Below are 56,322 nucleotides of genomic sequence, written 5' to 3'. Positions count from 1 at the left end.
GCGCGCAACTGCGCAACACCGCGCAGATGCCGTTCATCTTCCGCCACGTCGCGGTGATGCCGGACGTGCACCTCGGCAAGGGCTCGACGATCGGCAGCGTGATTCCGACGAAAGGCGCGATCATTCCGGCCGCGGTCGGCGTCGATATCGGCTGCGGGATGATGGCCGCGCGCACGACGCTGACGGCGTCCGACCTGCCGGACTCGCTGGCCGGGCTGCGCAGCGCGATCGAACGCGCGGTGCCGCACGGCCGCGCGCCGGGCCGCCGCGATCCGGGCGCGTGGGGCGATCGCACGCCGGCCGCCGTGACCGAATCGTGGAAATCGCTGCTGCCGGGTTTCCAGCGGATCGTCGACAAGTATCCGAAGCTGGAAAAGACGAACCACTACGCGCATCTCGGCACGCTCGGCACCGGTAATCACTTCATCGAAGTGTGCGTCGATGAAGCGGACCACGTGTGGTTCATGCTGCACAGCGGCTCGCGCGGCGTCGGCAACGCGATCGGCAGCCTGTTCATCGAACTCGCGCAGGCGGACATGCGCCGGCACATCGCGAACCTGCCGGACCGCAACCTCGCGTATTTCACCGAGGGCAGCCGGCACTTCGACGATTACGTCGAAGCGGTCGGCTGGGCGCAGGACTACGCGCGGCGCAACCGGCAGGCGATGATGGACGCGGTGATCGGCGCGGCGCGCGGCGTGATCGGCAAGCCGTTCGCGGTCGACGAGCACGCGGTGAACTGCCACCACAACTACGTGCAGCGCGAACGCCACTTCGGCGAAGACGTGTTCGTGACGCGCAAGGGCGCGGTGTCCGCGCAGAAGGGGCAACTCGGGATCATTCCGGGATCGATGGGGGCGAAGAGCTTCATCGTGCGCGGGCTCGGCAACCCGGAAAGCTTCTGCTCGTGCAGCCACGGCGCAGGCCGGACGATGAGCCGCACCGAAGCGAAGCGCCGCTTCACGGCCGACGATCAGGTGAAGGCGACGCAAGGCGTCGAATGCCGGAAGGACGCGGGTGTCGTCGACGAAATCCCGATGGCCTACAAGGACATCGACGCGGTGATGGCGGCCCAGCGCAGCCTCGTGGAAGTGGTGCATACGCTGCGCCAGGTGGTGTGCGTGAAAGGATAGCGCGGCGCGCGATCCATGCGCTCGTCGAGACGATGCTCGCCGATGCCGAACACGATCGCGAATACAAGCGGCCGTGGGGCGACGTGGCGATGCTCGATACGTTCCTGCGCGACGTACTCGACGGTCGATGAAAGACGAACGGCGTGATGCCTGCGGGCATCGCGCCGTTTCCGCATCTGCACGCGCCCGGCCGCCGCCGGTGAGCAAAGTGCGTGCCCGCACACTACGCGTCGTTGCGCCGGCTGCCACCCGTTGCGGCGGTATACTTGGCGTCATTCGGCAAAACGCGCCGCGTCATGCGCCGCTGCACTCGACGTGCACCGCTTGCTGACGATGCGCTTGCAGTCCGACGTCTTCCGCCCGCCCATTCACAGCCGATACGAACCGTCATGTCGCACCGCCTTTCGCTCGCCCTCGCCACCCTCCTCGCCGCTTCCCCGCTCGCTGCACAGGCCCGCCCGCTTTCGCGGCCACCCGTCGAGCGCGACTTCAAGAGCTGGTCGGTCGTCTGCGACAACGGCAACCGCTGCATTGCAGAAAGCCACGCCGACGATATCGACGATGCACGCGCCAACCTCATCCTGCGCGTGACGCGCGATGCCGGCCCCGACGCGCAACCGTCGCTCGACATCTTCGCGTCGGCGCCATTGGATCTGCGCACGGCACGCGTCGATGGCCGCCCGTTCGATGCGATGCCGGCCCAATGGCATGCGTTCGGCGACAAGCCGGACAATGACGACGCGCACCCGTTCCGGATCCGCACGAGCGATCCGGCAACGGTTGCCGCGTGGCTCGCCGCGTCGCGCAATGCGCAACTGCTGAGCTTCGGCGATCCGGCATCGGCGCAAACGCCGCACATGCCGCTGTCGGGATTGAATGCCGCGCTGCTGCTGATCGACGACACGCAGGGCCGCGTCGGCACGGTCACGGCGCTGCTGCGCCCCGGCAACCGGCCCGCGTCGTCGGTGCCGGCCGCGCCGGTGTTGCCGCCGGCCGTCGTTCCGGCGCCGCCCGTCGCCAGCCTGTCGGCCGCCGAACAGCGCCCGCTCGTCGATGCCGTGCTCGCGAAATTCGGCGCCGACGTGAAGCAATGCGCCGCCGATGTCGAAGACGAAATGTCGGCCGGCGATCGCAGGAAGGCGTCACGCGCCGTGGCGATCTCGGCCGACGAGGCGCTCGTCGCGATCCCGTGCCAGACCAGCAGCCTGTATAACCACACCGACCTGTGGTACCGCGTGCGACGGTCGGCGCCGTATGCACCGACGGCGATGAACTTCGGCGAGAACGCGAACGCGGGCCTCGATTCGGCATCCTTCGCAAATGAACTGACCGACGCCGGCTACGATCCCGCCGGCGCGATGCTGTCGAGCAAGGTCCGCTTGCGCAGTGCCGGCGATTGCGGCTCGACCGCGTCGTGGATCTTCGACGGCCGGCGCTTCCTGCTCGCCGACATCGCGACGCACGGCACCTGCAACGGCCTGTTCCAGGATCAATGGCCGCGCCTGTATCGCCGGGCCGACGCGACGGGAAACCGCTGACGCGCGTGGCGCGCCGCCATCACGTCACGCGCCGACGATCGAAATCGAGAACCCGTCCCAGCCCTTCTGTCCGACCGTCTGCACGGCCGTCGTCGTGAGCTTCGGCTCGGCCGCGAGCCGCGCGAAGCCTTCCCGCACGCCGACCACATCGGGCTCGCGATTGTCCGTATCGGCCACGCGCCCGCCGCGCACGACGTTGTCGACCACGATCACCGTGCCGGGCCGCGACAGCTTCAGCGCCGCGTCGAGATAGACCGGGTTGTTGTCCTTGTCGGCATCGATGAAGATGAAATCGAACGGCGCGTCACCCGCATCGACGAGCCGCGCGAGGCTGTCCTTCGCGCTGCCGACGATCACCGACACCACCTCCGCGAACCCGGCGCGCGCGATGTTCCGCGTCGCGACCTTCGCATGCTCGGGGTTCAGTTCCAGCGTCACGAGCGTGCCGCCCGGCGGCAACGCGCGCGCGAGCCAGATCGTGCTGTAGCCGCCGAGCGTGCCGACCTCGAGGATGCGCCGCGCGCCGCGGATCGTCGCGAGCAGTTGCAGCAGCTTGCCCTGGTTCGGCGCGACGTTGATCGCGGGCAGCCCGGCCGCGTGGCTGGCCGCCAGCGCGGCGTCGAGCGCATCGTCGGACGGCACGAGCGTCGCGGAAAAATACGCATCCACCTGATTCCACTGGTCCTGATCCATCGCACGCCTCCTGTCTGCGGAAAAAGGCATTCTATGCGCGGCATCCCCATAAGCAACAAACCAATCGTTCTAAGGACGGCAGCACACGTGCTCCTATAATCGCCGGACGGCCGTACCTCTCGAACTTCACAACAACAGACGGAGCACCCATGACCGATCAGGCCTCTTCGAACTGGCGCCTCGAAACCATCGCCGTGCACGGCGGTTATCGTCCCGACCCGACCACGCGCGCGGTCGCCGTACCGATCTACCAGACCGTTGCGTACGCATTCGACGACACGCAGCACGGCGCCGACCTGTTCGACCTGAAGGTCCAGGGCAACATCTATACGCGAATCATGAACCCGACGACGGACGTGCTCGAGAAGCGGATCGCCGCGCTCGAGGGCGGCATCGGCGCGCTTGCGCTCGCGTCGGGGCAATCCGCGGTCACGTATGCGATCCAGACGATCGCCGAAGCCGGCGACAACATCGTGTCCGCGAGTTCGCTGTACGGCGGCACCTACAACCTGTTCGCGCATACGCTGCCGCAATACGGGATCACGACGCGCTTCGCCGATCCGCGCGACCCCGCGTCGTTCGAGCCGCTGATCGACGCGCGCACGAAGGCGATCTTCGCGGAATCGGTCGGCAACCCGCTCGGCAACGTCACCGATATCGCCGCGCTCGCGGAAATCGCGCATCGCCACGGGATCCCGCTGATCGTCGACAACACCGTGCCGTCGCCGTACCTGCTGCGCCCGTTCGAGCACGGCGCGGACATCGTCGTGCACTCGCTGACGAAGTATCTCGGCGGGCACGGCACGAGCCTCGGCGGCGCGATCGTCGATTCGGGCAAGTTCCCGTGGGCCGAGCACGCGGACCGCTTCAAGCGGCTGAACGAGCCGGACGTCAGCTATCACGGCGTCGTCTATACGGAGGCGTTCGGGCCGGCCGCCTATATCGGCCGCGCGCGCGTGGTGCCGCTGCGCAACATGGGCGCGGCGATCTCGCCGTTCAACGCATTCCAGATCCTGCAGGGCATCGAAACGCTCGCGCTACGCGTCGAACGGATCAGCGACAACGCACTGAAGATCGCGCGGCATCTCGCGCGCCACGAGCAGGTCGAGTGGGTGAACTATGCGGGGCTGCCCGATCACCCCGACCATCCGCTCGTCGCGCGCTACCTGTCGGGCCGCGCGCCGGGCATCCTGACGTTCGGCGTGAAGGGCGGCCGCGACGGCGGCGCGAAGTTCCAGGACGCGCTGAAGCTGTTCACGCGGCTCGTCAACATCGGCGACACGAAGTCGCTCGCGACGCACCCGGCATCGACGACGCACCGGCAACTGTCGCCGGCCGAGCTCGCGAAGGCCGGCGTGAAGGAGGAAACGGTGCGGCTGTCGATCGGCATCGAGCATATCGACGACCTGCTCGCCGATCTCGACCAGGCGCTCGCGCAACTTTGAGCGGAACGGGCGCGCCGGCTACCACGTCGTCGCGCCCGCCGGATACGTGTCGACGATGCGCGTGCCGTTCACGGGCGTAACGCCCTCATTGCGCAGCGCGGCCCACAGTTCGATCGCATGCTCGCGCGATTTGCGGCTGCCGTCGTCGGTCAGCACGTTCAGCGCGATCACTTCGTCGCGTGTCGTCAGTTGCAGCTGCTCCTTCAACTTGCGCGACTGATACGACGCGGTACGGACATCGCCCAGCACGATCCGCTTCTCCGCGACCTTCGGCTCGCCGCCCGCGTCGGCCGGCACGAAGGTCAGCCGGCCGTTGTCGACCTCGCATTGTCCGCGCGCAAACGTTGCACTCCACTCGCCCGACGGCACGGCCGCGAACTCGCAGCGCATCCGCTCGTTCGCGCGGCGGCCGGGGTCGTGCGCCGACGCATGCGAAAGCGCACGTTCCGGCCAACCGGCCGCCATCGCGGCCGTCGACATCAAGCAGACAGCCAGCACGATTCCTGTTGCGATAGTGCGCATGGCACGCTCCTTTTCAGAGGGGGAACCGGCCGAACCGCGTCGTCGCGGCCGGCCGTGAATGACGGATCAACGTACCGCGAAGCGGTTGTCGTGCGCGTCGACCATCGGCGCCTTCTCGCCGCGGTGGACGGTCGAGCGATGGATCTCCCGATTGCGCGCGACGGCGGCCGGGCTCGTCGGGTAGTCGTGATTCGGGCTCGGGATCACGCCGTCGTGCCGCGCGCGCGCCAGTTCCTGACGCACTTCCTGCCGGGTCTTCGCCTGCGCGGCCACGGCCTGCGAGAAGGCCGCGATCGACAGCGCGGCAACGGTCATGGCGATCATCGGTCGCGGAATGTTCATGTCGTTCGCTCCTTGCTGGAAATCCGTGACAGGAGCCTTCACTTTGATTCGGCGGCGGTGCGCGATCGTGATCGCGGCATGACGGTTTCGTCATGGTTCACGCATGTGCTGCATCGCAGTGCGAATTAAATTCGTCATTGGTTACTGTCGAAGCGCGTCGATCGCTATTCGGTCGGCGCGTGGCAACGCGCGAACGGGGAACAGCGCACGCTCGACGGCGGCACGCAACCGGCGCAGGTGTCGATCGGCACCTATGGCTACGGCGGAACACGCACGCAAGGCATCGTCAATATCGGGTTGCGCCACCGGTTGTGATCGCGGCGGCGGTGCGCTCGCGCTTGCGTGACAAAAATTTCATGTTCCGATCAGGTTCACGAAGCGTCGTATCGCTACGATCGGAACGGTAGCGGGCCATGCCCGTTCCCACCCACGCAGCGGGTCGCTGTCGTACGGCACGATCACGCGTTAGGCCCGGACTCATCGAGTACCGGGCCTTTTTTTGGTCGCGAGCCGGACGATCAGGGCGTTGGACTGCGTTGCGGAAACAAACACGGATGCGTCTTCACGTACAGGTTCGGATTGCCGCAGCGGTGCCCGGCATAGTCGATCTGCTCGCCGGGCATGAGATCGGCCGGCACCGGCTTGCGCGCGGCGGACGACGCGGCCGACGCGGTCGTGCCGGTATCGGAACGTTGCGATACGCAGCCCGCGAACAACGGGACGATCAGGACTGCGATCAACGATAGGCGAATGTCGGGACGATGCACGTTTCGGTCCGGAATGAAAGTCAGAACAGGACCGCCCGCTTTCGATGCTGCTGGCGCGAACGGCGCAAATGCCATCGGCCGCACGGGCCATCGGCAGGCTTCATGTTCCGCTTTCCGCTCATCGCGCTCATGACGCGAACATGACGATTGCGTCACGTCGATCGAGCGCGTACGGCGCGCCGCCGCGTCGCGCAATCTGACTTTTTTTTCATCTCCCGATCACGGTGGCGCACGGCTGCTTTCGCATACTGGCTTCATGGTTCGCCACCCGGCGACCCTGATCAAGGAGAGAACTCAATGAAAACGGCAAAACTCGCAGCACTGTTCGTCACCGCCACGCTGTCGCTCGGCATGGCCACGCAGGCCGCGTTCGCACAGACGCAGACACAAACGCAGGGCAAGACCCGCGCGCAGGTGGTCAACGAACTGAAGCAGGCGCAGCACGACGGCGTCGTGCCGACGAGCAAGACGCAGTACCCGCCGACCGCCGAGATGATCGCGCGCAACAAGGAGCTTCACGGGATTTCGGCGCATGGCGGCGAGAAGGCGCCGCAGGCCGATAACCACGACAACCTGGCGACGCGTTGATGCCGCTCGGTCGCATGACTGCGGGCAACGTGCCGCGCGCAACCGCCTGGCGGCGAACGCGCGGACGTGCCCGCCCGCGATGTCAGGTGCGGATGGCGGCCGGCCGCATCGGCTCGGCCGGGTGTCGCGGGAAGCGCAGCCAGAACGTCGTGCGCCGGCCGGGATCGCTGTCGACGCCGCATTCGCCGCCGTGGTTGTCCATGATCGACCGGACGATCGCAAGGCCGAGCCCCGTCCCCGACGCCGAATTGTGCCGCGACGGATCGACGCGATAGAAGCGCTCGAAGATCCGCCCGACATGCTCCGCGGCAATGCCCGGCCCCGTATCCGACACGGCGATGGTCGTCGCGCCGCCCTGCTCCACGCAGTCGATCGCCACGACGCTGCCGCGCGGCGCGTAGGCGAGCGCATTCGACAGCAGATTGCTCAACGCGCGCTGGTACAGCATGAGATCCGCATCGACCCACGCGTGGCCGTCGACCTTCACCGTCACGCCCGCATCCTCCGCAAGCGACTCGTAGTAGCCGGCGACACGCTCGGCCTCTTCCGCCGCATTCAGGCGCCGCACGTCGATCGACGTGCCGGCCTGTTCCGAGCGCGCGATAAACAGCATGTCCTCGATCATTCGCGACAGCCGCTGATACTCGTCGATGCTCGACTCGATCACGTTGCGATATTCATCCGCGCTGCGCGGCTGCGACAGCACGACCTGTGCGGCCGCCTGCAGGTTCGTGAGCGGCGTGCGCATGTCGTGCGCGAGATTCGACGAGAACTGGCTCAGCCGCGTGAACGATTCGCTCAGCCGCGCGAGCATCCCGTTGAACGCATGCTCGAGTTCCTTCAGCTCGCCTGACGTATCGAGTTCCGGCAGCGGATGCGCAAGCCGGCTCGACGACATCTGCTCGGCGCGCGCCGCGAAACGCCGCAGCGGGCTCAGCCCGAGCGCCGCGATGCCATACGCGATCGCGGCCGCGAGCACCACGCCGAACACCTCGATCACGACGATCGTATAAGCATGCGTCCGCAACAGCAGCACGTCGGCGCTGCGGTCGTACTGCACCGCGACGCGCACCACCGGTGCACCCATGCCCGCGAGCGGCACGGTCGTCACCAGGTACTGATGCCGCGCGCCGGGCGGCGCGACGCCGACCGGCACGCGCCCCGCGTCCAGCGACAGCAGCGGCGCGTACGAGCGGAAACCGGGCGTGCCGACGAGGCGCGCGCCCGTCGCATCGTAGATCGCGAGATCCATGTTGGGATGGCCGTGCAGCTGGTCGATCCAGATGTCGGTGTTGCGCGCGACGTCGGCCGTCGTGCGTGCTTCGGCCAGATGCGTGCCCAATGCGGCGGAAATGCCGGCCATCTGCTCGGCCGCCGTCATTTCGACGCGGTTGCTCAGCGCTTCGTAAAGCGCGACGCCGCTCGACGCGAGGATCACCGACGTCGACAGGATGATCAGCGCGGTCAGGCGTCCGCGCAGCGTGCGCGGCAGCAGGCGCGCGATCATGCGGCCGCGCCGCCGCGCGCTTCCAGCACGTAGCCCATTCCGCGCACGGTGTGGATCAGCTTCGGTTCGTATGCGTCGTCGATCTTCGAACGCAGCCGCCGGATCGCCGAATCGACGACGTTCGTGTCGCTGTTGAAGTTCATGTCCCACACCTGCGATGCGATCGTCGCGCGCGGCAGGATCTCGCCCTCGCGACGCATCAGCAGCCACAGCAGCGCGAATTCCTTCGCGGTCAGCAGGATCGTGTCGCCCTGCCGCGTGGCCTTGCGGCGTGTCAGGTCGAGTTCGAGATCGGCCACGCGCAGCGTGTTCGAATCGCGCGGCTGGCCGCGCCGCAGGATCGACTTGATGCGCGCGGTCAGCTCGACGAAGTCGAACGGCTTCGCGAGATAGTCGTCGGCGCCGAGCTCGAGCCCCTTCACGCGATCGCCGACGTCGTCGCGTGCGGTGAGGAACAGCACGGGCGTCGACTTGCTGCGCCGCAGGTTCTGCAGCAGCGTCCAGCCGTCCTGCCCCGGCAGCATCACGTCGAGCACGAGCAGATCGTATTCCTCGGTCTCGGCCTGGTGCTGGCCCGTGATGCCGTCCTCGACCCAGTCGACGACATAACCGGCCTCGATCAGGCCCTTGCGCAGATAGGCGCCCGTCTTCGGTTCATCCTCGACAATCAGAATTCGCATTACGCATTACCCTTGAAGAAACCCAGCCGGCGCAGCACGCCGATGCCGAAGCCGCCGCCGACGCCCCAAAGCGCGGCGCGCCACGACACCGCATGGCTGACGCGGTACAGCACGGGCAGCACCAGCAGCGTCAGCGCCGTGGACGACAGGATACCGCCGATCACGACCGTCGCAAGCGGACGCTGCACCTCGGCGCCGGTGCCGGTCGCGAACGCCATCGGCAGGAAACCGAGCGACGCGACCAGCGCGGTCATCAGCACCGGCCGCAGCCGCGTGAGCGCGCCTTCGCGCACGGCGGCGTCGAGCGGCACGCCTTCGTCGCGCAGGTTGCGGATGAACGAGATCATCACGAGACCGTTGAGCACGGCGACGCCGGACAGCGCGATGAAGCCGACCGCCGCCGTGATCGACAGCGGAATCCCGCGCAGCCACAGCGACACGACGCCGCCGCTCAGCGCGAACGGAATGTCGGTGAACACGAGCAGGCCGTCCTTCACGTTGTTGAACATCACGAACAACAGCACGAACACCATGAACAACGCGAGCGGCACGACGAGCTTCAGGCGCTCGCTCGCGCTTTGCAGCTGCTCGAACTGCCCGCCCCACGACACCCAGTAGCCGGCCGGCACGCGCACGTCCTGCTGCAACTTCTCGCGCGCATCGGCGACGAACGAGCCGACATCGCGGCCGCGCACGTTCGCGCTGACGACCACGCGCCGCTTGCCGTCCTCGCGGCTGATCTGGTTCGGGCCCGGCGCGACGTCGATCGTCGCGAGTTCCGCGAGCGGCACATACGGCGCCGCCGCGATCGGCGCGCTGGCGCCCGCTGCCGGCGCGGGCAGCGCGATCGGCAGCCGCTTGATCGCGTCGATGTCCGAGCGCAGCTCGTCGGGCAGCCGCACGACGATGTCGAAGCGGCGGTCACCCTGGAACAGCGTGCCGGCCTTCTGCCCGCCGACGGCCGCGGCCACCGAGTCCTGCAGGTCGGCGACGCTCACGCCGTAGCGCGCGAGCTTGTCGCGGTCGAGGTTGACGGTGAGCACCGGCAGCCCGGTCGTCTGCTCGACCTTCACTTCCGATGCGCCCGGCACCTTCTGCAGCGCGGCCGCGATCTGCTCGCCGGTCTGGTTCAGCACGGCCATGTCGTCGCCGAAGATCTTCACGGCGACGTCGCTGCGCACGCCCGAGATCAGCTCGTTGAAGCGCAGCTGGATCGGCTGCGAGAACTCGTACGCATTGCCCGGCAGCTCGGCGAGCGCTTCCTCGATCTCGCGCACGAGCTGGTCGCGCGGCTTCTTGGGGTCGGGCCACTTGTCCGTCGGCTTCAGCATGATGTAACCGTCCGACAGGTTCGGCGGCATCGGGTCGGCCGCGATCTCGGCCGTGCCGGTACGCGCGAACACACGCTCGATCTCGGGGAAACGTGCCTTCAGCGTCTTCTCGATCGACTTCTGCATCTCGACCGACTGCGACAGGCTCGTGCCGGGAATCCGCAGCGCGGCGACCGCGAGGTCGCCTTCGTTGAGGCTCGGGATGAACTCGCTGCCGAGCCGCGTGGCGAGCCCGAGCGTGACCAGAACGATCGCGCCCGCGCCGAGCATCACGCGCGCCGGGCGCGTCATGAACACGGTGAGCACCGGTTCGTATGCGCGTCGCGCCCAGCCCATCAGCCGGTTCTCCTTCTCCTCGACCCGCTCGCCGATGAACAGCGCGACCGCCGCCGGAATGAACGTGACGGTCAGCACCATCGCGGCCGCAAGCGCCATCACGACGGTGATGGCCATCGGATGGAACATCTTGCCTTCGACCCCCGTCAGCGCAAAGATCGGCAGGTACACGACCATGATGATCAGTTGCCCGAAGATCAGCGCGCGACGCGCTTCCTGCGACGCGCCGAACACTTCGGCGAAGCGCTCGTCGCGCGTGAGCGGCCGTCCGGCCGCCGCCTGCGCATGCGCGAGCCGCCGCACGCAGTTCTCGACGATCACCACCGCGCCGTCGACGATGATTCCGAAGTCGAGCGCGCCGAGGCTCATCAGGTTCGCGCTCACCTTCGCGTTGACCATGCCGGTGAAGGTCATCAGCATCGACAGCGGAATCACGAGCGCGGTGATCAGCGCCGCGCGGATGTTGCCGAGGAACAGGAACAGCACCGCGATCACGAGGATCGCGCCTTCGAGCAGGTTCTTCTTCACCGTCGCGACGGCTTTTTCGACGAGCACCGTGCGGTCGTACACGGGAATCGCCTTCACGCCGGCCGGCAGCGTGCGGTTCACGTCCTCCATCTTCGCGGCGACGGCCTTCGAGACCGTCCGGCTGTTCTCGCCCATCAGCATGAACACCGTGCCGAGCACGACCTCCTCGCCGTTCGACGTCGCGGCTCCCGTGCGCAGCTCGCGGCCGATATCGACCTGCCCGACGTCCTTCATCCGCACCGGCACGCCGCCGACGTTGGTCAGCACGATATTCGCGATGTCGTCGACGGTGCGCGCCTGGCCAGGCACGCGCACGAGATACTGCTCGCCGCGCTTCTCGATGTAGCCGGCGCCGACGTTGTCGTTGTTGCGTTCGAGCGCGCGCACGACGTCGGCGAGCGTCAGCCCGTACGACATCAGCTTCGCCGGGTTCGGCGCGACACGATATTCCTTCACGTAGCCGCCGATCGAGTTGACCTCGGTCACGCCGCGCACGTTCCTGAGCTGCGGCCGCACGACCCAGTCCTGCAACTCGCGCAGGTCGGCCGCCGTATAGCGGGTGCCGTCGGGCTTGCGCGCGGCGGCGTCGGCTTCGACGGTCCACAGGTAGATTTCGCCGAGGCCCGTCGACGTCGGCCCCATCGCAGGCGCGATGCCGGCCGGCAGCTTGTCCTTCGCCTCCTGGATGCGCTCGTTGACGAGCTGCCGCGCGAAGTAGATGTCGGTGCCGTCCTTGAAGATCACGGTGACCTGCGACAGCCCGTAGCGCGAGATCGAGCGCGTCTGCTCGAGGCCCGGCAGCCCGGCCATCACGGTCTCGATCGGGTAGGTGATGCGCTGCTCGGCCTCGAGCGGCGAATAACCGGGCACGGCCGTGTTGATCTGGACCTGCACGTTCGTGATGTCGGGCACCGCGTCGATCGGCAGCTTCTGGTAGCTGAAGACGCCCAGCGCGGCCACGGCCGCGATCGCCAGCATCACGAGCCAGCGGTGCGCAATCGCAAAGCGGATCAGGCGCTCAAACATGGCGGGATTCCTTGAAACGGGGAACGGTCGCCCTCGCCGGACGGGCCGCGCGACCGGTCATGCGGCGGGTCGCCAACCGAGCCGCAAATCGGGGCGCGGACTGGGTCGCGGACTGGGTCGCAAATCGGGTCGAAGATCGGGTCGCAAATCGGGCCGAAGATCGAGTCGCGAATCGAGCCGCATATCGGGCCGAAGATCGAGTCGCGAATCGAGCCGCATATCGGGCCGAAAATCGTGCAATGGCACGCGCGCGACGCTCATTCATGTTCCGCGCTCCCCTTGCCGAGCTCGGCCTTCAGCACGAAGCTGTTCGACGCCGCGTATTCCTGGCCGGGCTTGAGCCCCTTCAGCACTTCGGTCGCGCGTTCGTCGCGCCGCCCCGTCTCGACCGCCTGCGCGACGAACCCCTTCGGCGAGCGCACGAACACCGAAGGTGCGCCGTCGACGTCCTGCAGCGCGTCGCTCGCGACCGCGAGCGCCACGCCCTGCTTGCCCGCGTCGACCGACACGTTCACGAACATGCCCGGCCGCCACACGCCGTCGGGGTTCGGCAGCACGACGCGCGCCGGCGCGGTGCGCGTCTGTTCGCCGAGCAGCGAGCCCACATACGCGATCGGGCCGCTCGAACGCGATTCGAACGCGGTCGCACTGACGGTCGCGTCGCGGCCGACCCGCACATCGTTGAGCCGCTGCGCCGGCACGGCCATCTCGGCCCACACCGTCGACAGGTCGGAGATCACGAACATGCTTGCATCGGCGGCGATCGCCTCGCCGGGCGTCGCATGCTTCTCGACGATCGTGCCCGCGAACGGCGCGCGCAGCTCGTAACGGTTCAGCGCGCCCGCGCCCGCAGGCGCGTTCAGCGCGGCGAGCTTCTGGCGCGCGTTCTGCACGGCGATCTCGGCCTCGCGCAACTGCACCTGGGCCTGCTGGTAGTCCTGTTCCGCCGAGATGCGCTCCTGCCACAGCGTGCGTTCGCGCTCGTAGGTTGCGCGCGCACCCGACAGCCGGCGCTCGGCCGTCAGCAGTTCGCTGCGCCGGTCCGCAAGATCGGTGCTCGCGATCACGGCCAGCACCTGCCCCTTCGTGACGTTCTGCCCGAGCGACACCGATACCTGCTCGACGATGCCGGCCACGCGCGGCACGACGTGCGCGGTGCGATCCTCGTTGAACTTGATCTCGCCCGGCAGCTGGAACGGCGTCGCGATCTGCGCGGGGCCGGCCTTCGCAAGCGCGATCTTCGAGGTCGCCAACTGCGCGTCGGTCAGTGCGATCGCGCCGTCGGCGCTCGCGAACGGGAACGACGCGGCGTCGCTACCCGCCTTGACGTCGATCGTCGCATCGAACACGTGCGGCTTGGCGATCGGCTGCGCGGACACGAACTTCTGGCCGGCCGCGTCGAAACGCATCGGTTCGTGCGTGCGGTCGTACCGGACCAGCGTGCCGGACACGGTCACGCCCTGGTCGGCCGGCTTGCCGTCGACGAACGGATAGACGACGAGCCGTGCGTCACCGGGCTTCTCCGTCATGACGATCTCGACGGCGAGCCTGCCGCGCTTCAGCACAACGCCGCCCCGCGCGCCGGCGCCATCGGCCGGCTGTGCGGCTTCGGCAACCGACGAGGTGGACGCGCTACCGCTGCCCCGCGTGACGGCAAGCGCGCCGAGCACGATTCCTGCGCCGCCGAGCACGGCCGCCGCAATGATGAAGATTCTGCTGCGTGACATGATGATCCTTCAGGTAAGAGGGGGCGCTTATTGCGCGACGGCCGTGAGCGGCGTGCCGACGAGCCGGCCGATGTCGGCGCGGGCCGCGTGCGCGTCGGCGAGCGCGCGCACGTATTGCGATTGCCCCTGGAACAGCGTGCGCTGCGCGTCGAGCACGTCGAGGAAGCCGAACTTCCCGAGCTGGTAGCCGCGCGACATCGCGTCGAGCGCGGTGCGTGCGCCGGGCAGGATGTCGGTCTTCAGGCGCCGTGCCTCCTGCGCGGCGGCCTCGAAGTTCGCATAGGCCTGCGTCAGCTCCAGCCGCAGCCGCGCGCGTTCGCGATCGAGATCAGCATTCGCACGCTCGGCCTTGTGCGTCGCTTCGAGCAGCGCGCCCTTGTTCGTGTTGAACAGCGGGATCGGGATCGATACGCCGACGACGGCCTGGTTGTCCGGCACGCCGCCCGTGGTCACGCGTTTCACGCCCGCGCTGACCGTCACGTCCGGAATGCGCCGCGCGCGTTCGAGCGACACGGCCGCGTTCGAGCGCAGCATCTCGGCGCGCGCGATGCGCGCGAGCGGCGCGTCGTCGAGCCGTTCGACGAGCGCGGGCAGCGGGTCGACCGCCGGCACGACTTCGAGATCGCCGACCGCATCGCGCCGGTCGGTGCGCGCGCCGCCCATCGCCGCATTCAGCTTTTCGCGGGCGACGTCGACGCGGCCGCGTGCGGTCGCGACTTCGATCAGCACGGCCGCGGCGGCCACCTGCGCCTTGGTCGCCTCGACCGGCGACACCTTGCCGGCCTGCGCGCGCCGCCCGGCGAGATCCGCCGAGCGCGCCGCGATCACCGCCGATTCCTCGGTCACCTGAAGCTGCCGCTGCGCGGCGAGCAAGCCGTAGAACGCGGCGATCACGTCGGCGCGCACGGCGGCGCGCTGCTCGTCGAGCGACGCATCGGCGGACTGCCGTCCGTACGACGCGACGTCGAGCCGCGCGCTGCGCTTGCCGCCCAATTCGATCGTCTGGTTGAGCAGCACGGTCGACGTGCGCTCCGCGCGGCGAAAGCCTTCCTGCAGGAACGAGAGTTCCGGGTTCGGGCGTGCGCCGGCCTGCATCAGCGCGCCCGCGGACGCATCGACGTCGGCGCGCGCGCCGCGCAGCGCGGGATTGCCGCGCGCGGCCGTGTCGAGCGCGTCGGCGAGCGTCAGCGGCGCGGCAGCGGTGGCATCGGGTTGCGGCGAAATGGACTGCGGCGAAACGGCTGCGGGCAGCTCGCCTGCCGTGGCGGGTGGCGGGGACGATTGGGCATGCGCGGTCGCCGCCGTCGCAACGACGGCGAGCGCAACCAGGGTGTGCGTGAACATGTGCGAGCCTGCGGTTACGGTTTCGCGACCGATGCTACGGAGCAACCGCAGTGCAAACATGAGGCGAAGATGATATTTCCGTCATCTTCGTTGCGGCGGCGCGTGAGCGTGCAGCACATGCCGACCGCGGCGGCGGGACCGCCACCATGCGCGGCGATTGGGTGAAGCGGCGTATCGCCTGAATGAGCTGCTGGAACAACGTGGTCCGCTCATCGATAGGTGAGCGGCGCACATCGCATCGAATGAGGTAGTTGTCCAGCAACGCGCCGGAGATCACGGTGCCATGAACCTCGCGGTGCCGCTTCACTGTCCGTGGAAGTGCCCACCTCCCGGCGGACAATCCGCGTTACCCGATCTAGTTCTTGGTCGCGTCGACCTTTACCTCAATCCTCGTATATTCCGGTCCTAGCAATTGCATTCGCTCAGTTTGCCCGCGCTCGTCCGTCATCCCGACATAGCGGGTCGCGCTCGTGGTGATTCGGTAACAAACGTGCGCAAGCGGCTTCGAGGAAGACCCAAGGAGCAACGCTTTATCTTCGGTGCGCGGTGTCCATCTTTCCGTCGTGACGATACGCGCCGTTGCAGGCTGGCGCTCGTCGCCACAGGTAAAAAGATCGACGTCACGTGCGGGACCGAGTGTAGCCGCCGTAACTGCATAGCTGCTAACACCCCGCAAACCCGGTAGATTGCATAGACTCTGACAACCTTCCGATGGGCATTTCGGAACAAATTCAACGCCGACTTGATGCGCGTCGTCGGGGGCACGATTGCCGTCCTTGCCCTGAATGATCCGCTCGTGAATCCATACGTCCTCGGGATTCATTCCCAATTGCACAAGGAAAGATTTCATCGCCTCGCCGCGCAATTTTGCCAACTCCTTCGGATTGCGCTCCCACGCAAACGCGGCCGCATCTACAGTTGCGGATGCCCCTTCACGTGTCCACTCTCTCGCAGTCAGGAAGTGCCTAACAAGGCTCAACCGATCGCTGTTGCCAATCTCGATAGAGTTCAACGCCAATTGCATATTGTCTTGTTCCAGAACCTTACATGCATAGGCCTGCGACGAGCAGTTCGCAAACACCAGAAGAAGCAATATCAATCGTTTCATTTTTTTGGACCGGTTAACGCGCCAAAACGAACCACGCGATGCTGTCTGCATTTCCAATAGCCTGCTCAGGATGTGCTTTCGCCAATCGTTCGCAAGCCCAACGACCATACGCGCCCGGGTAGTCCTCGGAACCAAACGTATCTATAAAATGCGAACACTCGTGAACTATCGTAAGTTGCTTCGAGGAGAGATTGCTCGCGGAGCGATCAGGCAGCGAACAGAAATGGATATTAATCGCAATCGTATGCGTCGCAGTATCCGGACGACAGACGTGGGCCACTTCTCCGTCGAGACCCTTCATGTTTGGCAAGCAGCCAGTAGCCAAATCCGCGTCAGAGCCGGGACGTACGAAGTTCTTGGCGGTCAGGTCCGACATGACTGTCACGAGAGCCCTGAGGCCCGCAGTCAACCGGGTTCTGATCGCGTTGTCAGGCGAACCAAACCACACGGCAACCCGGGCCTGTATATCGGGTGTCCAACGCGCCAGCTCGGCTATTCTCTGCTTGGTAATGACAACGGCCTCATCTCGCAACCCCAAAACAAGCTTCCTGAATTCTGCATCGGTCATGTTAGGGCAGATAGGCGGACCATTCAGTGACAACGGAATGACGACTTTCGAACCGCGGACCGTGTTCGACTCACCCTTCCCGACGTGAATCCAGTCACCGTTGTCTTGCGTATTTGCATCGTCTGTTGCCATGTTCCTTACTCTCCCACATGAATCTCGATGTCCATTGCTTCTCGGCTCGACGTAGCAATTCGGCTGGTATGGCCGGTAGCATCCGTAGCGCCGCAGAATACTTTTCCGGACGCGGTACGGATGCGATATTTCACGTGTGCCAAGGGTCGGCCAGTATCGGCGTCGCACAGAAAAAATTGTTCGTCGTGCTCAGTGTGATTCTCCAACAACGAACGTGGAGTGCCTTTCCCCGTCAGCGCTGCCGCTTCCTCTGCCGTGAAAATCATCCTCATGTTGCGTTCCGCGTAGAAAACCGGCGGCGGGCTGCAGTCGCACACGTTGATATCGCCGCTCAATGCCCATTGCTTGCCGTTCGGGCCCGTGCCGGGCCAGCGCGGCCCCTTCGGCGCAATGAATCCTTCTTGCTTGCAAGCCGTGCAGTAGGTTTTCATGCCGAGCGTGGCGATTTGTACTGCCGGCGGCGGATTAGAACAGGTCACAGTGTCGAGACCCTCGGTGATGATCGCGCTCCCGGCGCGGTCGCCCTGGGCGAGAAAAGACCGGATCATGTCGCCGCCTCTTGGTCAACCACGGTCGCCAATTTCACCACCGTGAAGGTATCGGCGAAGCCCCTGCCTTCACGCTCCGGGGAGTCCGTCACCGTATCGCCGTTTGAGAGTTCGCTACCAACGAAGGCGAGCGGCGTGAAGTCCGGGTAATCCGCGATGCCAAGGCCGCTGATTATTCGGGCGGTTGAGCCGTCCTCATAGTGGACGACGTTTCCCACGACAGCAGACTTGCCGAGCGATTCGCCCACGTCCCACGTTCCGGTTGCTTCGCGCAGCACGCCGCCCCTCGCGGTCGTCGCCCCTTTCACGGCCAGCCGATAGCGTGGGCGCGCGGGCGGCGGTACGTAGGCCGGATCGAACAAGCCGGGAATCGACTCGTCATCGGTTACCCGGATGCCGGCTCCGTCTTGTAACGTTTGAGTGATGACGTCATCGTTGCTCAGTCGCGAGCCGACCAGCGCGATCGGCTTGCCCTCCGACGTGGCGGCAAATCCCGCCCCGTCGACGACAACGGCCTCGCTGCCGTCGTCGTATTGAACGACGTCGCCGACGCGGGCCAGCGTCAGCCCGCGATAGCTCGTCTTACCCGCGACTTCGGCAACCCAACCGCCGCGCTCGGTACGTGAGCCGATGGTCGCGAAAAGATGGGTAAAAACCTTTGCTTCTTGTTCGTTCGTCATCCTGCATCCCTCTCCGGTTAAGTGGGTGAAATGTGCTTCACGCCAACTTAAAGCCAACCCGACAGGGGGATCAATCGTCCGTGTACGAAAATTCGGCAACGATTATCTGGTATCCGAACGAATGTCATGAAAAACTATCGAGCGCACAGTTGTGGCCATGATTTCCGGGTATTGGGCGTGGCGGTGTCGGGCCGGACGCCTGCGCTGTTCAAATTTTTTGTCTGCAATGCCCACACGACGCCCGGTTCGCGCAAAACGACTGAACGCCCGGATTCACGAGTTCAGACGCCGGACGCACGTTTCCGGCGCTCGTCTTTATCGACCGCTGACTCCCACCCGGATCTGCTGGGCGGTGGATTTCGTATTGAAGTTGTGCGGGACCGCGTGGCGCGATGACAGGGTCCGCCATCCGGGGGCGCGTAGCGCGCTGCCGCTCGGCCCTCAGGTTGCACGACCGTCGGCCACTGCGCGGTAACTAGGGGCGATCTCAGACTTGTGGGCGGCCACTTCAGGGGCGAGCTCAGGCGTGATGCCGCTAGCCCGATGCGACAGCACGCACCAAACACGTCCCAGTGCCAAACACATCGCTCACGTTTGCCCGCTCCTCGTCCGCCGGCGCCGTTCGAGCCAGTCGAGCAACTGCCGCCCGTCGCGTTCGCCGAACCACCGCGCGTGCCCGATCAGATAGCCGTCGTACGCGATGTCGACGATGGCCGGCGCATCGATGATGCAGCCGAAATACGCGACTTCCGACAACGCGAACTCCGTATGCACGATCGGCAGCAGCGCGACCAGCGCCGCGTAGGCATCGTCGCCCAGCGGTTCGAGCGATTCGTAGCCGTCGAGCAGCGCGTCGATCTGCTCGTATTCGATGCGCCGCGCGTCGGCCGGCGCCATCCAGTCGACCGTATTGCGCTCGATCGCGAGCGCGAGGTCCATCACCGCGCAGGTGCGATCCGACAACCCGAAATCGAGCACGGTCCGCACCTGCGCGCCGGGCCCCGCATCGGTCCACAGCAGATTCGACGCATGCCAGTCGCCGTGCGTCCACAGCGGCGGCAACGCGGGCAGCAGCGGCACGAGGCGTGCGTGATACGGGCCGATCGCGTCGGCAACGTCGCCGCGCCAGTCGCGCGCGCCGAGCGCACGCACGAGCAGCGGCTGCGATTCGACCCAGCGTTCGAGCGCGCCTGCCAGATCGGCGCACGACAGCACGCGGAAACTCGACAGCAGCGTGCGCACGGGCCGCGCGGGCGCATCGTAGCCGGCCGACGCGCGATGCAGCTCGGCCAGCGCGCGGCCGGCCGCATACGCATGCGACGGATGCGTGAACGGCTGCCACGACATCACGCCGCGATACGGATCGACGCCGGGCGCGAGCACGTGCACCTCGTACGTCCATTCGCCGGAGGCGAACGCGGTCGCGCCGTCGCGGCCGGCGAGCACGTCGACCACGGGCATGCCGCGTTCGCGCAGATGCGCGATGAAACGATGCTCTTCCTCGAGCCCCTCGACATCGCGCAGGCTCACGTGATGACGCTTGACGAACAACCCGCGCCCGTCCGCCATCCGCACCAGCACGGCCGCCGCGAACTGCCGCGGGCTGTGCCACGTCAGCCGGGCCGGATCGCCGGCGCCGTCGATCCGCGCGAGCACCGCCGCCACCTCGTCGTGCGTCATCAGCGGCCAGTCGCGTTCGGCCTGCTCGCCGTCGACACCGAATTGCGGCGGCGCGACGTCACGCGGCAGGGCTCCGTCCGGCTCGAGTGGGAATGACATGAACGACGTTGCTCCGTAGTTGAATCGATGCGTGAATCAGCGCGCACCGCTGCCCGACGCGAGTGCGCCGCCGGCCGCCGCGCGCAGCGTCGCGGCCGTCCGGCTCCAGTCGCGCCAGCCGATGACGGCGAGCCCGATGAACAGCGCATAGAGTCCGGCCGTCAGATACAACTCCTTGAACACGAACATCCCGACGTACACGACGTTCACGACGATCCACAGCCCCCACGACGCGATGTAGCGCCGCGCGGTCCAGTATTGCGCGACGAGGCTGAACGCGGTCAGCGACGCATCGACGAACGGCAGCGCCGCATCGGTCCAGCGCGCCATCATGCCGCCGAGCAGCGCGCTGCCGACGACGGCCGCGATCAGGTCGGGCAGCATCTGCCGCGGCCGCACGCCCGTGACGGGCGCCACGTCGCCGGCCGGCGCCGCGCCGCCGTCGGCTTCGCTCGCACGCTGCGCGAGCCAGCGCTGCCAGCCGTACACCTGCAGCACCGCGAACGCGCCCTGCAGCAGCATGTCCGAGTACAGCTTCGCGTCGAAGAAGATCCAGCCGTACAGCGCGACCGACGCGAGCCCGACCGGCCAGCACAGCATGCGCCGCTTCGCGGTCAGCCAGATCGCGAGCGCGCTGACGATCACGCCGGCGATTTCGAGTGGGGACATCGTCTGTGCTCTCCTGGGTAGCTGCCGGGGCCGCGCGTCACGCGGCCGGTTCCGGACGATCAGAAATCATAGGTCAACGATACGCGCGCGGTGCGCGGCGCACCCGGGAACAGGTACGCATCGCCCTGCTGCTCGCCCGCGTCGCGCCAGTAGAACTTGTTGAACAGATTGTCCACCGATACGCGCAACACCGTGCGATGGCCACCGATCTTCGTCGTATAGCGCGCGCCGAGATTGAACACGAACCACGACGGCACGCGCGCGGTGCCTTCCTCGTTCGCGTTGCGGGCCGCGCTGTATTCGACGCCGCCGAGCACGTTCAGGCCCGCGACGCCCGGCACCGCGTAGTCCGCATACAGCGACGCGCGCAGCGCGGGCACGTTGATGATCTGGTGTCCTTCGTACGCCGGCGAACCCGAATCGACCGCGCGGGCGCGGATCGCCGCGACGCTGGCCGTCAGCGCGAGGCGCTCGGTCGCGCGCCCGGCCGCGCCGAGCTCGATCCCCTGGTGCCGCTGCGTGCCGCGCTGCACGAACGTGTAGGTCGTGCCCGATGCGTCCGGGTCGGCGAACTGGAACGGCTTGCTGATCGAGAACACGGCGGCCGTGAGGCTCAGCCGGTCGAGCCAGTCGTATTTCGCGCCGACCTCGATCTGGTGCGATTCGACGGGCGGCAGGAACGCATACGCGTTGGTCGCGCGCACCGGCGCCTGGTCGCCGAGCGACAGCGCCTTGCTGTACGACGCGTACAGCGACAGCACGTTCACCGGCTTGTAGACGAGCGCGACCTGCGGCAGGAACACCGAGCGGTCGGTGCGCGTGTCTGCGCCGTCGAGGCTGCTCCAGCTGCGCTGGCGCAGCAGCACTTCCTTGCCGCCCGCGAGCACCTGCCAGTGCTCGCCGATGCTGATGCGGTCGAGCCCGAACATGCCGTACTGCCACGCGTCGAGGCGCGGATACGACGGCCCGGGCGAATTCGGCGACGGCGGGAACGCCACGTCGGGCCCGTAGATGTTCTCGCTGCCCACGAAGTCGTACACGGCGTCGGCCATGTGCACGACGCGGCGCTGCACGCTCACGCCGAGCGTCAGCTCGTGCCGCAGCGGCCCCGTCGCGAACTTGCCCGTCGTGACCGCGCGCAGGTCGTCGTTGCGCCGGTATTCGCCGGGGCTGCGGAAGTCGTATACGTCGTAGTCGCCGTTCGCGCCGAAGAAGAACGGCGACGTCGCGCCGGCCGCGCAGCTTGCCGCGTACGAGCAGCCGTACGCGAACGCGCTGTTGTCGTCGATCATCGTGCGGCTGCGGCCGGCGGCGATGTATGCCTTCCAGTCGTCGTTGAACTGGTAGTCGAAGCGCACGTTCAGGTTCAGCGCGTCGGTCGTCACCGGTTTCGCCCACGGCTGCGTGCCGAGCGCCTTCGACGTCGTCTTGACCGACGGCACGACGGTGCCGCCGAGCAGCTGGTAGCCGGGCGCGGAGCGCTGGATCCACTGCTGGAATTCGGCATTGAGCTGCAGGCTCGCGCGCGGGCTGATGTCCCAGTCGGCGGCGATCGAGCCGAACGTGCGCCGCCCGTTCGTGCCGTCGATATACGAGTGCATGCTCTCCTTCGCGGCATTGATCCGGAAGCCGAACTGATTGTCGGGGCCGAAACGGCGGCCGAGATCGACGGCCGCCGACGTCGAGCCGCGGCTGTCGACACCGGCCGTCACGCTCGCGACGTTCGCGGAGCGCTTCGTCACGAAATTGATCACGCCACCGGGTGCGACGACGCCGCTGTCGATGCCGGCGAGCCCCTTCAGGATCTCGACGCGCTCCTTGTTCTCGAGCGGCACGTTCTGCTCGCCGGACACCGTCAGCCCGTCGATCCGGATCGCGCTCGCGAGATCGACCGGGAAGCCGCGAATCGCGAAGCCTTCGAAATAGCCGACCGGCGCATAGTCGTTGACGACCGACGCGTCGTTGCGCACGACGTCGCTGAGCCGCTTCGCCTGCTGGTCGTCGAGCTGCGCGCGCGTGACGACGCTCACCGACGCCGGCGTGTCGCGCAGCGGCGTGTCGTCGACCCCCGCGACCGACGCATTGCGCACGCGAAACGCGTTGCCGCGCTCGCCGCTCACCGTGATCGTCGGCAGCGTCGCGCTGCCGGCCGCTTCGGCGTCCGGCGCCGGCGCGTCGCCCGGTGCCGCGGCGGCCTGCGCCGCGAAAAGCGTGATGCCGAGGCCGACTCCGAGCCTGACCTTCGCGCGCCGCCGCCGTGCGGGCGACGCTGTTGTTTTATTCACCGTCATTGTTCTGGATGGAAAACTCGCCACTCGACCCTGTCGAAACACGTTACGAAGCTGCGAAGCGCACGCTCGCGGACGAATCGTCACCCGCCGGCGCATCCGGCCGGCACGACATTCATCGGACGAATCGGGCGAGACGGCACGCATGCGTGCCGGTCGATCGGGAAAACGCAGGATGGGACATCGGATTCGGGTGACGCACCGGGAGCCGACGCAGCCGTCGACGGGTTCGTCGGGTGCCTGTCGGGCGGCCGGCTGCATCGCGCGGTCACGTCATGCGGAGGACGCTTCGAACGCCGCGGCGCGGGCGCCGGGCAGTTGCGCGCGCCGTTCGTCGGAACGGCGGCCTGCCCTGTGCGCGCGACATCGCGGCGTGGCGCGCATTTTACCCCGGGCGGGGATCAGGACCGTGGAATCGGGCGGAACGGGAGGTGGGGACGGAGAAACGCGATCGGGTTCGACGACAGAGGCCGCAATGCGGCCGCCACGCGCGTCACGCGGTGCAATCTTGAAGACTGGCGAGCGAGTGCGCCAGTCTTCAAGATAGCGCGGCCGGAAACCGGAGCTGGCGTGACAGCCCGCTCGCGGTTCACGCGCCGCTCAGAACCCCTGCATCGTCACGGTCGGATCGACGACCAGGTGCACGACGCCGTAGATGACTGCGCCAACCAGCACCGCGAGGATGATCGCCACGAACGGCAGCAGCGTGAAGTTGACGTTCGCGAGATCGGCCGCGTGCGCCTTGCTGTTGCGTACGCCGAAGAAACTCCACAGGACCAGCTTGATCATGCCGAGCAGTTTCATGATTACGCTCCTTTCATCGAATCGGTTGACGCTATCGTCGATCCGACCGGCATCCGAAAAAAGAAGCAGTTGCGCGCGCTTTTCGCGCAGCAGGCCGTCTGCGGCCGCATGTCGCAGGCGCGTCAGCGGTCGAGCACGAGCGGCTCCGTGGCGCCTTGCGCGGGCCGCGCGACGCACAGCAGCGCGCAGCCGGGTTCGACCGCCGCATCGGGCGCTTGCTCGTAGTCGACCGCACCGGACAGCACGCGCGTCGCGCATGTGCCGCACGATCCGGAGCGACATTCGGACGGCACGGCGACGTGCTGCCCTTCCGCGAAGTCGAGCAGCGTGCCGTCGGCGGGCGTCCATGCGGCTTCACGCCCGGTGCGCCGGAACACGACGGGCACGCTCGCCGCCGGCGCGCCTGCCGGGCCTGCCGGGCCTGCCGGGCCTGCCGCGCCTGCCGGGCCTGCCGCGCCTGCCGTGCCTGCCGCGCCTGCCGCGCCTGCCGTACCTACCGTGCCTGCCGTGCCTGCCGTCCGGGTCACGCTGCGCGCCACGCTCGACGGCCCGAACGCCTCGAAACGGATGCGTTCGTCCGGCACGTTCAGCGCGCGCAGCCCGTCGTACAGGTCGCGCATGAACGCCGACGGGCCGCACAGGTAGAAGTCGTAGTCGTCGAACGGCAGCAGCCGCTTCAGTTGCGCGATGTCGACGCGGCCGGCCCGCGCGGCCGTGCCTTCGTGCGGACGGCTGTCGAACCAGTGCAGCGACAGTCGAGCATCGGCGGCCGCGATGCGCGCCAGTTCCGCCGCGAACGGCCGGTCGGCCGCTTCGCGCGCGCCATGCACGAACACCACGCGGCGCGACGGCGCGGCGTCGGCCAGCGTGCGGCGCAGCATCGCAATCATCGGCGTGATGCCGATACCCGCCGACACGAGCACGGCCGGTCGCGGGCTCGCGAGATCGAACGTGAATCGGCCGCGCGGCATCTGCGCGTCGAGCGTCGTGCCCGCCTGCGCGTGATCGTGCAGCCATGTCGACACACGCCCTTCGCGCTTCACCGTGATCCGGTAATGCGCGTCGCCCGGCGCGTCGGAAAGCGTGTAGCTGCGTATCGACGGCGCATCGCTGCCCGGCAGCGCAACACGCAGCGTCAGATGATGCCCGGCTTCGTATGCGGGCAACGCGCCGCCGTCCACCGGTTCGAAATGGAACGAGCGGATCGCGCGCGCTTCGTCGACGATCTTCGCGATGCGCAGCGATCGCCATGTGCTTGCCGATGCGGTTGCCGATGCACTTGCCGATGCACTTGCCAATCCGGTTGCCGATGCACTTGCCGATCCGGTTGCCGATGCAGACGGCACCGATGCAACCGGCGTCGTCGCCGCTGCGCCAACGGCCGCCGTCATCGCCGCGAACTGCGGCGCGCGCTCGACCGCCGACCACCGGAACGGCAGCACCGCGCGCATGCGCCGCACCTCCCGCACATGGAACCGCACGACACGCTGCGCGCCGTCGAACGACGCGACGAGCGGCCCATCCCACACGATCTCCGCGCGCGCGGCGACATACAACAGGTCGCCGCTGTCGAAATCGACGAACAGCAGCCCCGCGCGCGGATCGTGCAGCAGGTTCCCAAGCGTGTTGAAGAAGCGGTTGCCGCTGAAATCCGGCGTCGTCAGCGTGTGCGCATCGTCGACGCGCACGAAGCCCGGCATCCCGCCGCGATGCGATACGTCCGCGCCGCGCGCGGCGCCCGCGTCCGCCGACGTGTTCGCGCTCGCGACGAAGAACGTATCGGCCTGCGCGAGCAGCGCGCGATCCGCATCGTTCAGCCGGTCCGACACGTCGGGCTCGACATGCGTATCGCCGTCACGCGCAACCAACGTCGGCGTGCGGCCCTGGATGTACTTCGCACAGTTGCCGAAGCTCTGCTCGACCGCGATCGTCAGCGCATCGCCGTCGACCGCGCGCACGACGCCGTTGACGCGATTGCGCCGGCGCGTATCGAATTCGATCCCGAGCCCGCCGAGCGGCGCGCCCGGCCGCCACGCACCGGCCAGCGGATCGCCCGGCAGCGCGGGCGCCGCGATGCGCAGCGTGCGCGCATCCGGCGACGTGACGAACCCCGGCGCGCCGGCGCGCAGCGTCGCCCACGGCTGGCCGTGCGCATCGACGCCGCCGAGCACGAAGAACGGCAGTTGCGCGAAAAACGTCCGGTGCTGGTCCGGCATGAAGCGCCGGATTCCGCGCCGGCCGGCCGCACCCGCGGCCTCCGTCACGCCCGCGCGCTGCTGCACGGCGAGCTCGCCCGAGTGAAACGGCGCGGCATCGAGTTCCCAGCCCGGTACGGCGGCGGCCGGAGCATTCATCACGTTCTCCTGAACAGGCGCGGCTTCGGTTGACGTTATGCGGCGAGCAGGCCCGCGCGCGTCGTCGGCATGCCGACGAAACCCGGCAGCGCCTCGACACGTGCCAGCCATGCGCGCACGTGCGGATACGGTTCGAGCGACACGCCGCCTTCCGGCGCGTGCGCGATGTACGTGTACGCGGCGATGTCCGCGATCGTCGGCTGCGCGCCGGCCGCAAACGGCTTGCCGGCCAGTTCGCGGTCGATCACGGCGAGCAGCTTCGCGGCCGTGCGCTTGGCGGCCTCCTGGTCGAGCGGCGCGCCGAACACGGTCACGAGCCGTGCGGCGGCAGGCCCCGTCGCGATCGGCCCGGCCGCGTATGACAGCCAGCGCTGCACGACCGCCGCGCCGGCCGGGTCGTCCGGCAGCCAGTGCGCGTCGCCGTAGCGTTTCGCGAGATATACGAGGATCGCGTTCGAATCGGCGAGCACGGTGCCGCCGTCGTCGATCACCGGCACCTGCCCGAGCGGATTGAGCGCGAGGAACGCCGGTTCGCGCTGCGCGCCCGCCGCGAGGTCGACTTCGACGATCTCGGCCGGCAAGCCGAGCAGCGACAGGAACAACCGGACGCGATGCGCGTGCCCGGAAAGCAGGAACGAATAGACGCGAATCGGGGCGACGGGCACACCGGCGACGGGCTCAACGGCAGCGTGCTTGCTGGCGACGGACATGAAAAACACTCCGGAATCTCGCGTCACCGGGGGTCGGCGACGAACAACCCCACAGTAGCGCTCGCGGCTCGTGGCCAGAAGACGGATAATCGCTGAAACATTATCCGCTCCCATAGGACAATCGACGATGGCCGATCTGCGCGACGTGAACCTGAACCGGCTGGCGATCTTCGTCGCGGTGGTCGATGCCGGCTCGCTGACGGCCGCGGCCGAGCGGCTCGGCCTCGCGAAGACGGTCGTCAGCACGCACATGCAGCGCCTCGAATCCGAGGTCGGCGCGAACCTGCTGGTGCGCACGACTCGGCGGCTGAGCGTGACCGACGCGGGGCGTACCTTCTACGACGCGTGCCGCGCCATCGTGCGCGCCACCGAAACCGCGCTCGATGCGGTGTCGTCCGACGCGGGGCCGCTGCGCGGCACGCTGCGCGTGAGCGTGCCGATCGACTACGGCGCACAGGTCGTCGCACCGGCCGTCGTCGCGCTGCGCGACTTGCATCCGGGGCTCGACATCGAACTCGTCGCGAACGACCGCGTCGTCGATCTCGTCGCGGACAACCTCGACGTCGCGATCCGCATCGGCCGCCTCGCCGATTCGAACTATCGCGCGGTGCAGCTCGGCACGTACGAGAAATGGCTGGTCGCGAGCCCCGCGTTCGTCGCGCGCTACGGGCTGCCGCGCGATACGGACGCGCTCGCCGCGCTGCCGTTCGTGATGCTGTCGACGCTGGCGCGCCCGCAGACGCTCGAGCTTGAAAGCGCGCGCGGCGGCAAGGCATCGGTGCGCTGCGTGCCGCGTTTCGTGTCGAACACCGCGACCGCGTGCCGCGCGATCGTGCTGGCCGGCGGCGCATTCGGCTTGCTGACGGATTTCTCGACCGCCGACGACATCGCGAACGGCCGGCTCGTGCGGCTGCTGCCCGCATGGCGCTCGGCGCCGGCCGGGATCCATGCGGTGTATCCGTCGACGCGGTTGCCTTCGTCGAAGGTGCGGGCGTTCATCGATGCGATGAAGGGGAGGATCGGAGACACGCGGCCGGCACGAAAGGGGAAGCGCGAGCATTGACGCAAGCTGGAATCCGTTGCGGCTGCCGCGCTTCGCCGGTCGCCGGCCGCACCGGCGTTCGCATCGTGTCCTGAGCGGCGACCGAATCGCCGTTGCCGGCCCATGCATTCCACCGACGAAACGCGACACCCCACGAGCGGGCGTCGCCATGCACGTCGCTCATGCGCCGCATGAGAACTAATCGATTGTTGGCGACCCGGATCGACGCCGACAATCCGCTTCATGCCCCCTCGTTTGCGGTACGGGCCACTCCCCTCCCAATCGGCACATCACGATCCATGAACCACCCCGCTTCCCTCTCCTGCATCGCCGAGGCCCGCACGGCCGCGCCGGCACCGTTCCATGGCCGCCCCCGCACCTGCGGCGAAGCGCTCGTCGACCTGCTCGAACGGTATGGCGTCGAATGCGTGTTCGGCATTCCCGGCGTGCATACCGTCGAGCTCTATCGCGGTCTCGCCGCATCGTCGATCCGCCATGTGACGCCGCGCCACGAACAGGGAGCCGGCTTCATGGCCGACGGCTATGCACGCGTCACGGGCCGGCCGGGCGTCTGCTTCATCATCACCGGGCCGGGGATGACCAATATCGCGACCGCGATGGCACAGGCCTACGCGGATTCGATCCCGATGCTGGTGATCTCGAGCGTCAACGCGCGGCGCGAGCTCGGCAGCGGCGACGGCCGCCTGCACGAGCTGCCGTCGCAGCGCGATGTGTTCGCGGGGCTCACCGCGTTCTCGCACACGCTGCTCGACGCGGCCGACCTGCCGCAGGTCCTCGCGCGCGCATTCGTGATCTTCGAAAGCGCACGGCCGCGGCCCGTGCATATCGAGATTCCGCTCGACGTGATCGTCATGCCGGCCGGCGCGATGCCCGACGCCCCGGTTGCGCTGCCCGCGAAACCCGCGCCCGACGCAAATGCGCTCGCAGCGGCCGCGGACCTGCTCGCGCACGCGCGCCGGCCGCTGATCCTGGCAGGCGGCGGCGCCGTCCACGCGGCGGCCGAACTGCGCGAACTCGCCGAACGCCTGCACGCGCCGGTCGCGCTGACGATCAACGCGAAGGGCCTGCTGCCGGCCGGACATCCGTTGCTGATCGGCTCCACGCAGTCGCTGCCGGCCACCCGCGCGGCGATCCGCGACGCCGACGTGGTGCTCGCCGTCGGCACCGAACTCGGCGAAACCGATTACGACGTGACGTTCGATGGCGGTTTCGCGATCGACGGCCGGCTGATCCGCATCGACATCGATGCGCAACAGCTGATGCGCAATGCCCGTGCGGAGATCGCCATCGCCGGCGATTCGCGGCTGGCGCTCGGCGCGCTGTCGACCCGCCTGCACGAGAAGCCGGCGCCGACACCCGCGGCCGGTTGGGGCGCGCTGCGCGTGGCCGCCGTGCGCGCCGCGATCGCGGCCGGCCACGACGGCCCCGCGCGCGCGCAAGCACTGCTGATCGACACGATCGTCTCGGCGCTGCCCGGCGCGATCGTCGCGGGCGATTCGACGAGCCCCGTCTACGTCGGCAACTTCACCCACGACGCGCCGGCGCCGCGCAGCTGGTTCAACTCGTCGACCGGCTACGGCACGCTCGGCTACGGGCTGCCCGCGGCGATCGGCGCAAAGCTCGCCGCGCCCGCGCGCCCGGTCGTCTGCCTGATCGGCGATGGCGGCCTGCAGTTCACGCTGCCGGAGCTCGCGAGCGCGGTCGAGGCCCGCCTGCCGGTGATCGTGATCGTCTGGAACAACCGCGGCTACGGCGAGATCCGCAAATACATGGTCGCGCGCGACATCACGCCGATCGGCGTCGATCCGTACACGCCCGATTTCCTGGCGCTCGCGCGCGGTTTCGGCTGCGCGGCGCACGCGGCCGCGACGCCCGACGCGCTCGCCGCCGCGTTGCGCGACGCCGAGGCGCGCGCGATTCCGACCGTGATCGAGATCGACGAAGCGACATGGTTCGACCAGGTGCAGCGATGAGCCGGGCTGCCGAGCTTCGCTTCGATCCGCCGCTGCATACCGGGCTCTTCATCGACGGCGCGTGGGGCCCCGGCATCGACGGCGCCACGCTGCCCGTCGTCGATCCGTCGACGGAAGCGGTCATCGTGCATGTGGATGCCGGCGGCGACGCGGACGTCGAGCGCGCCGTCCGGGCTGCGGCCCGCGCGTTTCCGGGCTGGAAACGCACGACGGGCGCCGCGCGCGCGGCCCTGCTCCGCGCGATCGCGCGCGGCGTCGACGCACGCCGCACGCGGCTCGCGACACTGCAATCGCTCAACAACGGCAAGCCGTTCGCCGAAGCCGAGATCGACGTCGCCGACGTGATCGCCACGTTCGACTACTACGCGGGCCTCGCGGAACGCCTCGACACGGACGGCGAAACCGAGGTCGCGCTGCCCGGCGACGACCACCGCGCATGGATCCGGCGCGAGCCGGCCGGCGTCGCCGCACTGATCGTGCCGTGGAATTTTCCGATGGTGACGACGGCGTGGAAGCTCGCGCCCGCGCTCGCGGCCGGCTGCACCGTCGTGCTGAAGCCGTCCGAGATCACGCCGCTGCCCGAACTCGAACTCGCCGCGATCGCCGCCGAAGCGGGCCTGCCGCCCGGCGTGCTGAACGTCGTGACGGGTACCGGCCACGACGTCGGCGCCCGGCTGTGCGCGCATCCGCTCGTCGCGAAGGTGTCGTTTACCGGCAGCACGGCGGTCGGCGCGCAGGTCATGAAGACGGCGGCGGACACGATCAAGGGTGTCGGCCTCGAACTCGGCGGCAAGTCGTCGATCGTCGTGTTCGACGACGCCGACCCCGACCACGCGGTCGAGCTGATCGCGGGCGGCGGCCTGTTCAACGCCGGGCAGATGTGTTCGGCGACCTCACGTGTGCTCGTCGCCGCGCCGCTCGCCGACGACCTGATCGCGCGCCTCGCGCGGCGGATCGACGCGACCGTGGTCGGCCCGCCGTTCACCGCCGGCGTGCAGATGGGGCCGCTGACGAACCGCGCGCAATACGAACGCGTGAAGCGTCACATCGCACAAGGCAAGGCCGACGGCGCGCGGCTCGTGACGGGCGGCGACGTGCTCGCGGGCCCCGGCTACTTCATCCGGCCCGCGCTGTTCGCCGACGTGCCGGCCGACAGCGCGTTATGGCGCGAGGAAATCTTCGGCCCGGTGCTGTGCGTGCGCGCGTTCGACACCGAGGACGACGCGATCGCGGCCGCCAACGATACCGAGTACGGGCTCGTCGCGACCGTCGTCACGCGCGACGCCGCACGCGGCAAGCGGGTCGCAGACGCGCTCGAGGCAGGCGTCGTCTGGATCAATACGCCGCAACTGATCTATCCGCAAACCTCATGGGGCGGCTACAAGCGCAGCAGCGTCGGACGCGAGCTCGGCCCGTTCGGGCTGGCCGCATTCCAGGAGATCAAGCAGGTCATGATGCCGGCCCGCTGAGACCGGCCGGCCCATGCGTTTATGTCATGCCGCGCATGCGGATATTTCGTTTGTTGCGGAAATTTGACCTCCCTACAGTTCATCCACACCCCGCGCCGCCGTTCGGCGACCGGCATCGAACCACACGGCATCGTTCATCAGGAGACGGCCATGCAACACTTCAAGGCGGGCAGAAGGCAGGTGATCAAAACCCTCGGCACGGCACTCGCCGCATCCGCCCTTCCGATGCCGTTCATCAGTACTGCGAAGGCGCAGTCGGGAAGCTTCGCGGGCAAGACGCTGCGCCTGCTCACGTGGTCTGACGATACCGGTGCGGCCGCGCTGCGCAACATCGCGGAAACCTTCAGCAAGCAAACCGGCGCCCGTGTGATCGCCGACCGCGCGGACGGCACCTCGGGCATGGTCGCCAAGGTCAAGGCCGCCGGCGAGCGGCCGACCTACGACGTGATCACGCTGGCCGGCGTCGGCGCGGCCGGCCTCGCCGACGCCGGCCTGCTCGCGAAGCCGGACCTGAACCGGCTGCCGAACCTGAAGGACGTCGCGCCGCCGTACCGCACGGGCGCGAATGGCTTCGGCATCGGCTACCTGCTGTGGTCGGACGGGCTGATCTACAACACGTCGACCGTGAAGAGCGCACCGTCGAGCTACGAAGCGCTTTGGGATCCGAAATACGCAGGGCGCCTGTTCCTGCCGCCGCCGGAATGGGCCGAGGCAGTCGATCTCGCGATCGTCGCCGCGAAGCTGGCCGGCGGTTCCCAGCAGAACATCGAGCCGGGCTTCCGCAAGCTCGCGGAGCTCAAGGACCGCGTGATGACGCTCGGCGAAAACCCGAACCAGGTCGCCGATCTGTTCCGCACCGGCTCGCTCGACATCGGCGGCATCTATTCGCCCGCGTTCTTCCCGGACCAGATCCGCAAGCCCGAATACAGGATGGGCGTCACGTACGGGATGAAGGAAGGCTTCGCGACACAGCTGATGTTCACGGTGATCCCGAAGGCGCACCCGGGCGACCTCGACCTGATCCACGCGTTCATCAACCACTCGCTCGATGCGGGTGTGCAGGGCCGGATGGCGGCCGACGTGCTGAACGGGCCGGTGAATTCGAAGGCCGTGATCCCGGCGGAAAGCCGCGCGTTCGTGCCGTCGCCGCGGCAAATCGCGGAGAAGGCCGTCCTGCACGACGACAAGGCGCTGGCGGTCGTCCAGCCTGCGTGGATCAAGCGTTATACGAGCCTCTTCGCGGCGTAACGACATGACTTCGCTGTCTACCTCCCGTGACGCGGGGCCGGCCGCCGCCGGCCACGCCGGTTCCGTCGCCGCAAGCCCGCTGCCCGGCGTGCCGCCGTGGCTGCTGCTGGCGCCGATCCTCGCCTTCCTCGCGGTGCTCGCGGCCGCGACGCTCACCGTGCTGCGGATGAGCGTCGGCACGCCGGGCGACGAATGGCGCACGTTCACGCTGCAGAACTACGCCGATCTCGCCGATCCGTACTTCACGCACTCGCTGTGGCTCACGCTGCGCCTCGCGTTCCAGAGCATGGTGTGCGCGATGCTGCTCGCGATCCCGGTCGCGCTGGCGATGGCGCGCGCCGAATCGCGGCTCGCGCGCCGGCTGATGCTCGCCGGCGTGTTGCTGCCGCTGCTCGTGAATCTGCTGCTGCAGGGCTACGGCTGGCTCGTCATGCTCGGACCGGCGGGCCTGCTCAACCGCGCGTTGCTGGCGACCGGCCTGATCGAACGGCCGCTGCAACTGCTGTACCGCGAGCACGGTGTGCTGCTCGGGCTGATCCAGACGGCGTTCCCGCTCGCCGTGCTGCCGCTGTCGAGCGCGCTGCGCGCGGTGTCCCGCGCGTACGACGAAGCGGCGGCGACCCTCGGCGCGACCCGCTGGCAGACGCTGCGCCACGTGACGCTGCCGCTCGCGATGCCGGGCCTTGTATCAGGCGCGCTGCTCGTGTTCGCGTACAACGCGAGCGCGTTCGCGGTGCCGCTGCTGTTGGGCGGCCGGCGCGTGCCGATGCTCGCGGTGCTCGTGCACGACCAGGTCGCGCCCCTGCTCAACTGGCCTGCCGCCGCCGCTTCCGGCGTCGTGCTGATGGGTGCGACGCTCGTCGCGATGGCGGTTTCCCAGCGCCTCGCGCGCGCCTTGCAACGTCACGACGAGGTCGCCCGATGAATGCCTTCCTGCTGCGCACGCCGCTGCCCGGCCGCCTCGGACGTGCGACCGGTGCGCTCGCGACGCTCGTGCTGTGCCTCGCCGCGCTGCCGATCGTGACGATGATCGCGATGTCGTTCGGCTCGTCGGGCACGCTCGAATTCCCGCCGCGCCAGTTCAGCCTGCACTGGTACCGCGCCGCATGGCAGACCTTCGTGTCGGCCGACGCGGGCAGCGCGCAATCGATGGGCGCCGCGCTGACGACGAGTCTCGTCGTCGCGATCGCGACGATGCTGATCGCGACCGCCGTCTCGGTGCCCGCGGCCTACGCGCTGTCGCGCTATCGCTTTCGCGGCAAGGCGCTCGTCGAACAGCTGGTCGCGCTGCCGATCGTCTATCCGCTCGTGATGCTCGGTCTCGCGCTGCTGCTCGTGTTCAACGCGTTGCCGGCCGAACTCGGACTCGTTCGGCTCGTGGTCGCGCACGTGATCCTGACGCTGCCGTTCACCGTGAAGAACTGCGCGGCATCGGTCGCGTCGATCGGCCCGGAATTCGAGGAAGCCGCGTGCCTGATGGGCGCGAGCCCGCGCCGCGCGCTCGTCGACGTCGTGCTGCCGCTGATGCGGCCGGGCATCCTCGCCGGCATGCTGTTCGCGTTCATCGTGTCGTTCAACGAATTCACGGTGACGTTCTTTCTGTACAGCGTCGACACGATGACGCTGCCGGTCTGGCTCTACAGCCGCACCGTGTCGTCGCTCGACCCGACCGTGTTCTGTTTCGCGGTGTTCACCGTCGCGATCGACTTCGCGCTGATCTGGATGCTCGAAAAACTCGTCGGCGACAAGGGCGTTGCGCTCTGATCCGCGCGCCGTCCTCGCCCGTTCAAGGAGACCTCATGTCCCAGCTCATCCTCCAGCACGTCACGAAGCGCTTCCACCACGCGTATGCCGTCGACCACGTCGACCTGTCCGTGCCGGACGGCAAGCTCGTCTGCTTTCTCGGCCCGTCGGGTTGCGGCAAGACGACGCTGATGCGGATCATCGCCGGCCTCGAGACGCCGACCTCCGGCACGATCTCGTTCGCCGGCCGCGAACTCACGCACGTTCCCGCCAACCGGCGCGATTTCGGCATGGTGTTCCAGTCCCTCGCGCTGTTCCCGCACATGACGGTCGCGCAGAACATCGCGTATCCGCTGCGGCTGCGCAAGACCGCCAGGGCCGCGCAGGCTCGGCGCGTCGCCGAGCTGCTGGAGCTGATCCAGCTGCCGCACATGGCCGACCGGCTCGTCACGCAATTGTCGGGCGGGCAGCGCCAGCGCGTCGCGATTGCACGCGCGATCGCTTCGTCGCCGCGCCTGCTGCTGCTCGACGAGCCGCTCTCCGCGCTCGACGCGAAGCTGCGCGAGGCAATGCAGGTCGAGATCCGGCTGCTCCAGCAGCGGCTCGGCATCACGACGATCATGGTCACGCACGACCAGCGCGAAGCGATGACGATGGCCGACGAAATCGTCGTGATGGACAAAGGCCGGATTCAGCAGGTTGGCCGGCCGCTCGATATCTACCGCGATCCGGTCAACGAATTCGTCGCCGATTTCATCGGCCTCGGCAACATCCTGCCGGTCGCCCGCGACGGCGACGACGCGATTGTCCTGCCGGGCGGACAACGGCTCACGATCCGGTGCGCGGCCGACACGCGGCCGGCGGCCGACGCCGTGCGCCTGCTGATCCGTCCGGAGGACGTTTGCATTCGCCCGGGCGCGGTGCCGTCGTCCACGCCCAATACGCTTGCCGGCACGATCACGTTCGTGCGCGACGTCGGCGCGTCGATCGAAGCGACGATCGATTGTCGCGGCTTCACGCTGACGGCCGCAACGACGCCGCGCGAAACGCCCGACCTGCACGTCGGCATGCCGGTATCCGCCGAACTGCCGGCACGCGCATGCAAGCTGATCGCCGCACGCGGCGCCTGACACCCTTCCCTTTCACCACCGCAGCGACAAGGATCTCACCATGAACGCATCGACCCAAGCCACCCGTCTCGTGCGGCGCCTGCTCGCCCGTACCGCCCTCCTCTGCGCGTGCACCGGCGCGGGGCTCGCCGCCTTCGCACCGCTCGCGCATGCCGACGCACTCGACACGATCGCGAAATCCGGGGTCGTTCGCATCGGCGTATTCGAGGACTATCCGCCGTTCGGCTCGATCGGCGCCGACATGAAGCCGCAAGGCTATGACATCGACATGGCCAACCTGCTCGGCAAGGCGCTCAACGCGAAGGTCGAGCTCGTGCAGGTCACCGGCGACAACCGGATGGCGTACCTTGCCGATCGCAAGACCGACATGCTGCTGTCGGTCGGCCAGACGCCCGAGCGCGCGAAGGTGATCGACTTCTCGAACGCGTATGCACCGTACTATCTCGCGGTATTCGGCCCGAAATCGCTCGCCGTGAAGGGCACCGCCGATCTCGCCGGCAAATCGGTCGCGGTCGCGCGCGGCACGCTCGAGGACCTGAGCGTGAGCAAGGTCGCGCCGCCGAGCGCGACGATCAAGCGCTTCGACGATCCGAACGGCGCGATCGCCGCCTTCCTGTCGGGACAGGCGCAACTGCTCGTGGTCGGCAACGACGTCGGTGCGACGATCATCGCCCGCCATCCTTCGATCGACCCGGAGCAGAAGTTCTCGCTGTTCAGTTCTCCCGATCACGTCGGCCTGAACAAGAACGAGCCGCGCCTGATGCAGAAGGTCAACGACGCGATCGCCAGCGCGAAGAAGAACGGCACGCTGAACACGCTGTCGCAGAAGTGGCTGCATGCGGCGCTTCCGGCCGACCTGTGATGCGCTCCGTACCCGCCCTGCATTCACGACCCGAGGCACCGCGATGACCTACGTGTTCGATTTCAGCGATTTCGGCCTGTACGCCGGCATGCTCGCGCGCGGGATCGGCGTGACGCTTGGCCTTACCGCGGCCTCGACCGTGCTCGGCGGCCTGATCGGCACGGCCGGCGCGTGGATCTCACTCGCTGGCCCCCGCTGGGCGCGCGCGCTCGTCGCAGCCTATGTCGAATTGATCCGCAACACGCCGTTCCTGGTCCAGCTGTTCTTCATCTTCTTCGGCCTGCCCGGTATCGGCGTGCATATCGACGAAGTGCAGGCGGCCGTGCTGGCGATGACGGTCAACCTCGGCGCCTATGCGGTCGAGATCCTGCGCGCCGGCATCGAATCGGTACCGCACGGACAGGCCCAGGCCGCGCAGGCGCTGGGCTTGCGCGGCCGGCAGGTGTTCGGCCACGTCGTGCTGCCGCAGGCGCTCGCGAACGTGTATCCCGCGCTGCTCGGGCAAGTGCTGATCGTGATGCTGGGCTCGGCCGTCGTATCGCAGATCTCGGTACCCGACCTGACGTACGCGGCGAACTTCATCCAGTCGCGCAACTTCCGGGCGTTCGAGATCTACATCGTCGTCACCGCGATCTACCTGCTGCTGTCGATCGCGCTGCGCATGCTGCTCAATCGCGCCGGCCGCCGCCTCTTCACGGGCCGCGCGCCGTACGGTGCGGCCGCGGCACCGAGACTCGCGCGCGTTGCCCGCATCATGCGGCGCGCCCGCCTCCCCGAAACCCGCCTCCCGACGGAGCGTGCCCGATGATCGAATTCACTCTGTGGGACATTGCGCGGAACCTGCTGCTCGCCGCGCGCTGGACCGTTCTGCTGTCGCTGATCACGTTCGCCGGCGGCGGCCTGGCCGGGTTCGTGCTGCTCGCGATGCGCGTATCGCCGGTGCCCGCGCTGCGCCGCTTCGTGAGCCTGTATGTCGAGGTGTTTCAGGGCACGCCGCTGCTGATGCAGTTGTTCCTCGGTTTCTTCGGACTGCCGCTCGTCGGCATCGACGTGACGCCGTGGATCGCCGCCTCGGTCGTGCTGACGTTGAACGCGAGCGCGTATCTGGCCAACATCTGGCGCGGCTGCGTCGACGCCGTGCCGCGCGGCCAGTGGCATGCCGCGGCGAGTCTCGGCATGACGTGGACGCAACAGCTGCGCTACGCGGTCTGGCCGCAAGCGTGGAAGATCGCCCTGCCGCCGACCGTCGGCTTTCTCGTGCAGGCGGTGAAGAGCACCGCGCTCACGTCGATCATCGGGCTGACCGAGCTCACCAAGACCGGCAACATCATCACCAACGCGGTGTTCAAGCCGTTTCCGATCTACGCGATGGTTGCGCTGCTCTACTTCGCGATGTGCTTCCCGTTGACGTGGTACGCGCGCACGCTCGAGCGACGCTATCGCGTCGCGAAAGCGCGCTGAACCGGCGCCGCGCGCGCCTCATTACGATTCAGGGTCCGACATGATTTCCATCAGCAACGTTTCGAAGTGGTACGGCCAGTTTCAGGTTCTCACCGACTGCACGACCGAGGTCAGGAAGGGCGAAGTGGTCGTCGTGTGCGGCCCGTCGGGCTCCGGCAAGTCGACGCTGATCAAGACGGTGAACGGCCTCGAGCCGTTCCAGCAGGGCGAGATCCTCGTGAACGGCCAGTCGGTCGGCGACAGGAAGACGAACCTGTCGAAGCTGCGCTCGAAGGTCGGGATGGTGTTCCAGCATTTCGAGCTGTTCCCGCACCTGTCGATCACCGAGAACCTGACGCTCGCGCAGATCAAGGTGCTCGGCCGCGGCAAGGACGAAGCGGCCGAGAAGGGCATGAAGCTGCTCGATCGCGTCGGCCTGAAGGCGCATGCGCACAAGTTTCCGGGCCAGCTGTCGGGCGGCCAGCAGCAGCGTGTCGCGATCGCGCGCGCGCTGTCGATGGACCCGATCGCGATGCTGTTCGACGAACCGACGTCCGCGCTCGATCCGGAGATGATCAACGAAGTGCTCGACGTGATGGTCGAACTCGCGCAGGAAGGGATGACGATGATGGTCGTCACGCACGAGATGGGCTTCGCGAAGAAGGTCGCGCATCGCGTGATCTTCATGGACAAGGGCGCGATCGTCGAGGATGACCGCAAGGACGATTTCTTCTCGAATCCGAAGTCGGAACGCGCGAAGGACTTCCTCGCGAAGATCCTGCACTGAGCGATGCCGCGGCGCGTCGTGCCGCACGACGCGCCGCACCCGGCCCTTCCGATCGCCCGTTCCACGCCGGCCTTTCTGATGAAACGACTTCCTTCCCTCAACGCGCTGCAGATCTTCGACATCGTCGCGCACCACGGCAGCTTCACGCGCGCCGCCGAGCACCTGTGCCTGACGCAGGGTGCGGTAAGCCGGCAAATCCTCGCGCTGGAGGCGTTCTACCAGTTCCCGCTGTTCAAGCGCACGCCGAAAGGCCTGACGCTGACGGCGGAAGGCGAACTACTGCTGCCGACCGTCCGCGAAAGCTTCGCGCGCATCGAAGAGGTATCGATGCGCCTGTCGCGCCGGCGCACCGAACTCGCGCTGAAGGTGCCGACCTGCATGATGCAGTGGATGCTGCCGCGGATCATGCGATTCCAGTCCGAACACCCGGAACTCCAGGTGCAGATCACGACGACCTGGGGCCACCATGTCGATTTCCGCATGGAACCGTTCGACGCCGCGGTGATCTACGCCTCGGGCGCCGGCCCCGACATGCATGCGATCCCGCTGTTCGAAGAGCGGCTCACGCCCGTGTGTGCGCCGGGCTTGCTGGACCGGCAGCCGCTCGCCACCCTCGACGACCTGGCCGGCCATACGCTGCTGCATCCGACTCGCGACCACCGGGACTGGAAACGCTGGCTCGCACATGCCGGCGCACCGCACATCGACTCGACTCGCGGGCTGAGCTTCGAGACGCTCGACCTCGCGACGCATGCGGCGATCGACGGCTACGGCATCGCGATCGGCGACCGGTCGCTCGTCGACGAAAGCCTGGCGGCACACCGGCTCGTGATGCCGTTCGACGTGTCGCTGCCGACGGGTATGGGCTACTACTTCGTGTATCCGGACGGTGTCGAACAGCAGCAGAAGATCCGGCTGTTCGGCGGCTGGATCGCGGACGAACGCGAGCGCGCGACGAGCGTCGCGCCGGCCTGAGCCGGCGGCGCCGACACGATCGAAACGCGCGGCAGGCTGGATCCGGATCGCCGCGCGTTCTTGCGCCGCCGCCACTCTCCTTTCGCGGGGCTTTCTTGCCCCGAACAAATACGCCCTTTTATTTATCATAAAAAAAACGCGTATCGCTTTCCAGATTTTCTACTAACCTTATTCCCGGTAATACGCCAATTCGCGTTTACCGAATCGCTTCAATTCCCCGCTTTATTCAATCGAACAAGGAGTCTGGAAATGCAAACCGCTGCAATTTCATGGGGAACCACGCCGTCGATTCGTGTCTACACGGCCAACGGCAACAAGATCACCGAACGCTGCTACGACGGGCAGAAATGGTACACGGGCGCGTTCGCCCAGGCCGGCGACAACGTGTCCGCCACGTGCTGGCTGGTCGGAAGCGCCATTCACATCCGCGTGTACGCGACGAGTGGCGGCACGACGACCGAGTATTGCTGGGATGGCGACGGCTGGACCCGGGGCGGATACACGGGGTCCTGATCAATCGTGCCTGGGGCGCGAAGGGTTTCGCGCCACGATCGGCGCAATGCGAGTTGATTTTTTGCGTTGCGCCGCTTTTTTAATTCGCTCCACATTGTTTTCATCAACTCATCGCCACATAGAACCGGGATTAAAAACAATGGCGATTTCCCGGAACTTATTACCCACCCAAAAACGACCACCTATTAATTATTAAAAAGACGACTAAATCGCACGAAAAAAAATGGCGACCCGTTCGCCGTGCGGTTGCCGCTTTCTTTTCATTTCCAGCCTGCAATTGCCGGGGGTAACACGAACAGCGCGATGCCATCCGGTCAGCCGATCTCCCGCAACGTCCCCAGCAGCACCTTCCTGCAGCTCGCGACCATCTGCGCTTCCGGATCGCGATAGCCGGTGAGGAGCCATGCGGCGCCGACGTTCGTCATCGCGCCGACGAGCGCGAGCCCGATCAGCCGCTGCTCGGTGCGCTCCGCGGGCGTCGCGGCCTCGCGCGGCGCGCCGATCGCCATGATGAGCTTGCCGAAGTCGATCAGCATGCGCTGGTACGTCATGTCGGTATCCGCGCTCACGCCCATCACCTCGAGCAGCAGCACGCGCGCCGCGCATGGGTCGCGCAGGAATGCGAAGAACGCGGCGAGCCCCGCGTCGACGCTCTCGCGCAGATCGCCGCCGCGCGCGGCGACCGCCTGCGCGACCGCGTCATGCAGCTGCTCCGCGTGATGCAGGTAGGTGCAGCGCAGCAAATCCTCGGTGCTGTCGAACGCCGCATAGAAATAGCGATCGTTCAGCTTCGCTTCCTGGCAGATCGACCGCACGGTCGCCTTGCGGAACCCGACCGTGCCGAACACGCGCGTCGCCGCGCGGATCAGCGCGTCGCGCCGCTCGGCGGCACGCACCTCGGGCGCCACGCCGCCATACGACCGGCCCCGTTTTTCCGTTTCGAGTGCTTTCTCCATTCCGCTATTTGACATCAGGACACCCGAAAACTAAAGTGGTGACGACCAACACCACAATAGACGTGCCGCCGGCGCAGCACAAGCGGAACGGGAGGAGCAACGGATGAACGGGTTTTCCGGCAAGGTCGCCGCGATCACGGGCGCCGGTTCGGGCATGGGCCGCAGCCTCGCGGTCGAGCTCGCGCGGCGCGGCTGCGAGGTCGCGCTCGCCGACGTCAGCGAAACCGGGCTCGCCGGCACGGCAGCCGCGTGCGCGCAGCACGGCGTGCGCGTGAGCACGCGGCGGCTCGACGTCGCCGACCGCGACGCAGTGTTCGCATGGGCCGATTTCGTTCGCGCCGAACACGGCAAGGTCAACCTGATCTTCAACAACGCGGGCGTATCGCTCGCCGCCAGCGCCGAAACCGCGCGCATCGCCGATCTCGAATGGATCGTCGGCATCAACTTCTGGGGCGTCGTGCACGGCACGCAGGCGTTCCTGCCGCACCTGCGCGCGTCGGGCGACGGGCACGTCGTCAACACGTCGAGCCTGTTCGGGCTCGTCGCGATGCCGACGCAAAGCGCGTACAACGCCACCAAGTTCGCGGTGCGCGGCTTCACCGAGGCGCTCAGGATGGAACTCGAACTCGACGGCGCGCCGGTGAGCGCGACCTGCGTGCATCCGGGCGGCGTCGCGACGAACATCGTCGATGCGGGCCGCGTCGATACCAGCATCCACGCGCTCACGGGCCAGGACGAAGCGACCCATCGCCGGCAGGCGAACCGCCTGATCAACGCGACGACGGCCGACGATGCCGCGCGGCAGATCCTCGCGGGCGTCGAGCGCAATGCGCGCCGCGTGCTCGTCGGCGCCGACGCGCGCCGCCTCGACCGGATCGCGCGCCTGCTCGGCGCCGGTTACCAGTGGCTGATGCTGCGCCACGTGCGCCGCGCCCGTGCACGCAATCTCCGCCCGAAGGAAGCCCCCGTGGGAGAACGCGCGCACGCCCCCGCCGCACGCTCGACCACGCCGACCAAGGACCTCGCATGACCTCGACGACGACCGACCGGCGCGACGCGCCGCCCGCCCCCGGCGCCCGCCATGACCGTGGCGACGGCAACGACCTCGACGTGCTGATCGTCGGCGCCGGCCTGTCCGGCATCGGCGCCGCGTATCACCTGAAGCAGCGCTGCCCGCATGCGAGCGTCGCGATCGTCGAGGCGCGCGACGCGATCGGCGGCACCTGGGACCTGTTCCGCTATCCGGGCGTCCGTTCGGATTCCGACATGTTCACGCTCGGCTACAGCTTCCGCCCGTGGCACAGCGACAACGCGATCTCGGACGGCCAGACGATCCTCGACTACATCCGCGACACCGCGCGCACGTACGGGATCGACAAGACGATCCGCTACGGCCAGAAGGTCGTCGCGGCCGACTGGGACTCGAACCGCGCGCGCTGGACGGTACGCATCGAGCGCACGCGCGACGGCGCGGCCGACACGCTCGTCTATACCTGCCGCTTCCTGTTCATGTGCAGCGGCTATTACGACTACGACGCCGGCTACCTGCCCGACTGGCCCGGCATGGACACGTTCGAGGGCAAGCTCGTGCATCCGCAGCACTGGCCGAAGGATCTGTCCTACGCGAACCGGCGCGTCGTCGTGATCGGCAGCGGCGCGACGGCCGTCACGCTCGTGCCGTCGATGGCGGCCGACGCGCGGCACGTGACGATGCTGCAGCGCTCGCCGACCTACATCGTGTCGCTGCCCGCGCGCGACAAGATCGCGAACGCGCTGCGCCGCGTGCTGCCGTCGCGGCTCGCGCACCGGCTCGTGCGCGTAAAGAACGTACTGCTGACGATGTACCTGTACAACGTGTCGCGCCGCAAGCCCGACCAGACGAAGAAATTCATCATCCGCGCGGCCAGCAAGCAGCTCGGCCCCGGCTTCGACGTCGCGAAGCACCTGACGCCGCGCTACATGCCGTGGGACCAGCGCGTGTGCCTCGTGCCGAACGGCGACCTGTTCAAGTCGATCCGCGCGGGCCGCGCGTCGATCGTCACCGACGAGATCGAGCGCTTCACGCCGACCGGCCTCCAGCTGAAGAGCGGCCAGCAGCTCGACGCGGACGTGATCGTCACCGCGACCGGGCTGAAGGTGAAGCTGCTCGGCGGCGCGCGCGTCACGGTCGACGGCCGCGCGGTCGATCTGCCGGAGACCGTGTCGTACAAGGGCATGATGTACAGCGACGTGCCGAACCTCGCGTCGTCGTTCGGCTACACGAATGCGTCGTGGACGCTGAAGGCCGAGCTGATCGCGCGCTACGTGTGCCGGCTGCTCAACCACATGCGCGCGAACGGCTATGACACCTGCGTGCCGCGGCTCGGCGCCGGCGATCTCGGCGACGTGCCGGCCGTCAACCTGAGCTCGGGCTACATCCAGCGCGCGGCCGGCATCCTGCCGAAGCAGGGCCATCGCAAGCCTTGGAAATTCCATCAGAACTACGTGCTCGATCTCGCATCGCTGAAGTTCAGCGCCCTCGCCGATTCTGCGATGCATTTCGAACGCCGCGCGAAAACCGGCCCGGCCGCAACAGCGCCGGTTGCCGAACCTGCACTCGAAACCCGCTGAGGCCGACATGACCCCTACGCTCCATCTGATCCAGAACGTGCTGCTCGGCGGCGTCGCGGTGCTCGCCGCGCTCGCGCTGTTTTCCGGCTACGTCGCCAGCCGCGTGACGCGCGCGTTTCCGCCCGAAGGCCGCTTCGTCGACATCGGCGGCGACCGCATCCACTACGTCGAATACGGCAACGGCCCGCCGATCGTGTTCGTCCACGGGCTCGCGGGGCAACTGCGCAACTTCGCATACCTGCCGCTCGCGCGGCTTGCGCAGCAGCATCGCGTGATCCTGATCGACCGGCCCGGCGCCGGCCGCTCGACCCGCGGCGCGGGCTCGCAGGCGAACGTGTTCGCGCAGGCGCGCACGGTCGCCGCGTTCATCGACGCGCTGCGGCTCGACAAGCCCGTGCTGGTCGGCCATTCGCTCGGCGGCGCGATCGCGCTCGCGGTCGGCCTCAACCATCCGGACCGCGTGAGCCGGCTCGCGCTGATCGCGCCGCTGTCGCACGAGCAATCCGAGCCGCCGGCGCCGTTCCGGCCGCTGATGCTGCCGTCGCCGCTGGTGCGCCGCTTCGTGTCGTGGACCTTCGCAATCCCGCTGACGATCCTGACCGGCCGCAACGCCGTGCGCCAGGTGTTCGCGCCGGAAGACGTGCCGCGCGACTTCCCCACCAAGGGCGGCGGGCTGCTCGGGATGCGGCCGCATGTGTTCTACGCGACCGCGACCGACCTGCTGTCGGCGCCCGTCGACCTGCCCGCGATGGTGCGCCGCTATGCGGAGCTCACGCTGCCGGTCGACGTGCTGTACGGCCACGCCGATCCGATCCTGAACTGGCGCGAGCACGGCGACGCGCTCGCGAAGAAATCGGCGCGCGTGCGGCTGAAGGTCGTCGAGGGCGGGCACATGCTGCCGGTCACGCTTCCGGATGCGACGGCCGACTGGTTGCTCGAAGTCGCCGCCGCGCCGGCCGACGCCGCCGCCGCACGAGCTGCCCGTATCGAGTCCTGAGCGCGAGCGACGCGGGGCCTGGTTCAGTGCCGTGCAGCCGGCGCTGCGGCGGAATCACGCTTCGTCGTCGGGCACCGACAGCCCGAGATCCGCGATCACCTCGCGCGCGCTGCGGAATGCCTCGACCGCGGCCGGCGCGCCCGCGTACAGCGCGCTGTGCAGCAACACCTCGCGGATCTCGACGAGGCTCGCGCCGTTGTTGAGCGCGCCGCGAATGTGACCCTTCAGCTCCGTGCCGCGGCCGAGCGCCGCCAGCATCGCGCACGTGCACAGGCTGCGCGTCTTCAGGTCGATCCCGCTCCGCTGCCACGTGCTGCCCCACGCGTGTTCGTTCAGCCAGTTCTGCAACGGACGTGAAAATCCGTCGAGGTCACGCATCGCGCGCTCGACGAACGCCTCGCCCATCACCTCGATCCGCCGCGCCTTGCCGTATTCCCTGTCCTGTTCGCTCATGTCGGTGTCCTGTGTGAAGTCGTGGTCGTGGTCGTGGCCTCGTCGGCGTCGGCATTGCCGGCAGGCGGGAGATTTCGCGCCATGTTCATGGGGCCGACGCGTTTCGTCAAAGATGCAGCCCTCGGTTCCTGGCCGTTCGCGTAACGGGCGGCCGAACGCTACGTAACATCCGGCCGCGCGTTACGGCGCCTTCCCGGAACATCGCAACCGCCACGCCCGTGCGCCGCGCGAGCCCGTCGCGCGAAACCGTCACTACTTCGTTTAAATCGCGTTGATATTCCCGATTTCCGCAACAAAACGCGACACCGTTTCGAAAAAGATGTTGTGGCGCGGAATTTGCAGTGGAGGCTCGGACACACTTCCAATGTCGAGGCCAATACATGCACCATATTTTCAAGAAGACGACGGTAACGATGGCCGTCTCGTCGCTGCTCGCGCTGTACGGTTGCGGCTCGGTCGACGGACCGACGACCCCGCCGACGATCAAGACGAGCACGTCGGGGACGGGCGGCACTTCGGGGACGTCCGGTACGTCGGGCGGCGGTTCGTCGGGGACGTCGGGCGGTGGTAGTTCGGGTAGTTCCGGGACTTCGGGGACTTCGGGTACTTCCGGTACTTCGGGTACTTCGGGTACTTCCGGTACTTCCGGTACTTCCGGTACTTCCGGTACTTCCGGTACTTCCGGTACTTCCGGTACTTCCGGTACGTCGGGGACGTCCGGTACCTCGGGCACGTCCGGTACCTCGGGTACCTCCGGCACGTCAGGCACGTCCGGTACCTCGGGGACTTCCGGTACCTCGGGGACTTCCGGTACCTCGGGGACTTCCGGTACCTCGGGGACTTCCGGTACCTCGGGCACCTCCGGTACGTCGGGTACTTCCGGTACCTCTGGCACCTCTGGCACGTCAGGCACCTCCGGCACCAGCGTCACCCCGCTCGGCAATGTCCTCCAGCAATCCGGCAACCTCGTGACGGCACTCGGCACGACGGTCGCGAACGGCGGCGCGCAGATCGGCGGCGTGCAGATCCCCGGCACGAACCCGACGACGGCCACCAGCGTCGGCAACGCGGTCACGAGCCTCGGCAACGGCGTGCAGTCGCTCGGCAACGGCGTCGCGGCCGGCCTCGGCTCGATCGGCGTGTCGGCGAACCCGCTCGGACCGACGCTGACGTCGACCACCGGCCTGCTGACTGGCGCCGGCGGCGCGGTCAACAACCTCGGCAACGCAGTGACTAGCCTCGGCACCGGTCCGCTGTCGCCGCTCGCGCCGGCGACGACCCTGGTCGGCAATCTCGTCAACACGGTCGGCAATGCGGTCAACTCGACCGCATCGGCGCTGAATACCGCACTGAACAGCGCGCCGGTCCAGCAACTCGAGACGCAGCTCGGCAGCGTGATCAACCCGATCACGAACACGCTGACCGGCGGCGTCACGACGCCTGGCGCCACGCAGACGCTCGGCGGCGCAACCATGCTCGGCGCTCCGCTCAGCCGACTGCTGAGCACGCTCGGCAGCGGCCTCGGCCTCGCCGGTTCGCAGGTCGGCAGCGCCACCGGCAACCCGGTCGGCACGAGCGCCGGCAACGGCGTGTCCCAGCTCGGCAACACGGTGGCGTCGGCCGGCGGCCTGCTGTCCGGCGGCAGTTCCAGCAGCGGCACCAACCCGCTCGCCCCGATTACCGGTCTGCTCGGTACGCTGACGGGCGGGCTCGGCGGCGGCAGCAGCTCGAGCGGTACGGGTGGTAGCGGCGGCACCAGCGGCACGAGCGGCGGCCCGCTCGCGCCGGTCACCGGCCTGCTCGGCTCGCTGACCGGCGCACTCGGCGGCGTCGGTTCGAGCGGCACCAGCGGAACCGGCGGCACGAGCGGCACCGCTGGCTCGGGCGTCGGCGGCCTGCTGGCGCCGGTCACCAATCTCGTCAACGCGCTGACGCCGCTCGGCGCAAGCCTCACCGGCACGGTCGCGACGCCGGGAGGCAACGTGACGGGCACCGTCGGCGGCCTGCTGACGAGCGGCCCGGTCGGCACGCTGACGGGGGCGCTGACGACGCCGGCCGGCTCGGCGGGCGCCATCGGCACGGCCAGCCCCGGCGGCGCAACCGGCACGGCGGCGACGCCAGCCGGCAGCGGCACCGTGGCGGCCCTGACCGGCAGCTCGAACGGCGGCGCCGCGGGCGGTGCAGCCAACCTGCTGTCGCCGGTGACGAACCTGCTCGGCGGTCTGCTGGGCGGCGGCACCAAGAAGTAACGCCTTACCTACCAGAACCACAGGCCAATGGCCGGGCATGCATCGACACAAAGCCCGGCCGACGGCCGGCGTCACCCGCCAAGCGGGGGCGCCGGCCGTCATCCCGACGAGGATCCGATCATGAATTCCACGCTCGACGGCATCGCCGCGGTCCAGGACCGCCCGCCCCGTTCCGCCACGCCCTTCCGCGCCGGCCTGCTCGGCATCGCGGCCGGGCTCCTCGCGCTGTGGTTCACGCGCGACCAGCCGGCCCTCGACGCCGCGACGCGCGCGATCATCGCGAGCCTCGCGATCATCGGCACGATCGCGCTGCACGAAATCCTCATCTCGCGCGTCTACCTGCGCCCGAGCGCGGGGCTGTCGCGCCAGGCCGTGCGGCCGCTCGGCCTCGCGCGCGTCGCGACGCGGCTCGGCGCGCTCACGTCGATCTACGCGGGCATCGGAATGCTGTACTGGCTGCTGCCCGAATATCACGGCGATTTCTACCGGCCGTTCTGGTCGCTGCTGCGCGCGCTCGCTCCGTACGTGATCGTCGCCGCGCCGTTCTATTTCATGTGGATGGACCGCCATCAGCGCGAAACCGACGACGCGTACCTGCTGTGGGGCCGCTTCCTGTTCCGCCGCGAGCGGCCCGCAAGCTGGCAGCCGGTGCGCGAGATGCTCGCCGGCTGGGGCGTGAAGACGTTCTTCCTGCCGCTGATGACCGTCTACCTGTCGAAGGATGCCGATCATCTGACCGCGTCGCTCGCGCACGCGATGAATGCGCCGATGTCGCTCGCGACGTTCTCGTTCCTGTATGACCTGTCGTTCACGATGGACCTGATGTTCGGCACCGTCGGCTACCTGTGCACGTTCCGCATCCTCGACAGCCACGTGCGCACGGTCGAGCCGACGGCGCTCGGCTGGGGCGCCGCGCTGATCTGCTATCAGCCGTTCTGGTCGCTGATCTCGGGCCACTACATCCGTTACGAGGGCTCGCTGTTCTGGGACAACTGGCTGCTGTCCGCGCCGACGCTGCGCGTGATCTGGGGCGCCGCGATCATCCTGCTGCTGATGACCTACGCGCTGTCGACGATCTCGTTCGGGCTGCGCTTCTCGAACCTCACCAACCGCGGGATCATCACGTCGGGCCCGTACCGCTTCACGAAGCATCCGGCGTACATCACGAAGAACCTGTCGTACTGGATGGTGTCGGTGCCGTTCGTCGAGCCGCTCGGCTGGCAGATCGGGCTCATGCACTGCGCCGCGCTCGTCGCGGTCAACCTGATCTATTACCTGCGCGCGAAGACGGAAGAACGCCACCTGATGCGCGATCCCGACTATCGTGCGTACGCCGAATGGATCGCGCAGCACGGGTTGTTTGCGCGGATCAAGCAGGCGTTCGGGGTGCAGCAGCCGGCGTGACGCGTCGACCGGCGGCCGGGGCGGCGGTGCGTTGCCGCTGCGGTCATCGAATGGACGTCGGCGTTTCACCGGTTCCGGATATACAAAGACGTCGCCACGCACTTCCCCCAATCGCCATGCGATCGGTGTTCGTACGCATCGTTCGGCGCGAAGGCGCGCATCCATTGCGGCCAATTGTCGCGAAACGCCGCGATTGCCCGCTTTTCGTCGTTTTTCTCCGCCAGTTCGATTGCCCGCCCCCGGCACCTCGCGTATGGTGCTGGCCGTCCGCGCTCGAACCGTCGCGCGGACACCCGACCGTCGTCCCGCACGACGGCCGTGCGGGCCGTGCCCGCCGCTCACCGTCTCCGCGATGCCGCCCGCCGGCACCGCGCATTGATGAGGAAAGAGGCGTGATCCACAAAGTCCTGATCCTGTTCGCACTCTGCATCGCGGGCCTCGCCGCGATCGCCGCCGGTTTCCAGCACATCCCCAGCTGATTCGCGGCCCCGGCTCGCTTCGCCGAGCCCGGGGGCCGCACCCATTCCATTTCCATTTTGCAATGAACCACTTTCTCGAACCGCCCGGGACGGGCGACCTTTGCCATGCGCATCGACGTACAGCATTCCCAGCACGACATCGACGATGAACTCGACACGCTCCACGCACGCCTCCACCAGCCGGGCCATCGCCTGCACGGCCTGCCGGCCGTCGCGCTCGGCCGCTCGGGCCTGATCGTCCGCCACCGCGAAGCGGACGGCGAATACTTCCTGTATGTCGAAGATCCGGCCGCGCGCCAGCTCGCCGGCTATACGGTGTTCAACCGACTTCCCGAAATCCCGCGCCGCGCCGACCGCTACCTGCGCGCACCGCATACGCGGCTGCGCGGCTCGGCGCAACGCCAGGGCCTTGCGACGACGCTGTATCGCTGGGGGCTCGACGCGGGCCTGTGCCTGATCAGCGGCGCGCGCCAGTCGGTCGGCGCCGCGCAGCTGTGGACGGCGCTCGCGCACGACTACCGGCACGGCTTCGTCGATGTCGAGGGCCGCGCGCTGCGTTATCTCGGCGAAACCGTTCCGGACGACGTGCACGGCGCGCTGCATACGCGGCGGTTGTTGCTCGGCAACGGGTGGACGATGACGGAATTCGCGCGGGTGGCCGGGATGAGCGATGCCGAACCGGGTCGCTGAGATTCCGCGACAATGCTCAACGCATCGACGCGGACCGCGTAGCGTCGGCGACGCGCGCCGCGCACCACGAGCCACGCCGCCCGAACGCCGATGCGATAATCCGTCCGGTCCGCGCGACGCGGCAGCGCATCACGCCAACCGAAACGCTCATCGATGACCACCGATCCCCAAACCGACGCCGACCGCCGCATCGACATCGTCGCCCTGTGCGGCAGCCTCCGGTCGCAGTCGTACAACACCGCGCTGCTCGATGCAGCCGCGCTCGTCGCGCCGCGCAGCATGCGCATCGCGCGCTTCGATCGCCTCGGCGAATTCCCGCTGTTCAACCCCGATACCGAATACCCGTTGCCTGCCGCCGTGCGCGACCTGATCGATCGCCTGAACGCGGCCGACGGTGTGCTGATCGCAAGCCCGGAATATGCGCACGGCGTGACCGGCGTGATGAAGAACGCGCTGGACTGGGTCGTCGGATGCGAAGCGGTCGTCTACAAGCCGGTCGCGGTGCTGAATGCGTCGCCGCGCGCGACGCACGCGGACGCGGCGCTGCGGGAAACGCTGTCGGTGATGTCCGCACGCATCGTCGAGCGCGCGTCGATCACGCTGCCGATCCTCGGAAGCCAGCTCGATGCGGCAGGCATCGCCGCACATCCGCCATTCGTGTCGGCGCTTGTCGATGCGTTGCACGCGCTCGGCGCGGCAATCGACGAAGCGCCACCGGGCCGGTAGCCTCCCCGCAACCTGTATTCGTTCGTGAATGCGTGCGGCGTTACCGCGCCTTGGCGCGCGTCACCTTTTTCGCCGGTTTCGACGTCTTCGCACGCGGCGCTTCCTTCTCGGGCTGCGCGCCGCCGCCGGCGAGATCCTCGAGCCACGCGAGCGCGTCGACGTACGACAGGAACTGCTGCAGGTATTCCGGCGACAGCTCGCGCATCGTCGACAGCGACCGGTGCACGAGGCTGTTCGAATTGAGCGGCCCCGCATTGCGCGGCACCTGGTCGAGCGACTGCCGGTACTGCTGTTCCGTGCGGACCTTCGACCACATCGTGCGGAAATAGTCGACCAGCTCGGGATCGAGCCCGCGCCGGTCGGCCTGCGCATCGCGCGCGAGCCGTTCGACGAGCCCCGCAATCGCACCGCGTACGGGCGCACCTGCCGCGGTTCCTGCCGTGTCGCACGCGGCGTTCGCTTCATCGGCCCGCGCGACGACCTCCGAGTAGCCTTCGATCAACGCTGCCAGCCGCGCGTCGAGCAATTCGCGCGCGCTGCCATCGAGCACGGCCGCGCGCCGTTCGAGCGCGTCGATCCGGTGAAAGCGCACGGGATCGAGCCGGTCCACGCCCTGCTCGCGCCATGCGTCGAGCGTCGCGCGGGCGGGCGTCGCGTGTTCCGTCACTTCGCCTTCCCTCCGTTCGATGCGCTCTTGCGCGGCACCGGCGCGATCTCCACGCGGCGATTCTTCGCGCGGCCTTCATCGTCCGCATTCGAGCTGACCGGTTGTTCGGAGCCGAACGCGGCCGCGAACACCGACGCCGCCGGCACGCCGGCGTCGATCATCGCACGCGTGACCGTCAATGCGCGCTTGGCCGACAGTTCCCAGTTGTCCGCGAACTGGCGGTTGCCGGCATGCACCTGCTGGTCGTCGGCAAAGCCGCTGATCATCAGGATCTCGTCGCGCGTCTTCAGGTAGGTGGCCAGCGGCGCGGCCAGCGTCTTCAGCAGGTCGCGGCCCGCGGGCTGCAACTGGTCGGAGTTCAGCGCGAACAGCACGTTGCCGCTGATGCCGATGCGCCCGTTTACGAGCGTCACGCGGCCGGCCGCGAGCGGCCCGGCGAGCGCCTGTTCGAGCGACTTGCGCTGCTGCGCTTCGAGCTGGCGCGCACGCACGGCTTCCTCGAGCTTCGACGTGAGCTGCAGCTGCATGCCGATCACGCCGACGAGGACCAGCACGAACGCGCCGAGCAGCACCGACATCAGGTCGGCGAACGCGGGCCACACCGGCGCGGATGGCGCGCCGCCGTCGATTTCGTCGTGCATGCGTTACGCTCCGACGGGCGCCCGCCGGCCGGCGAGCTGCTGCAGGTCTTCGACGATCTGCTTCTGCGACATCATGCTCAGGTCGATCACCTCGCGCGCCTGCGCGACGTAGTACTCGAGCTGCTCGTCGCTGCGCGCGAGCGATTTCTCGAGCGCGGCCTCGATGCGCTGCAGGTGGGTCAGCAGCTTGTCGTTCGATTCGCCGAACACCTGCACGGCCATCCCGAACGCATCGCCGAGGCTCGCGACCTCGACCGCGCCCGCGGTGACCTGCGCGGCCACCGAATCGAGCTTGCGCGTTTCGGCATCGACGGTGTCGTTGAAGCGCGCGCCGACGCGGTCGAGCAGGTCGGCCGACGTGCTGACGAGCGCGTCGATCGCGGTGCGCTGTTCGGTCGACGCGTGGTTGACCGCGCCGAGCAGCGTTTCGAGCGTCGCGAGCAGGCGGCTGCGTTCCTCGAGCGTCGCGGTATCGCGCACCATGCTGTCGGACAGACGCTGGCGCAACTCGGCGACGACGTCGGCCGCGGCCTTCGGTGCTTCCGACGCGGCCTGCACGAGACGCGCGATCTCGTTGATCGTGTCGCTCGCATGCACCTGCGCCTGCGCGGTGATGTCGTTCGCGGTGCGGGCCAGCGTGTCGCAGATGTCCTGCTGGCGCGTCGCGGCCTGCGCGCTCGTCTGCGCCCATTCGTCGCGCAGCGCGGCCGCCATCGCGGCGAGCGAATCGTTCCACGCCTTGAGGCGTTCTTCGTCGCGTGCGGCGAGTTGCGTTTGCAGGCCGGCGTGCGAATCGCGGATCGTCGTCAGCAGATCGTTCGAGCGTTGTTCGAACGTGGCGGCCTGCGTGGCGAGGTCGCGCGTCGTTTGTGCGAGTGCGTCGCAGATTTCCTGCTGACGGCCCGCGCTGTGCACGCCTGCACGCTGCCATTCGTCGCCGAGCTTCGTCGCCATCGCGGCCAGCGAGTCGTTCCACGCGGACAGGCGCTCTTCGTCACGTGCGGCGAGTTGCGTTTGCAGGCCCGTATGCGAATCGCGGATCGTCGACAGCAGATCGCTCGAGCGTTGTTCGAACGTGGCGGCCTGCGTGCTGAGGTCGCGCGTCGTTTGTGCGAGCGCGTCGCAGATTTCCTGCTGACGGCCCGCGCTGTGTACGCCTGCGCGCTGCCATTCGTCGCCGAGCTTCGTCGCCATCGCGGTCAGCGAATCGTTCCACGCGGACAGACGTTCTTCGTCGCGTGCGGCGAGTTGCGTCTGCAGGCCCGTGTGCGAATCGCGGATCGTCGACAGCAGATCGTTCGAGCGTTGTTCGAATGTGGCGGCCTGCGTGGTGAGGTCGCGCGTCGTTTGTGCGAGTGCGTCGCAGATTTCCTGCTGACGGCCCGCGCTGTGCACGCCTGCACGCTGCCATTCGTCGCCGAGCTTCGCGGCCATCGCGGCCAGCGAATCGTTCCACGCGGACAGGCGCTCTTCGTCACGTGCGGCGAGTTGCGTTTGCAGGCCCGTATGCGAATCGCGGATCGTCGACAGCAGATCGTTCGAGCGTTGTTCGAACGTGGCGGCCTGCGTGCTGAGGTCGCGCGTCGTTTGTGCAAGCGCGTCGCAGATTTCCTGCTGACGGCCCGCGCTGTGCACGCCTGCGCGCTGCCATTCGTCGCCGAGCTTCGTCGCCATCGCGGCCAGCGAGTCTTTCCACGCGGCGAGGCGCTCTTCGTCGCGCGCGGCCAGTTCGGTCTGCAGCCCCGCATGCGACTCGCGCATCGCAGCAAGCGTCGCGCCCGAATGCCGCTCGAACGTCGCGGCGGCTTCGCCCAGCGCGCGTGCATGCTGGCCGGCCAGCGTCTCGCCCACCTGCTCCTGGCGCGACAGCGCTTCGCGCCACGCGTCCGACAGGCGGCCTTCGGTCGATTCGAGGCGCGTCGCGACGCCGTCTAGCAGGTCCGTCGAACGCTGCGCGAACGTGTCGGTGAACTGGCCGAGCGTCGTCTGCAGTTGCTGCGCGACGGCGTCGCCCGCGCGGCGCTGCTCGTCGAGCGCGCGGTTCCAGACGGCCGTCACATTGCCGGTGGTCTTCTCGAAGCCGTCCGTCAGCCCGTCGAGCTGGCGCTGCACGGCGCCCGTCACGGTGTCGCGCAGCGCGGCCATCTCCTGCGCGAGGCCCGTCATCGTCGCCGCGACGACCGGCTGCAGCGCGGCGCCGGCCACGCGCGCGCTCTCGGCGGCGCTTTCCTTCAGCGCGTCGCCGACGTTGGACGCGAGGCCCGCATACGCGCGCTCGGTCCGGTCGAAAAACGCCTGCTGGCTTTCGAGCTGGCGATCGTGCAGCGCGACGCTGCGCGCCTCGAGCGTCGTCATCATCGTCTGGAGCCGGTCGACCAGCGCCGGCATCACGTCGGCCTGGCGCTGCAGCAGCCGGAACGATTCGTCGCGCTGGTGCGCGGACGAATGCACGCGCAGCGTCGTCGCGATCTTTGCGTCGAGCTGCTGCGCCACGTCGATCCGCTCGCGGCGCACGAGCGCGGACAGCAGCCCGAGCATCGCGGACGTCGCGACACCGGCGATCGACGTGCCGAACGCGAAGCCGAGGCCCTTCACCGGCGCGATCAGCGATGCGCGGATCGCGTCCAGATCGGTCGCGCTTTCGAGCGCGGCGCCCGTGCCCTTCAGCGTCACGACCATCCCGAGCAGCGTGCCGAGCATGCCCAGCAGCACCAGCAGGCCGACGAGATAAGGCGTGAGCGCCGGGCCCGGCAGCGCGACGCGCGCGCCTTCGACTCGCGCACGCACCGCCCCGCGCAGGCCCGGGTGCAGCGTGTCGAGCCACGCGTCGAGCTTCGCGGGCGGTTCGGCCAGGCCCGCGACCGCGCGCGACAGCGTGGTAGTCGCCTGCCGGTAGCGCAGCAGTTCCCATGCGCCGGCGACGTAGCACGCGCCGATCAGCAGCGTGACGGCCGTCGCGAGCGGATTCGACGCGACATAGCCGACGCCGATCCAGCCCACTGCGAGCAAACCGGCGACGAAGACAACGAGATCAATGCGAATTCTGGACATAGAGCGTGTTGATTAGCAGGTGCGAAGGGCCGCGAGCAGCCCTTCCACCGTTTGAAACCGGACTTCGAGTTCGGCAAGCAGGATGCTCTGCATTTCGTCTCGAAACGTGTCGAGCCATGCGCCGGGCACGATCGCCGCGACGGGCGCGGCGTCGGCAACGGTGCCGTTATCGGCTGCGTCGGCTGCGTCGGCTGCGTCGGCTGCGGTGGCAGCGGCAGCGGCAGCGGCAGCGGCAGCGGCAGCGGCAGCGGCAGCGGCAGCGGCAGCGGATTCGGCATCGGCCAGCGCCTGCCGTTCCGCTTCGCGCAACCGCCCGAAGCGCGTGCCGAGCAACGCGGGCACGGCCGACAGCAGGCTGCGCTCGCGCGCGCCGAGCACGCGCTCCATGATCGCGTCGAGCGTCGCGAGCCGCGCCATCCCGGACGAGCGCGCGGCGAGCGCGACCCGCAGGCGGCCGCGCAACTGGCCGATCGCCGTTTCCATCTCCTGCTGCAGCGACAGATAACGCTGGCGGAAGTCCGCGAAATCGGCCGTGTCGGCGGCCGGCGGCGGCATGTCGCCGGGCCGGCGCCGCGTACGCGGCCGGTTGGTGGCCGTGATCGCCTGCGCGAGCTCGTGGCGCACGCGCGCGCAGTCGCGCTCCGCGTCGTAGCCGCGCACGCCGGCAGCGACGCCGGGCGGGCTCGTGCTCAACGCGGACGACAGCGTGATCGCGTCGGTCCAGCCGAGCCACTGGCTCAGCCGGTCGGACAGCGTCTGCCGGGATTCCGCGACGTCGGCATCGGCCAGGCGCGCGAGCAGCCGGACGAGGGCCGGACCGCTCAATGCCGGGCGCGGGGAAGCTTGCACCATGCTGCAAACCGTCAAAAAAGGCAGCAGTTTACACGTCGTCGGGGAGGCGACCGCCAGAATCGGGGAAGCGGCGCCGTCCGGCGCACCGGGCGACACACGCGAACGCCCGTCGCGCAAGGCTCCGCGGGCGGTGGCGGGTAGCCGGGACCACCGTCGGCGGCGGCTCGGCTCGGCTCGCAGTCGGGGCGGGTCGGGAC

Annotated in this window: 53 protein-coding genes and 2 pseudogenes (1 of these 55 only partly in view); 29 read left to right on the top strand and 26 right to left on the bottom strand. The window is 68.2% G+C overall.

The genetic code is table 11. The features are described 5' to 3' along the window. From GD429_RS28800 to GD429_RS28790, 3 genes and pseudogenes are all read left to right on the top strand, one after another. On the top strand, positions 1–1,133 hold the 3' portion of the coding sequence (locus tag GD429_RS28800; RefSeq protein ID WP_152862086.1) for an RtcB family protein. The gene continues 91 nt to the left of window position 1, outside the view; only the last 1,133 of its 1,224 coding nucleotides appear in the window; its start codon lies off the left edge, out of view; it ends in the stop codon at positions 1,131–1,133. Between the two features lie 2 nt (positions 1,134–1,135). Continuing rightward, positions 1,136–1,264, top strand: a pseudogene (locus GD429_RS28795) (nucleotidyltransferase); the annotation flags it as partial. 258 nt (positions 1,265–1,522) lie between these two features. Beyond that, the gene (locus GD429_RS28790) at positions 1,523–2,671 is read left to right on the top strand and encodes a DUF1176 domain-containing protein (protein ID WP_193727225.1); all 1,149 of its coding nucleotides are present in this window, start codon (positions 1,523–1,525) and stop codon (positions 2,669–2,671) included. Positions 2,672–2,695: 24 nt separating this feature from the next. Here GD429_RS28790 and GD429_RS28785 read toward each other — a convergent pair whose 3' ends face one another. Next, entirely contained in the window at positions 2,696–3,364 is a 669-nt protein-coding gene (locus GD429_RS28785) for an O-methyltransferase (RefSeq protein ID WP_152862082.1), read from the bottom strand. Positions 3,365–3,513: 149 nt separating this feature from the next. On the opposite strand from GD429_RS28785, the gene GD429_RS28780 reads away from it, so the two are divergent. After that, positions 3,514–4,809: an O-acetylhomoserine aminocarboxypropyltransferase/cysteine synthase family protein gene (locus tag GD429_RS28780; RefSeq protein WP_152862081.1), complete on the top strand. Its 1,296-nt coding sequence runs from the start codon at positions 3,514–3,516 to the stop codon at positions 4,807–4,809. Between the two features lie 18 nt (positions 4,810–4,827). On the opposite strand, the gene GD429_RS28775 is transcribed toward GD429_RS28780, so the two are convergent. Next, positions 4,828–5,331: a hypothetical protein gene (locus GD429_RS28775; RefSeq protein WP_152862079.1), complete on the bottom strand. Its 504-nt coding sequence runs from the start codon at positions 5,329–5,331 to the stop codon at positions 4,828–4,830. A 66-nt stretch (positions 5,332–5,397) separates the two neighbouring features. After that, complete coding sequence (locus tag GD429_RS28770; protein ID WP_152862077.1) at positions 5,398–5,673, bottom strand: DUF4148 domain-containing protein; 276 nt, start codon at positions 5,671–5,673, stop codon at positions 5,398–5,400. 138 nt (positions 5,674–5,811) lie between these two features. Here GD429_RS28770 and GD429_RS41900 point away from each other — a divergent pair. Then, a pseudogene (locus GD429_RS41900) lies at positions 5,812–5,988 on the top strand (porin); the annotation flags it as partial. A 203-nt stretch (positions 5,989–6,191) separates the two neighbouring features. On the opposite strand, the gene GD429_RS28760 reads toward GD429_RS41900, so the two are convergent. Continuing rightward, on the bottom strand, positions 6,192–6,635 hold the full coding sequence (locus GD429_RS28760; RefSeq protein WP_227791779.1) for a hypothetical protein: 444 nt from the start codon (positions 6,633–6,635) through the stop codon (positions 6,192–6,194). 102 nt (positions 6,636–6,737) lie between these two features. On the opposite strand from GD429_RS28760, the gene GD429_RS28755 reads away from it, so the two are divergent. Then, entirely contained in the window at positions 6,738–7,028 is a 291-nt protein-coding gene (locus GD429_RS28755; protein WP_152862075.1) for a DUF4148 domain-containing protein, read from the top strand. An 82-nt stretch (positions 7,029–7,110) separates the two neighbouring features. On the opposite strand, the gene GD429_RS28750 is transcribed toward GD429_RS28755, so the two are convergent. From GD429_RS28750 to GD429_RS28710, 9 genes are all read right to left on the bottom strand, one after another. Continuing rightward, positions 7,111–8,535, bottom strand: a complete 1,425-nt coding sequence (locus GD429_RS28750; protein ID WP_152862073.1) for a heavy metal sensor histidine kinase — start codon at positions 8,533–8,535, stop codon at positions 7,111–7,113. Next, complete coding sequence (gene irlR, locus GD429_RS28745) at positions 8,532–9,215, bottom strand: heavy metal response regulator transcription factor IrlR (RefSeq protein WP_152862071.1); 684 nt, start codon at positions 9,213–9,215, stop codon at positions 8,532–8,534. The genes GD429_RS28750 and irlR overlap by 4 nt, the downstream gene beginning before the upstream one ends. Beyond that, entirely contained in the window at positions 9,215–12,436 is a 3,222-nt protein-coding gene (locus tag GD429_RS28740) for an efflux RND transporter permease subunit (protein ID WP_152862069.1), read from the bottom strand. Before GD429_RS28740 ends, irlR begins: the two co-directional genes overlap by 1 nt. Positions 12,437–12,693: 257 nt before the next feature. Further along, positions 12,694–14,163, bottom strand: a complete 1,470-nt coding sequence (locus GD429_RS28735; protein ID WP_152862067.1) for an efflux RND transporter periplasmic adaptor subunit — start codon at positions 14,161–14,163, stop codon at positions 12,694–12,696. Between the two features lie 27 nt (positions 14,164–14,190). After that, positions 14,191–15,507, bottom strand: coding sequence for a TolC family protein (locus GD429_RS28730; protein WP_152862065.1), 1,317 nt, complete (start codon positions 15,505–15,507; stop codon positions 14,191–14,193). Positions 15,508–15,862: 355 nt separating this feature from the next. Then, the gene (locus GD429_RS28725) at positions 15,863–16,666 is read right to left on the bottom strand and encodes a hypothetical protein (RefSeq protein WP_227791778.1); all 804 of its coding nucleotides are present in this window, start codon (positions 16,664–16,666) and stop codon (positions 15,863–15,865) included. Then, positions 16,629–17,315, bottom strand: coding sequence for a M35 family metallo-endopeptidase (locus GD429_RS28720; protein WP_152862063.1), 687 nt, complete (start codon positions 17,313–17,315; stop codon positions 16,629–16,631). Before GD429_RS28720 ends, GD429_RS28725 begins: the two co-directional genes overlap by 38 nt. Positions 17,316–17,320: 5 nt before the next feature. Next, a complete protein-coding gene (locus tag GD429_RS28715) occupies positions 17,321–17,863 on the bottom strand; it encodes a hypothetical protein (protein WP_152862061.1) in 543 nt (180 codons plus the stop codon). Further along, on the bottom strand, positions 17,860–18,543 hold the full coding sequence (locus tag GD429_RS28710) for a PAAR domain-containing protein (RefSeq protein ID WP_152862059.1): 684 nt from the start codon (positions 18,541–18,543) through the stop codon (positions 17,860–17,862). The genes GD429_RS28715 and GD429_RS28710 overlap by 4 nt, the downstream gene beginning before the upstream one ends. A gap of 126 nt (positions 18,544–18,669) precedes the next feature. Here GD429_RS28710 and GD429_RS28705 point away from each other — a divergent pair, with 126 nt between their 5' ends. After that, a complete protein-coding gene (locus GD429_RS28705) occupies positions 18,670–18,939 on the top strand; it encodes a hypothetical protein (RefSeq protein ID WP_152862057.1) in 270 nt (89 codons plus the stop codon). Positions 18,940–19,131: 192 nt separating this feature from the next. On the opposite strand, the gene GD429_RS28700 is transcribed toward GD429_RS28705, so the two are convergent. The 6 genes from GD429_RS28700 to GD429_RS28675 form a co-directional block, all read right to left on the bottom strand. After that, a complete protein-coding gene (locus GD429_RS28700) occupies positions 19,132–20,322 on the bottom strand; it encodes a phosphotransferase enzyme family protein (RefSeq protein ID WP_152862055.1) in 1,191 nt (396 codons plus the stop codon). Positions 20,323–20,358: 36 nt separating this feature from the next. Next, the gene (gene pnuC, locus GD429_RS28695) at positions 20,359–20,991 is read right to left on the bottom strand and encodes a nicotinamide riboside transporter PnuC (RefSeq protein ID WP_152862053.1); all 633 of its coding nucleotides are present in this window, start codon (positions 20,989–20,991) and stop codon (positions 20,359–20,361) included. A 59-nt stretch (positions 20,992–21,050) separates the two neighbouring features. Beyond that, complete coding sequence (locus tag GD429_RS28690; protein ID WP_152862051.1) at positions 21,051–23,282, bottom strand: TonB-dependent siderophore receptor; 2,232 nt, start codon at positions 23,280–23,282, stop codon at positions 21,051–21,053. Between the two features lie 597 nt (positions 23,283–23,879). Further along, positions 23,880–24,083, bottom strand: a complete 204-nt coding sequence (locus tag GD429_RS28685) for a DUF2970 domain-containing protein (RefSeq protein WP_046549365.1) — start codon at positions 24,081–24,083, stop codon at positions 23,880–23,882. Positions 24,084–24,205: 122 nt separating this feature from the next. Continuing rightward, a complete protein-coding gene (locus GD429_RS28680) occupies positions 24,206–26,437 on the bottom strand; it encodes a pyridoxamine 5'-phosphate oxidase family protein (protein WP_152862049.1) in 2,232 nt (743 codons plus the stop codon). A gap of 35 nt (positions 26,438–26,472) precedes the next feature. Further along, positions 26,473–27,147, bottom strand: coding sequence for a glutathione S-transferase family protein (locus GD429_RS28675; RefSeq protein WP_152862047.1), 675 nt, complete (start codon positions 27,145–27,147; stop codon positions 26,473–26,475). Between the two features lie 127 nt (positions 27,148–27,274). Between GD429_RS28675 and GD429_RS28670 the strand changes: the two genes are divergently transcribed. From GD429_RS28670 to GD429_RS28610, 13 genes are all read left to right on the top strand, one after another. Next, a complete protein-coding gene (locus GD429_RS28670) occupies positions 27,275–28,210 on the top strand; it encodes a LysR family transcriptional regulator (RefSeq protein ID WP_152862045.1) in 936 nt (311 codons plus the stop codon). A gap of 278 nt (positions 28,211–28,488) precedes the next feature. After that, positions 28,489–30,183, top strand: a complete 1,695-nt coding sequence (locus GD429_RS28665; RefSeq protein WP_152862043.1) for a 5-guanidino-2-oxopentanoate decarboxylase — start codon at positions 28,489–28,491, stop codon at positions 30,181–30,183. Next, positions 30,180–31,652: an aldehyde dehydrogenase family protein gene (locus GD429_RS28660; protein ID WP_152862041.1), complete on the top strand. Its 1,473-nt coding sequence runs from the start codon at positions 30,180–30,182 to the stop codon at positions 31,650–31,652. The genes GD429_RS28665 and GD429_RS28660 overlap by 4 nt, the downstream gene beginning before the upstream one ends. Before the next feature lie 150 nt (positions 31,653–31,802). Continuing rightward, positions 31,803–32,900 carry an ABC transporter substrate-binding protein gene (locus tag GD429_RS28655; protein WP_152862039.1) on the top strand — a complete coding sequence of 366 codons (1,098 nt, stop codon included), beginning with the start codon at positions 31,803–31,805 and terminating at the stop codon, positions 32,898–32,900. Between the two features lie 4 nt (positions 32,901–32,904). Beyond that, on the top strand, positions 32,905–33,825 hold the full coding sequence (locus GD429_RS28650; protein WP_152862037.1) for an ABC transporter permease: 921 nt from the start codon (positions 32,905–32,907) through the stop codon (positions 33,823–33,825). Beyond that, a complete protein-coding gene (locus GD429_RS28645; RefSeq protein WP_152862035.1) occupies positions 33,822–34,664 on the top strand; it encodes an ABC transporter permease in 843 nt (280 codons plus the stop codon). The genes GD429_RS28650 and GD429_RS28645 overlap by 4 nt, the downstream gene beginning before the upstream one ends. A gap of 35 nt (positions 34,665–34,699) precedes the next feature. Beyond that, positions 34,700–35,773, top strand: a complete 1,074-nt coding sequence (locus GD429_RS28640) for an ABC transporter ATP-binding protein (protein WP_152862033.1) — start codon at positions 34,700–34,702, stop codon at positions 35,771–35,773. A 40-nt stretch (positions 35,774–35,813) separates the two neighbouring features. Next, positions 35,814–36,635, top strand: a complete 822-nt coding sequence (locus tag GD429_RS28635; protein ID WP_152862031.1) for a transporter substrate-binding domain-containing protein — start codon at positions 35,814–35,816, stop codon at positions 36,633–36,635. 43 nt (positions 36,636–36,678) lie between these two features. Then, the gene (locus tag GD429_RS28630) at positions 36,679–37,443 is read left to right on the top strand and encodes an amino acid ABC transporter permease (RefSeq protein WP_152862029.1); all 765 of its coding nucleotides are present in this window, start codon (positions 36,679–36,681) and stop codon (positions 37,441–37,443) included. After that, positions 37,440–38,096, top strand: a complete 657-nt coding sequence (locus tag GD429_RS28625; RefSeq protein ID WP_152862027.1) for an amino acid ABC transporter permease — start codon at positions 37,440–37,442, stop codon at positions 38,094–38,096. Before GD429_RS28630 ends, GD429_RS28625 begins: the two co-directional genes overlap by 4 nt. A gap of 40 nt (positions 38,097–38,136) precedes the next feature. Then, complete coding sequence (locus GD429_RS28620) at positions 38,137–38,862, top strand: amino acid ABC transporter ATP-binding protein (protein ID WP_152862024.1); 726 nt, start codon at positions 38,137–38,139, stop codon at positions 38,860–38,862. Between the two features lie 78 nt (positions 38,863–38,940). Then, the gene (locus GD429_RS28615; protein WP_152862022.1) at positions 38,941–39,837 is read left to right on the top strand and encodes a LysR substrate-binding domain-containing protein; all 897 of its coding nucleotides are present in this window, start codon (positions 38,941–38,943) and stop codon (positions 39,835–39,837) included. Positions 39,838–40,086: 249 nt separating this feature from the next. Continuing rightward, a complete protein-coding gene (locus GD429_RS28610; protein WP_152862020.1) occupies positions 40,087–40,350 on the top strand; it encodes a fucose-binding lectin protein in 264 nt (87 codons plus the stop codon). Between the two features lie 314 nt (positions 40,351–40,664). Here GD429_RS28610 and GD429_RS28605 read toward each other — a convergent pair whose 3' ends face one another. Next, a complete protein-coding gene (locus GD429_RS28605; RefSeq protein ID WP_152862018.1) occupies positions 40,665–41,321 on the bottom strand; it encodes a TetR/AcrR family transcriptional regulator in 657 nt (218 codons plus the stop codon). Between the two features lie 88 nt (positions 41,322–41,409). Here GD429_RS28605 and GD429_RS28600 point away from each other — a divergent pair, with 88 nt between their 5' ends. Genes GD429_RS28600 through GD429_RS28590 form a run of 3 tightly spaced genes read left to right on the top strand, consistent with a single transcriptional unit; the run spans position 41,410 to position 44,913 of the window. Beyond that, positions 41,410–42,336, top strand: coding sequence for an SDR family NAD(P)-dependent oxidoreductase (locus GD429_RS28600; protein ID WP_152862016.1), 927 nt, complete (start codon positions 41,410–41,412; stop codon positions 42,334–42,336). Further along, positions 42,333–43,916 carry a flavin-containing monooxygenase gene (locus GD429_RS28595; RefSeq protein WP_152862014.1) on the top strand — a complete coding sequence of 528 codons (1,584 nt, stop codon included), beginning with the start codon at positions 42,333–42,335 and terminating at the stop codon, positions 43,914–43,916. The genes GD429_RS28600 and GD429_RS28595 overlap by 4 nt, the downstream gene beginning before the upstream one ends. A gap of 7 nt (positions 43,917–43,923) precedes the next feature. Next, positions 43,924–44,913 (top strand): alpha/beta fold hydrolase, encoded by a 990-nt coding sequence (locus tag GD429_RS28590; protein ID WP_152862012.1) that lies wholly within the window; start codon positions 43,924–43,926, stop codon positions 44,911–44,913. Positions 44,914–44,967: 54 nt separating this feature from the next. Here GD429_RS28590 and GD429_RS28585 read toward each other — a convergent pair whose 3' ends face one another. After that, positions 44,968–45,366: a carboxymuconolactone decarboxylase family protein gene (locus GD429_RS28585; protein WP_152862010.1), complete on the bottom strand. Its 399-nt coding sequence runs from the start codon at positions 45,364–45,366 to the stop codon at positions 44,968–44,970. A gap of 106 nt (positions 45,367–45,472) precedes the next feature. Further along, positions 45,473–46,297, bottom strand: coding sequence for a hypothetical protein (locus GD429_RS42140; RefSeq protein ID WP_415748959.1), 825 nt, complete (start codon positions 46,295–46,297; stop codon positions 45,473–45,475). A 37-nt stretch (positions 46,298–46,334) separates the two neighbouring features. Between GD429_RS42140 and GD429_RS28580 the strand changes: the two genes are divergently transcribed. The 5 genes from GD429_RS28580 (at position 46,335) to GD429_RS28560 (ending at position 50,914) form a co-directional block, all read left to right on the top strand. Continuing rightward, a complete protein-coding gene (locus GD429_RS28580) occupies positions 46,335–47,615 on the top strand; it encodes a collagen-like triple helix repeat-containing protein (RefSeq protein WP_321574942.1) in 1,281 nt (426 codons plus the stop codon). Between the two features lie 120 nt (positions 47,616–47,735). Further along, positions 47,736–49,019 carry an isoprenylcysteine carboxylmethyltransferase family protein gene (locus GD429_RS28575; RefSeq protein WP_152862006.1) on the top strand — a complete coding sequence of 428 codons (1,284 nt, stop codon included), beginning with the start codon at positions 47,736–47,738 and terminating at the stop codon, positions 49,017–49,019. A 116-nt stretch (positions 49,020–49,135) separates the two neighbouring features. Further along, on the top strand, positions 49,136–49,498 hold the full coding sequence (locus GD429_RS28570) for a hypothetical protein (protein WP_152862003.1): 363 nt from the start codon (positions 49,136–49,138) through the stop codon (positions 49,496–49,498). A 105-nt stretch (positions 49,499–49,603) separates the two neighbouring features. Then, positions 49,604–50,188 carry a histone acetyltransferase gene (locus GD429_RS28565; RefSeq protein ID WP_152862001.1) on the top strand — a complete coding sequence of 195 codons (585 nt, stop codon included), beginning with the start codon at positions 49,604–49,606 and terminating at the stop codon, positions 50,186–50,188. 153 nt (positions 50,189–50,341) lie between these two features. Further along, a complete protein-coding gene (locus GD429_RS28560) occupies positions 50,342–50,914 on the top strand; it encodes an NADPH-dependent FMN reductase (protein WP_152861999.1) in 573 nt (190 codons plus the stop codon). Positions 50,915–50,954: 40 nt separating this feature from the next. Here GD429_RS28560 and GD429_RS28555 read toward each other — a convergent pair whose 3' ends face one another. From GD429_RS28555 to GD429_RS28540, 4 genes are read right to left on the bottom strand one after another with little or no spacing between them, the layout of a single operon-like run. Further along, complete coding sequence (locus tag GD429_RS28555; RefSeq protein WP_321574940.1) at positions 50,955–51,581, bottom strand: DUF2894 domain-containing protein; 627 nt, start codon at positions 51,579–51,581, stop codon at positions 50,955–50,957. Beyond that, positions 51,578–52,222 (bottom strand): OmpA family protein, encoded by a 645-nt coding sequence (locus GD429_RS28550; protein ID WP_152861997.1) that lies wholly within the window; start codon positions 52,220–52,222, stop codon positions 51,578–51,580. The genes GD429_RS28555 and GD429_RS28550 overlap by 4 nt, the downstream gene beginning before the upstream one ends. A 3-nt stretch (positions 52,223–52,225) precedes the next feature. Next, a complete protein-coding gene (locus GD429_RS28545) occupies positions 52,226–55,273 on the bottom strand; it encodes a DUF802 domain-containing protein (RefSeq protein WP_152861995.1) in 3,048 nt (1,015 codons plus the stop codon). 12 nt (positions 55,274–55,285) lie between these two features. Beyond that, a complete protein-coding gene (locus GD429_RS28540) occupies positions 55,286–56,125 on the bottom strand; it encodes a DUF3348 domain-containing protein (RefSeq protein ID WP_152861993.1) in 840 nt (279 codons plus the stop codon). Between GD429_RS28540 and GD429_RS41315 the strand changes: the two genes are divergently transcribed. Then, positions 56,124–56,322 (top strand): hypothetical protein (locus tag GD429_RS41315; RefSeq protein WP_227791777.1); only part of this gene is annotated, 199 nt, incomplete at its 3' end. The genes GD429_RS28540 and GD429_RS41315 overlap by 2 nt on opposite strands.

Origin of the sequence: Burkholderia sp. BE17, from assembly GCF_009362305.1 — a bacterium.
Classification (GTDB): domain Bacteria; phylum Pseudomonadota; class Gammaproteobacteria; order Burkholderiales; family Burkholderiaceae; genus Burkholderia; species Burkholderia pyrrocinia_C.
The sequence above is the reverse complement of the archived record's forward strand: the minus strand, read 5'-3'. Positions and strand labels throughout refer to the sequence as shown.

What these genes read in the sequence shown, in the direction of transcription:
- GD429_RS28725 (WP_227791778.1), bottom strand. Translation starts at nt 16,666, where the DNA reads ATGCAGACAGCATCGCGTGGTTCGTTTTGGCGCGTTAACCGGTCCAAA.
- GD429_RS28770 (WP_152862077.1), bottom strand. Translation starts at nt 5,673, where the DNA reads ATGAACATTCCGCGACCGATGATCGCCATGACCGTTGCCGCGCTGTCG.
- GD429_RS28735 (WP_152862067.1), bottom strand. Translation starts at nt 14,163, where the DNA reads ATGTCACGCAGCAGAATCTTCATCATTGCGGCGGCCGTGCTCGGCGGC.
- GD429_RS28790 (WP_193727225.1), top strand. Translation starts at nt 1,523, where the DNA reads ATGTCGCACCGCCTTTCGCTCGCCCTCGCCACCCTCCTCGCCGCTTCC.
- GD429_RS28610 (WP_152862020.1), top strand. Translation starts at nt 40,087, where the DNA reads ATGCAAACCGCTGCAATTTCATGGGGAACCACGCCGTCGATTCGTGTC.
- GD429_RS28700 (WP_152862055.1), bottom strand. Translation starts at nt 20,322, where the DNA reads ATGTCATTCCCACTCGAGCCGGACGGAGCCCTGCCGCGTGACGTCGCG.
- GD429_RS28660 (WP_152862041.1), top strand. Translation starts at nt 30,180, where the DNA reads ATGAGCCGGGCTGCCGAGCTTCGCTTCGATCCGCCGCTGCATACCGGG.
- GD429_RS28645 (WP_152862035.1), top strand. Translation starts at nt 33,822, where the DNA reads ATGAATGCCTTCCTGCTGCGCACGCCGCTGCCCGGCCGCCTCGGACGT.
- GD429_RS28730 (WP_152862065.1), bottom strand. Translation starts at nt 15,507, where the DNA reads ATGTTCACGCACACCCTGGTTGCGCTCGCCGTCGTTGCGACGGCGGCG.
- GD429_RS28780 (WP_152862081.1), top strand. Translation starts at nt 3,514, where the DNA reads ATGACCGATCAGGCCTCTTCGAACTGGCGCCTCGAAACCATCGCCGTG.
- GD429_RS28675 (WP_152862047.1), bottom strand. Translation starts at nt 27,147, where the DNA reads ATGTCCGTCGCCAGCAAGCACGCTGCCGTTGAGCCCGTCGCCGGTGTG.
- GD429_RS28710 (WP_152862059.1), bottom strand. Translation starts at nt 18,543, where the DNA reads ATGACGAACGAACAAGAAGCAAAGGTTTTTACCCATCTTTTCGCGACC.
- GD429_RS28715 (WP_152862061.1), bottom strand. Translation starts at nt 17,863, where the DNA reads ATGATCCGGTCTTTTCTCGCCCAGGGCGACCGCGCCGGGAGCGCGATC.
- GD429_RS28540 (WP_152861993.1), bottom strand. Translation starts at nt 56,125, where the DNA reads ATGGTGCAAGCTTCCCCGCGCCCGGCATTGAGCGGTCCGGCCCTCGTC.
- GD429_RS28750 (WP_152862073.1), bottom strand. Translation starts at nt 8,535, where the DNA reads ATGATCGCGCGCCTGCTGCCGCGCACGCTGCGCGGACGCCTGACCGCG.
- GD429_RS28570 (WP_152862003.1), top strand. Translation starts at nt 49,136, where the DNA reads ATGCGATCGGTGTTCGTACGCATCGTTCGGCGCGAAGGCGCGCATCCA.
- GD429_RS28630 (WP_152862029.1), top strand. Translation starts at nt 36,679, where the DNA reads ATGACCTACGTGTTCGATTTCAGCGATTTCGGCCTGTACGCCGGCATG.
- GD429_RS28640 (WP_152862033.1), top strand. Translation starts at nt 34,700, where the DNA reads ATGTCCCAGCTCATCCTCCAGCACGTCACGAAGCGCTTCCACCACGCG.
- GD429_RS28655 (WP_152862039.1), top strand. Translation starts at nt 31,803, where the DNA reads ATGCAACACTTCAAGGCGGGCAGAAGGCAGGTGATCAAAACCCTCGGC.
- GD429_RS28585 (WP_152862010.1), bottom strand. Translation starts at nt 45,366, where the DNA reads ATGAGCGAACAGGACAGGGAATACGGCAAGGCGCGGCGGATCGAGGTG.
- GD429_RS28685 (WP_046549365.1), bottom strand. Translation starts at nt 24,083, where the DNA reads ATGAAACTGCTCGGCATGATCAAGCTGGTCCTGTGGAGTTTCTTCGGC.
- pnuC (WP_152862053.1), bottom strand. Translation starts at nt 20,991, where the DNA reads ATGTCCCCACTCGAAATCGCCGGCGTGATCGTCAGCGCGCTCGCGATC.
- GD429_RS28605 (WP_152862018.1), bottom strand. Translation starts at nt 41,321, where the DNA reads ATGTCAAATAGCGGAATGGAGAAAGCACTCGAAACGGAAAAACGGGGC.
- GD429_RS28550 (WP_152861997.1), bottom strand. Translation starts at nt 52,222, where the DNA reads ATGCACGACGAAATCGACGGCGGCGCGCCATCCGCGCCGGTGTGGCCC.
- GD429_RS28670 (WP_152862045.1), top strand. Translation starts at nt 27,275, where the DNA reads ATGGCCGATCTGCGCGACGTGAACCTGAACCGGCTGGCGATCTTCGTC.
- GD429_RS28650 (WP_152862037.1), top strand. Translation starts at nt 32,905, where the DNA reads ATGACTTCGCTGTCTACCTCCCGTGACGCGGGGCCGGCCGCCGCCGGC.
- GD429_RS28665 (WP_152862043.1), top strand. Translation starts at nt 28,489, where the DNA reads ATGAACCACCCCGCTTCCCTCTCCTGCATCGCCGAGGCCCGCACGGCC.
- GD429_RS28565 (WP_152862001.1), top strand. Translation starts at nt 49,604, where the DNA reads ATGCGCATCGACGTACAGCATTCCCAGCACGACATCGACGATGAACTC.
- GD429_RS28615 (WP_152862022.1), top strand. Translation starts at nt 38,941, where the DNA reads ATGAAACGACTTCCTTCCCTCAACGCGCTGCAGATCTTCGACATCGTC.
- GD429_RS28775 (WP_152862079.1), bottom strand. Translation starts at nt 5,331, where the DNA reads ATGCGCACTATCGCAACAGGAATCGTGCTGGCTGTCTGCTTGATGTCG.
- GD429_RS28625 (WP_152862027.1), top strand. Translation starts at nt 37,440, where the DNA reads ATGATCGAATTCACTCTGTGGGACATTGCGCGGAACCTGCTGCTCGCC.
- GD429_RS28590 (WP_152862012.1), top strand. Translation starts at nt 43,924, where the DNA reads ATGACCCCTACGCTCCATCTGATCCAGAACGTGCTGCTCGGCGGCGTC.
- GD429_RS28600 (WP_152862016.1), top strand. Translation starts at nt 41,410, where the DNA reads ATGAACGGGTTTTCCGGCAAGGTCGCCGCGATCACGGGCGCCGGTTCG.
- GD429_RS28705 (WP_152862057.1), top strand. Translation starts at nt 18,670, where the DNA reads ATGAAAAACTATCGAGCGCACAGTTGTGGCCATGATTTCCGGGTATTG.
- GD429_RS28545 (WP_152861995.1), bottom strand. Translation starts at nt 55,273, where the DNA reads ATGTCCAGAATTCGCATTGATCTCGTTGTCTTCGTCGCCGGTTTGCTC.
- GD429_RS28595 (WP_152862014.1), top strand. Translation starts at nt 42,333, where the DNA reads ATGACCTCGACGACGACCGACCGGCGCGACGCGCCGCCCGCCCCCGGC.
- GD429_RS28785 (WP_152862082.1), bottom strand. Translation starts at nt 3,364, where the DNA reads ATGGATCAGGACCAGTGGAATCAGGTGGATGCGTATTTTTCCGCGACG.
- GD429_RS28575 (WP_152862006.1), top strand. Translation starts at nt 47,736, where the DNA reads ATGAATTCCACGCTCGACGGCATCGCCGCGGTCCAGGACCGCCCGCCC.
- GD429_RS28620 (WP_152862024.1), top strand. Translation starts at nt 38,137, where the DNA reads ATGATTTCCATCAGCAACGTTTCGAAGTGGTACGGCCAGTTTCAGGTT.
- irlR (WP_152862071.1), bottom strand. Translation starts at nt 9,215, where the DNA reads ATGCGAATTCTGATTGTCGAGGATGAACCGAAGACGGGCGCCTATCTG.
- GD429_RS28755 (WP_152862075.1), top strand. Translation starts at nt 6,738, where the DNA reads ATGAAAACGGCAAAACTCGCAGCACTGTTCGTCACCGCCACGCTGTCG.
- GD429_RS28680 (WP_152862049.1), bottom strand. Translation starts at nt 26,437, where the DNA reads ATGAATGCTCCGGCCGCCGCCGTACCGGGCTGGGAACTCGATGCCGCG.
- GD429_RS28635 (WP_152862031.1), top strand. Translation starts at nt 35,814, where the DNA reads ATGAACGCATCGACCCAAGCCACCCGTCTCGTGCGGCGCCTGCTCGCC.
- GD429_RS28690 (WP_152862051.1), bottom strand. Translation starts at nt 23,282, where the DNA reads ATGACGGTGAATAAAACAACAGCGTCGCCCGCACGGCGGCGGCGCGCG.
- GD429_RS28720 (WP_152862063.1), bottom strand. Translation starts at nt 17,315, where the DNA reads ATGGCAACAGACGATGCAAATACGCAAGACAACGGTGACTGGATTCAC.
- GD429_RS28740 (WP_152862069.1), bottom strand. Translation starts at nt 12,436, where the DNA reads ATGTTTGAGCGCCTGATCCGCTTTGCGATTGCGCACCGCTGGCTCGTG.
- GD429_RS28560 (WP_152861999.1), top strand. Translation starts at nt 50,342, where the DNA reads ATGACCACCGATCCCCAAACCGACGCCGACCGCCGCATCGACATCGTC.